Source organism: Microbulbifer okhotskensis (assembly GCF_023895975.1).
In the GTDB taxonomy this organism is placed as follows: domain Bacteria; phylum Pseudomonadota; class Gammaproteobacteria; order Pseudomonadales; family Cellvibrionaceae; genus Microbulbifer; species Microbulbifer okhotskensis.
In genome coordinates this window covers 1-48,047 of the sequence record NZ_JALBWM010000027.1, presented here as the reverse complement: position 1 = coordinate 48,047, position 48,047 = coordinate 1, and the positions used below count along the sequence as shown (strand labels likewise).

The 48,047-nt window shown below is 50.1% G+C and carries 25 protein-coding genes and 1 pseudogene; 8 read left to right on the top strand and 18 right to left on the bottom strand.

Annotation, left to right across the window (positions count from 1 at the left end; genetic code table 11):
- Nucleotides 1–1,143: 1,143 nt before the first annotated feature.
- The 12 genes from MO867_RS08735 to MO867_RS08680 all read right to left on the bottom strand — a co-directional run bounded on the left by MO867_RS08735 (nucleotide 1,144) and on the right by MO867_RS08680 (nucleotide 31,436).
- Nucleotides 1,144–6,339, bottom strand: coding sequence for an OmpA family protein (locus MO867_RS08735; protein WP_252465966.1), 5,196 nt, complete (start codon nucleotides 6,337–6,339; stop codon nucleotides 1,144–1,146).
- Nucleotides 6,339–19,385, bottom strand: coding sequence for an isopeptide-forming domain-containing fimbrial protein (locus MO867_RS08730; RefSeq protein WP_252465965.1), 13,047 nt, complete (start codon nucleotides 19,383–19,385; stop codon nucleotides 6,339–6,341). Before MO867_RS08730 ends, MO867_RS08735 begins: the two co-directional genes overlap by 1 nt.
- 302 nt (nucleotides 19,386–19,687) lie before the next feature.
- Complete coding sequence (locus MO867_RS23795; RefSeq protein ID WP_252465964.1) at nucleotides 19,688–21,067, bottom strand: AgmX/PglI C-terminal domain-containing protein; 1,380 nt, start codon at nucleotides 21,065–21,067, stop codon at nucleotides 19,688–19,690.
- A gap of 9 nt (nucleotides 21,068–21,076) precedes the next feature.
- Complete coding sequence (locus MO867_RS08720) at nucleotides 21,077–21,616, bottom strand: ExbD/TolR family protein (RefSeq protein ID WP_252465963.1); 540 nt, start codon at nucleotides 21,614–21,616, stop codon at nucleotides 21,077–21,079.
- The gene (locus MO867_RS08715) at nucleotides 21,613–22,206 is read right to left on the bottom strand and encodes an ExbD/TolR family protein (protein WP_252465962.1); all 594 of its coding nucleotides are present in this window, start codon (nucleotides 22,204–22,206) and stop codon (nucleotides 21,613–21,615) included. Before MO867_RS08715 ends, MO867_RS08720 begins: the two co-directional genes overlap by 4 nt.
- Complete coding sequence (locus MO867_RS08710) at nucleotides 22,206–22,934, bottom strand: MotA/TolQ/ExbB proton channel family protein (RefSeq protein ID WP_252465961.1); 729 nt, start codon at nucleotides 22,932–22,934, stop codon at nucleotides 22,206–22,208. The genes MO867_RS08715 and MO867_RS08710 overlap by 1 nt, the downstream gene beginning before the upstream one ends.
- 140 nt (nucleotides 22,935–23,074) lie before the next feature.
- Nucleotides 23,075–23,389: a hypothetical protein gene (locus MO867_RS08705; RefSeq protein ID WP_252465960.1), complete on the bottom strand. Its 315-nt coding sequence runs from the start codon at nucleotides 23,387–23,389 to the stop codon at nucleotides 23,075–23,077.
- Nucleotides 23,389–23,973: a tetratricopeptide repeat protein gene (locus MO867_RS08700; RefSeq protein WP_252465959.1), complete on the bottom strand. Its 585-nt coding sequence runs from the start codon at nucleotides 23,971–23,973 to the stop codon at nucleotides 23,389–23,391. Before MO867_RS08700 ends, MO867_RS08705 begins: the two co-directional genes overlap by 1 nt.
- A 33-nt stretch (nucleotides 23,974–24,006) precedes the next feature.
- Nucleotides 24,007–27,147: a tetratricopeptide repeat protein gene (locus MO867_RS08695; RefSeq protein ID WP_252465958.1), complete on the bottom strand. Its 3,141-nt coding sequence runs from the start codon at nucleotides 27,145–27,147 to the stop codon at nucleotides 24,007–24,009.
- Nucleotides 27,144–29,174, bottom strand: coding sequence for a tetratricopeptide repeat protein (locus tag MO867_RS08690; protein WP_252465957.1), 2,031 nt, complete (start codon nucleotides 29,172–29,174; stop codon nucleotides 27,144–27,146). Before MO867_RS08690 ends, MO867_RS08695 begins: the two co-directional genes overlap by 4 nt.
- Nucleotides 29,175–29,176: 2 nt before the next feature.
- A complete protein-coding gene (locus MO867_RS08685; RefSeq protein WP_252465956.1) occupies nucleotides 29,177–29,686 on the bottom strand; it encodes a hypothetical protein in 510 nt (169 codons plus the stop codon).
- A gap of 355 nt (nucleotides 29,687–30,041) precedes the next feature.
- On the bottom strand, nucleotides 30,042–31,436 hold the full coding sequence (locus tag MO867_RS08680; protein WP_252465955.1) for an MFS transporter: 1,395 nt from the start codon (nucleotides 31,434–31,436) through the stop codon (nucleotides 30,042–30,044).
- Nucleotides 31,437–31,698: 262 nt separating this feature from the next.
- Between MO867_RS08680 and MO867_RS08675 the strand changes: the two genes are divergently transcribed.
- The 3 genes from MO867_RS08675 (at nucleotide 31,699) to MO867_RS08665 (ending at nucleotide 33,828) form a co-directional block, all read left to right on the top strand.
- Nucleotides 31,699–32,127 (top strand): DUF4174 domain-containing protein, encoded by a 429-nt coding sequence (locus MO867_RS08675; protein ID WP_252465954.1) that lies wholly within the window; start codon nucleotides 31,699–31,701, stop codon nucleotides 32,125–32,127.
- A 193-nt stretch (nucleotides 32,128–32,320) separates the two neighbouring features.
- Complete coding sequence (locus MO867_RS08670) at nucleotides 32,321–32,968, top strand: NAD-dependent epimerase/dehydratase family protein (protein WP_252465953.1); 648 nt, start codon at nucleotides 32,321–32,323, stop codon at nucleotides 32,966–32,968.
- 278 nt (nucleotides 32,969–33,246) lie between these two features.
- Entirely contained in the window at nucleotides 33,247–33,828 is a 582-nt protein-coding gene (locus MO867_RS08665; RefSeq protein WP_252465952.1) for an exopolysaccharide biosynthesis protein, read from the top strand.
- A 21-nt stretch (nucleotides 33,829–33,849) separates the two neighbouring features.
- On the opposite strand, the gene MO867_RS23790 is transcribed toward MO867_RS08665, so the two are convergent.
- Genes MO867_RS23790 through MO867_RS08650 form a run of 3 tightly spaced genes read right to left on the bottom strand, consistent with a single transcriptional unit; the run spans nucleotide 33,850 to nucleotide 36,312 of the window.
- Entirely contained in the window at nucleotides 33,850–34,449 is a 600-nt protein-coding gene (locus MO867_RS23790) for a CPBP family intramembrane glutamic endopeptidase (RefSeq protein ID WP_252465951.1), read from the bottom strand.
- 19 nt (nucleotides 34,450–34,468) lie between these two features.
- The gene (locus tag MO867_RS08655) at nucleotides 34,469–34,999 is read right to left on the bottom strand and encodes a GDYXXLXY domain-containing protein (protein WP_252465950.1); all 531 of its coding nucleotides are present in this window, start codon (nucleotides 34,997–34,999) and stop codon (nucleotides 34,469–34,471) included.
- A complete protein-coding gene (locus tag MO867_RS08650) occupies nucleotides 34,996–36,312 on the bottom strand; it encodes a DUF2157 domain-containing protein (RefSeq protein ID WP_252465949.1) in 1,317 nt (438 codons plus the stop codon). The genes MO867_RS08655 and MO867_RS08650 overlap by 4 nt, the downstream gene beginning before the upstream one ends.
- 249 nt (nucleotides 36,313–36,561) lie before the next feature.
- On the opposite strand from MO867_RS08650, the gene ahpC (MO867_RS08645) reads away from it, so the two are divergent.
- On the top strand, nucleotides 36,562–37,128 hold the full coding sequence (gene ahpC, locus MO867_RS08645; RefSeq protein WP_252465948.1) for an alkyl hydroperoxide reductase subunit C: 567 nt from the start codon (nucleotides 36,562–36,564) through the stop codon (nucleotides 37,126–37,128).
- 112 nt (nucleotides 37,129–37,240) lie between these two features.
- Here the strand turns inward: ahpC (MO867_RS08645) and MO867_RS08640 are convergent, their stop codons facing one another.
- Entirely contained in the window at nucleotides 37,241–38,437 is a 1,197-nt protein-coding gene (locus MO867_RS08640) for an MFS transporter (RefSeq protein ID WP_252465947.1), read from the bottom strand.
- The gene (locus tag MO867_RS08635; RefSeq protein ID WP_252465946.1) at nucleotides 38,434–41,805 is read right to left on the bottom strand and encodes a Gfo/Idh/MocA family oxidoreductase; all 3,372 of its coding nucleotides are present in this window, start codon (nucleotides 41,803–41,805) and stop codon (nucleotides 38,434–38,436) included. Before MO867_RS08635 ends, MO867_RS08640 begins: the two co-directional genes overlap by 4 nt.
- A 483-nt stretch (nucleotides 41,806–42,288) precedes the next feature.
- Between MO867_RS08635 and ahpC (MO867_RS08630) the strand changes: the two genes are divergently transcribed.
- From ahpC (MO867_RS08630) to MO867_RS08620, 3 genes and pseudogenes are all read left to right on the top strand, one after another.
- On the top strand, nucleotides 42,289–42,855 hold the full coding sequence (gene ahpC / locus MO867_RS08630; protein WP_252465945.1) for an alkyl hydroperoxide reductase subunit C: 567 nt from the start codon (nucleotides 42,289–42,291) through the stop codon (nucleotides 42,853–42,855).
- Between the two features lie 76 nt (nucleotides 42,856–42,931).
- A complete protein-coding gene (gene ahpF / locus MO867_RS08625) occupies nucleotides 42,932–44,482 on the top strand; it encodes an alkyl hydroperoxide reductase subunit F (protein WP_252465944.1) in 1,551 nt (516 codons plus the stop codon).
- Nucleotides 44,483–45,233: 751 nt separating this feature from the next.
- A pseudogene (locus tag MO867_RS08620) lies at nucleotides 45,234–45,682 on the top strand (redoxin domain-containing protein); the annotation flags it as partial.
- Nucleotides 45,683–45,869: 187 nt separating this feature from the next.
- Here MO867_RS08620 and MO867_RS08615 read toward each other — a convergent pair.
- A complete protein-coding gene (locus tag MO867_RS08615; protein WP_252465943.1) occupies nucleotides 45,870–46,964 on the bottom strand; it encodes a Gfo/Idh/MocA family protein in 1,095 nt (364 codons plus the stop codon).
- Nucleotides 46,965–47,299: 335 nt separating this feature from the next.
- Between MO867_RS08615 and MO867_RS08610 the strand changes: the two genes are divergently transcribed.
- Nucleotides 47,300–47,977, top strand: coding sequence for a glutathione S-transferase (locus tag MO867_RS08610; RefSeq protein WP_252465942.1), 678 nt, complete (start codon nucleotides 47,300–47,302; stop codon nucleotides 47,975–47,977).
- Nucleotides 47,978–48,047: the final 70 nt, after the last annotated feature.

The window sequence follows — 48,047 nt, the reverse complement described above, 5'->3', positions numbered from 1 at the left end:
CGAGCAGTACAGTGACTATGGGGCTATAGCTGTATGAAACTGTCCGAAGTGTTGTGGTATAAAAGATTTTAAGAAATCATTCTACACTGAAGAGGACGCGCTTAAACACGCAAAACGAATCGCCCAAAACGAACTGTTTGTATACTGGATACAGATATTCGATAAAACAACTGACAGTGGAAAAATTTATCGCGTTATTGATAAATGCCTAGTCGAAGACAAGCCTTGCAAGCAGGAAAGCCAGCCACCAAGAACAATGGCAGCCCTCGAATCACAATGCGTCTAATTCATTTGTGGGAACAGTTTTCAGAGCCCGCTCCTGCGGGCTTAATGGGTGAAGAGTAGCATGCCTAAATTTGCAGATAAAAAATACTTGCTAGTTATGGGGGATATTAGCAATACAAAAAATCCTGCTAATCTATTAAAACATCTTCCGCAGAAAATCTGGAGCCTGTGATATTTCTGGGTATTTATACCTGACAACACTTCGGACAGATTTAAGGGGGAAACAGACAGGAACCAAGGACAAATTCTGAAAAAATAAGGTTCTCATATAAAATTAACACAATACCTGCCCATGGCAAATGTGGTGAAAACTGCTTTCGTTCAAATATCCAACATTAAAAGGCCACAAATAAAATTCATACTCATCTTATTTTCAATCTTGATAGCTTCTCAAGGGAAAGCAACCTATCTGAACAGGGAGCGATACAGCTCTGCTAGCGAGAAACGCTTTCGTCGTTGGTCTCGTAGAAATATGGATAGACTTTTTGACGAGTTAGATCTTGACCTGAGCTGCGGAAAAGTTGCCCGTATTTACGAGCAGTACAGTGACTATGGGGCTATAGCTGCATGAAACTGTCCGAAGTGTTGATGGTTAGGCGCTGTAAGTTACTCTGCTTACCTCTTTCGTCCTATTGTAATGAAATATGTGCATGGGGTAACTGATCATGGTCTTCCATCACCGTATTTATCTGTCAATATATTTCCAGTTACTGCGATCACAACCTAGATTACCAACATAATAGGCTACAAGCTCCCGTTAGAATTTTACAAAAGTAATACCAGGCAGAACTAGACAGTCGACCATTTACCAATAAGACCAACACCAGGAAAAGGCCCTGCTCTCGCCGGACCTAACCATTACAACTTCCCAATAATATTAATAAACACCCCATGACTGTCATAGTCCAGCTGGGTGAGATCATCGGAGAAGTCGGTAAAGTTGTAGCCCACCCCCAGCTTCATGTGATCGCCGACGTGGCGATAGAGGCCAATCAGTGCGCCGCTTTTGCTGTCCTGGGCGTCGGGAAGGTCGAGCATGCGGGCTTCGAACAGTAAATCCCAACGTTTTATAAAATGCCAGTCGGCGCGCAGTACGTAAAGACTGGCGCGGCTATCGAAAAACTCCGGATCTTCCGTATCCAGGCTCAGCTGACCCAGGCGGTAGGCGTATTTTCCGCCCAGGGTCCACTGCTGATTGATATCGTAACTGGCATCCACAGAAAAAATATGGCTCTTCTGGATAAACTCGGTGGAAGTATTCTCAACCGTGACCTGATTCTGGGTGGGCACGTTATAGAAATAGGTGTATTTCATCAGCGCATTCAGGCGATCGTGCTTTATCGGGCGATAGGCATAACCCATCACCGCTTCAGTAAACTTGCCATCGTAAAACTCGCCCTGGGAGCTCTTGCTGTCGGAGTAATTAAATTTACCCACCAAACGCCAGTTGGGATTGAACTGATAACTGAGTGTATTTTTTAATAACCAGGTATCCCGTTCGGATTCCGTTACGGTATTTTCTTCAGATACCGTTTCCATAATGTCTGTTCGGTATTCCAGCGCTGAAGCCAGACGAATCGCATCCTCGCCATACCCCATACTGAAGCCCATGGCGTTGCGTTCGGTCTTGGCACCAGTATCTGGGTCTTCGAGTGTGCCCGCTTCAAGGGTGGTGCCGTAGGTCCAGCGGTCATTCGGGGCCAGATCCATACCCAGGGCGTGGGTCAGGCCAGTGGAAACATCGCCGTGACTGTAGCGCTCCTCACCGTAAATGTTCAGGGTATCAGAGTAACGGCTGCGGAAACCGGTGCTCATATTACCTTTGCGCGCGCGGACACCGGTATCACTGCGCTCGTTATCCAGGGTGTAATTCGTGTACAGGCTGGTTCTATCGGTGACCAGATAATCGGTGCCGAGGCGTGCGGCTGTGCCAGTGTCACCACCGGAGACCTCACTGTCCATCATCAGCCGTTCACTCACTCGGTAGGTACCACCGAGACCGATACGATTATTTTCTTCGCGCGTACCAGTCACTTCCAGGGTGTTTTGTACAAAGCCAAACACACTCCAACTCTCGCCCGAGTCATAGCTGGCTTCAACTGCCATATCGGTGCGATCCCCTTCCGTTTGGGTCGCTGCAACAACTTCGGATTCATCCTCGCGGCTGTCGTTGCGTACCGCTGAGGTAATACGCCATTGCTCGTTGATGCGATACCCTAGCATCACATCCAGTGAACGGGTTTGTAAGCTGGCTTCCCGCTCTTTGCTATCCGATTTAATTCCTGCATCAAAACGCTCGCCGATAGGCAGGTTGATGCCGATCCCATATTGGGTGGTATCCTCTTGGACAAACTGGCCGGGACCGGAGAAGCCGGCTTCGCGCTCCTGATGATAGAAGTTACCCGAACCGCGCAGGCTATCGAAGAAGTCCCCCAGCTGCAGACTGCCCTCCACTTTCGTCGCACCCGCTGCCACCACGGAATCCAGGATTTCTCCCTCATCGAAGGTATAGCCACCGTCCAGCGAGCTGACGCTGTCGAGGTTAGTTCCCTCACTATCCGCCACTTCAATTTTTACCCAGCTGCCGGCACTTTTACGCAGAGTTAGATCAATACCTTGCAGGGAACTTTCATGGTCATCTTCATCCTGCTGGGTGCTGCTGACCCCCAATTTTACGTGGTCACCAAACCAGTAGTGCGCGCGACCGCCGAATGCCAGGGTATCCATTTCCTCAAAACCCGGGGTGTACTCGTAGCGCGTCACCAAATACTGCGGGTTGCCATTGTAGGCGCCATCCTGAATTAACAGGTTATCGTTGGCCAGGGCTGATAGCGGACTGTTGAGTAGGATACGTCCTTGGATATAGTCGATATCGTAATCGACAACCGCTGTGAGAGTTTTAACCGCAAGCACCAGCCCGGAATCTTTATCCCGAACTTCTACACGTAAACTTTCAGAACCGCTGGAAATATCCTGGTGACGGAGGTAATACAAGGACCCCCCGGTGCCACGATATTCGTCGCGCCCGGCGATGGTTCCGGACTCCGCACCAAAAGCATCCAGCTGGAAACGCTTTTCGCCAAAGCTGGTCATGGCATCTGCCTCAAAGTGGCCAGTGGCGCCGTACAGCGCCCGATCAATTTGCGCCAGCTCATTATCGGTATAGTTCGCCTTAAAATTGCCCCACAGTCCATAGTCATCATACTTGGACAATTTCACATAAAATTTTCCGGACGTTGGAGCATCCTCAACGACGGTGGAGTCATCGCCAAAGGTCGGGTAGTACAAATCGCTATCGAGACGGCGGAACAGCGCATCGGGGGATTTTTCCATAAAGTTGGAAAACAGATCTTCCACTGGCCCCTCTTCGGTATCCGCACTGGCAGACAAGCGCCAGCCCTCGCCAAAGCCGCCATTGGTATAAAACGCAAGGCGGCCATCATAACTCACAGAATTGTCATAGTGGGTTTCATCACCAGTAACCCGCGCTGCAGGGCCATTCGTTTTATCGTAGCCGATAGTGAGATCAGCGATACCGACGGTAAACCAGTCACTTTTGGCAAATTCCAAATCCCGCAGGAAAAGTTCACCATCGCCCTGGTCATCCAGAATGGCCACTTCTACCGTATGCATACCCGGCGCAAAAATCTGTTCGGCAATAAACTGGCCTTTGCTATCGACCGGGACCGGATTACCCGCCAGCCACACAGTGTGCCCCGCTGGCACTTGAGCACCGTTGACCAAGACACTGTTACCATCGAGAGGAATGTTTCTCTGCGCTAAGCGGTTCTCGCCGTAACCCACCAACAGCTCCCTTGCCACATCGACATCCTCGACTGGCGATTCAATATTGTCTACCAGCCACAAGGTCTGCTCGTCAGTCTCGTCATAGCGGCCTTTTTTATCGTAAACCCGCAGGACGTAGTGCAACTTTTTCAAAGGCGCTTGGAATTGGGTGAATTCAGCCAGCCACTCGCCTTTACCAGAGAGATCCAGTGGCACAATTGCCAGGGGCTTGTCGCGCAGGGATTGACCCTCTTCAAACAAGCGCACTTCAGCACTGTGGATAAAGGACGGATAATTGGTATAACGGCTAAACAACACAAGGTTATCCGCAATGTCCGTATCCGGGTTGTCGGCGTAGCGAATGGTATTGGGCCAGGCCGTCACATTCAGGCGCGGCTGCATTTTCTTATTGTCGAAGCGAAACTGGATATTGGCATTTTGCAAAGCCACATCGGTACAACGCTGCAAGTCGGCAGAGTTTTTATAGGGGTCGTATTCCGGGCTGCCATCGACCGTAATACGCATCAGGTTGAGTGCATAGGGATTATTGGCGATGGCTTCGCGGTTAATACGCTCTATTTTCAGTCGATCGCTCTCGGTCAAAATTGCCAGCTCGTCGTACAGCACCTGCACTTCAACCCGAGCGCTATCCAGTTGAACGAAACCGTTGCTCACCACATCATTGGATTGGACATAACCACGCCCCTCAAACTCCACCTGCCTGTCTTCGAGTTTGAGAAGTTCCTGCACCTGCTCCATGACGCGGCGAGCACGGGCGCCGGATAAGCCCACATCATCGCCATAGACCATGGCTTCACGACGCTCCATACGCTGGTTATCGCTATAGCCGACAAAGCTCAGTCGGACATTGGCTTTGCTGGTAATTTCCACCATGGCTGCGCGAATCTGAACCAGTTGCGCCTGACTGATAATCGGATCGCCATTATCGAAGCGAATGGGCGAAATAACCCCACCGGCGGATTCATAGGCAATGGTAATCGTTTCTGCGGCGGCGGCTTCGGGGCAGGCCTGAACCCCCTCCGCAGCCATTTCCAGCGGGTCGTCATACCAGAACTCCACCTCTACACGGCGGTTGAGGGCGCGCCCCTTGGGAGTATCATTAGCGGCAATGGGCTGGCTCGCACCTTTACCGCTGCTGGTGACCATTGCATCCGCTAAACCGAACGCATTGCGCACAGCCAGCGCAACGCGGAGGGCTTCACCGTGGGATTGCTCCAGGTAGGCCTGTTGCTGCGCTTCCGGGCTTTCATCGACATCCAGCGGACCGGCGTCGGTGTGGCCAACAAAGTGCATAACCAGGTTGTTTTTATCTGCCAGGTTATTGCGTACTTCGCGAATACGTCGAATAAATGCTTCTGGCAAATCGGTTTGACCCACCCCCATACGCAGCGGTGTCACCAGATTTTTCAGGCGCGCACGCTGCTCACTACCTGCAGTATAAGTCAGCCGGCAGACCGCCTCCTGTCGACAGACTTTAACCCGATTTAGTAACAGAGCCTCTGCGCGAGCACGATCCGCCATGGCTTCCTTATCCAGAGCATCGTAAGTCACTTTTACCTGAACCCGGCGGTTCTCCTCGCGCCCGGCAGTGGTAATATTGTCTGCATTGGGTTCCACATCGCCACGCCCCTCAACAGCAATCATCTGCTCCGGTATTTCCAAGGCCTGCTGCAGGAAGTCGGCGACAAATTGAGCGCGGGCCAGGGTAAATTCTTCCTTGCTGGCAAAGTCAGCCACCAATTCCTTGCTCATAGGATCGGAATCGGTGTGGCCGATAAAGTGCAATTTAAAGTTCGGCGTTTTACCCAGCTCATTCAAGGCCTGCCGAAGTATTTCTACAGTGTCTTGAGAAATTTCATCTTCGACCGCGTAGAACGTCAGTGGGTCGATAAAATCCTCTTGCACAATCGGGTCCAGCGGCGCCACAAAATGGCTAGCATCCTGTAACCACTGATGTGAAGGCGCACGCAATAGCATGCCCTCGGTGTTGTTACCGATCGATTGCTCTTCAAACTCTGTATGCGGTTCATTAATACCCGGCGCCAGTCCGGGAATATTTTGCCACACCTGCCACCAGCTGGTTTCCTCGGGCTGGGCGCCCACTTCCTGCGCCTGCACGGGCAGAGTCAATGCCAGAGCGATTGCCGTGGCGAGACAGTGTTCGCGACGAGGAAAAGTGCGTGCAATCTTCCCCATAGATTTTTTCGCGCTGGACCGCGCCTTTTTATTCCGCGTTGCAAAGGACATTAATCCAGGCCTCCTTTGCTGGGCGGCGCGCCACGCCGCCAGAAAATTTCGGTTTCAATATTCAATTCGTAGTCGCCATAACTGCGCCCCCAATCATCGGCGACTTGCGCTTTGATGGTTTGCAAACGCTCGTCCACCAGATAGGGATCTTCATTTTCAGCAAGATAGGCAAGGCGCAGTACTGAAGGTGCCTCGCTCAATTTTTCTAACAACAGCTCCACACGGGAATGCCATTGCGGGCGAAGTTCAGTCGTGCCCGGTTCAAATACTGCCTCAGCCATATCCAAGCGCACCACCCGATGCAGGCTGGCACCAAAGTTAAATTTCAGCATCTTGCCTCGGGTCGCACGCAGCACTCGCGGGTTTTCAGTGGTGAGACGGTAACCACTGGGCAAGCTGCGGTCATCAAGCTTGAGCACAAAGTTGGAACCGCGATCGCCATCGGGCACTACGGCACAGGTAATATGGAAACGTCCGTGCACATCAGCCGTTGCATTCAATCCTGTGGCCGTAACCACCCGCGCCCCAGGCAGACCACCCTCACCGGCATCCTGGTAGCCATTCATATTTTCATCATCAAATATCTTTCCGATGACATCAGTACAATCGAACGTAGGATCGGGCACGACTCGCACCGTTGCCGAAGCTTCACCGGAAGCCGCCTGCCCAGAGAGTTGATTAAACATCTGCGCACGGTTCACATATTTGCCCTCACCGACACCGGAGCCCACCACCAGTAATAATTTCAACTCGTGGGTCTGCTCGGCTTGCACACGCAAGTCAGGCCAAATCAGTTGCAAGCCTTCGGTTCGCGGTTCGACGGCCTCACCATCGAGACGCGCCGAGCCGGCCACATACTTAAAGCCCGCCGGGAAAAAATCCACCAGCTGTATATCGGTCATCGGGATCGGGAGCGTATTGGTAAAGGTGATGGTGTACGGCACCAGCTGGCTGCGGGTGACATTTAACATGGCCGCTGTTTTGGTAATGGACAAGGCCCCTTCCAAATGTGGGTCCATAGCCACATGGTTATTGAATAACTGGCTCTCGCCGGGAATTTGGTTATCATCCAGGGTCAGGCGCAGGTAGTAATCCGTAGCCGCATCCCGCGCTTCCACATCCAGCGAAGGTTGCTGAGCTGACAACTGCACTTCACAGTGTTCGGTGGTACCTGGCAGTAAATCCGCATTACTGCCCAGGCAGACGCCCACATCAAAACCCGCTGTTTCGCTATGGGTTTGAGCGGGAATCACCAGGGACTCACCACCGACATAATCGTCATTGGCAATTTCCACCTGGATCAGGTAATCCGAATTCGCCGGGCAGGCGGGATCGCTGAAATTGATATCGAATTTGTAGTAACCGCCGGATCGGGTAACCTGGCCCTGCTGTTTTTCATCATCGAAACAACGATCCGGTAATTCCTGTCCGGAGCTCACTCGCAGCATGGTGAGAGTGGCGCCTTCAATCGCTGAACGCGATATAGAATCGTAAATGACACCATTGGGGGCCAGCGGCAGGTTCAGATCCTGCGGGTTAGCTCCAGACTCCACAAAAATCTCGCTAATACGCTGTGGACCATTGGTAAACTCAGAAACCGGGCTGCCCAGAGATGCTGTGTTTTCCCCGGAATCCGGAGCGCTATAGCGCATCTCGTAGCTAATACCGCCGTAGCTGTTGGGCACCAGCCCCTGGAACTGGAAATAACCAGTTTCATCGGTCTGCGCTGTCTCCATCAACGCATCGTTAAAATACAGATCTACCGCCCAATTCAACAGCAGGCGCTCATCCGCATCCACACTGTTATTGAAATTCACATCGTGCCAGAGATAGCCGGCCAAATTGGCAATACCCGGAGTGCCGCCCACATCGATAGCAACACTGGCCTGGTTGGTTGAGGGGGGATCATTCCACTGCACTTCGGCCGTATTTAGCACGGTGAAACCGATTTCTAGGTTGTCAGACATTTGGGCCTGGAACCGCAAGGTGGCGCTCTCACCCGGCAGTAAATCACCGTAAGTAGAAAAATAATCAGCCGTAATCAACGTATCGACAACCGTGACACCGTTAACTTGGCCGTTGAGCATGGCCGAGTCGGCAACGTAAGTGAGCACACCCTCACCGGCGATGGCCAGATCATCGGTAATGCCAACGTAGGTTGCGGCAACACCACTGATATTCTCGATGGTGATCAGATATTCCAGAACCTCGCCGGCTTCGGCGGCACTGCCACCAACGACGGCGACTTCTTTTACAATGGACAACAGCTGCGCATCGCCAACTATAACCAGGGTGGGTTGCGCACCATTGGCCGGGTTGCCATCGGCATCGGTGAGGGTCAGCGGTAACTCAGCCGCAGCAACGCTACCCTGGTTGCTGATCACGGTGCCTCTGGCGGTATCGGCATTGACCATCACATCGAAAGTCACCGTGGCTGTCTGGGCAGAGGTTATCACCCCCTCGCTGGCACCCGGTAGTGGCGGCGTCAGATCACCGGAAGAAACCGGCAAGCTGGAATCCAGCAGGGAATTACCACCGCCGTTATCGGCCACCGCAACACCGTTTAAGGTGGTGGTACCGGCAACATATGTGGTGTTGGCTGGAACCTGGTCTGTGAGCGCCACTTCCAACGCATCGACACCCCCCATATTGGTAATGGCGATGGTATAGCGCAGTACATCACCGGGATCGACAATGCCGGTGGAAATATTGTCCACGGCAATTTGCACGGTTTTGTGCGCTATCAGCAGTGGCACATCACCGACAATATCGATAGTGGGATCGTTGGGGGCATCAGTGGCAGGATCATCGGAAAGCACTTCATCAAAGGCACCACTGCCCGCCCCTTCACCATTGACATACCCCTGGTTCGAAATAATCGTGCCGTCGTTCACATCATTAATGCTGACATCGAAAGTGATCACCACCGCGGCGGCGCCATTCGCGCTTGCACCGACAAAACCGTCCGCTTCACCACTGGTGTTAACCGCAATTCCAGATGCCAGAGGCGAGGCCCCGCTCACATCCGATAAGACGGTGCCATTGAGGCGGGTGGAATTGGCAATATAAGTGGTGTTAGCCGGCACCTGATCACGAAGTAGCGTATTTATCGCCACCTCATTGCCGATATTTTCCACCGTGAGGGTATAGCGAAGTGTATCGGCCACCATCAACAAGTCCGGGTCGCCGGTCATATCGGCAGATGTTTTCTGCACGATCAGCACCGGCTCCGACTCGATCAGCACTTGCGTAGGATCTTCATCACCGACAGTATCAGGGTCATCGGTACCGTTGATATTGGGATCGTCACTGTCCTGTAACGGCTGGCCGGGGAGCTGTACCTGGGCTTGGTTCAATACCGGTGTTGCGCTGTCGATCACCGCTGCCAGTGTGACTTCGTAAATTATCTGAATCGAATCGCCAGTATTTCCGCTCGCTGCCAGATCCAGATTGTTCACCTGCAATAAACCGCTTCCCAGGGTGCCCGCGGTGGCATCCGTCGCAGAACTGTCGCTGCCCGCCGGTGCACTGACCAATTGCAGACTGCCCGACTGAAACAGTGGCAAGCTATTCAAACGGTCCAGGTCATCGGTAATTTCAATACCGCTGACCTCCACACCGCTCAAGTTGGTCAGAGTCACCGAATAACGCAAGACTTCCGCAGGGCTGGCGACAGTAGCCGGGTTTTCACCTCGGCTGATATTTTCCACGGTCTTATAAAAAGTCACCTTGGGAACAGAAGCCGTTACGGTATAGGTATCTTCGTGATCGAGCACCGCGGGGGTGCCATCGGTGGGTGCCGCGCGAGTGTACTGGCGAGCTTCCGGCAGGGTACTATCCCAACTGTGCCACAGTGTTACGCCGGCAATATTGGTCAGCGTATCGCCATCGATGGTATCTATATCCAAATAGGCATCGTAAGCCAACCGCAAATGATGATCTGCGTCGAGCATCGCCGCTGCTCCAACAGAAGCGAGAGCAAGCGTGCAGCTGGCGGCATCAAAGCTCGCACTGAAATTCACACCCTCAGCCAAGGTGGCAATTATATTTCCTGCCGCATCACTTATCTGTGCGGCAAAATTGGCCGGTGCCGTCTCACACATACCGCCGGGGTTATTGTCCGGCAGTAGGTCGGTTACGCTGATATCCCAGGCTGGTCCGTTACCGGTATTGTGCAGATCCAGGGTAAAAGTCCCGGCGAGGCCAGACTGTAAGGCGACAGGCCCGGTTTTTGTCAGGGTGATCTCCGTAGGCTCAACCACGGTCATATCCAGTGTGGTGTTACCGGTGCCCGCGCCCTGCCCTGCGGCCGGATTGTCATTGTCATAGTTGTAGCTATAACTAGCGCTGTTGGAATAATTCAATCCATCCACATTGGGCGGATTGCTGTCACGCAGCCGCAGGGTTACATCGATAATCACTTGCTCGCCTGCGGGCACGTCGATCCCGTTGCTGCTATCGCCAATATTGAGGTTAGTTAGCGAGCCGGTATTTTCTGGAGTAAAGGTTGCGCTGCCAGACACTTTAGTGGCACTGACAAATTCCAACTCAGCAGCCGAGGTAGTGAGGTCCATCAGTACAGTGACATCGTGCAGCGCTGCAAGCTGCGCTGTTTCCGGGATAGTTATGCGGTAATTGAACGGTTCGCCAATAGACGCTGTCGGCTGGGTAATTGCGATCGACAAGGGGGCTGCGTTGGGGGTATTAAACTGTACTCCAACAGGCGCCGTGGGGCCGTAGTCCTCACGCATATCCACAGTCACCGAGGTTGCCCCCAGTGACGCCAAGTTGTCATCATCGAGGGAATAATACGCTTCGATATAGGCGGCATTCTGCAAGCTGAGCCCGGCCCCCAGGCTGGAGTCCGCTGCAACACGATACACCATTTCCAGGGACTGGCCCGCTTCAATGGCATAGCCACTACCTGAGGAGAAATCCCATATGGCTTCGCCACTGGCGCCATCAAAAGTGGGGGCAATCGCCGTTGCAGCCACACCATTTACCGCGATTGACTGCACGTTGACACCGGCTTGGCGCAAGCCCAGCGGAATCACATCCCGGAACACCGGATCGTAAGCTGGGGCAGAACCGGAATTAGTCACGGTTACGCTGTAGTCGATAATGTCCCCTGCCGACAGGGTGCTGCCATCTGCCGGGGTTGAGCTGATCGCTACCGAAAGGTCCGGCTGCAGCAGGTCCAGCGTTTCACTGTCGCTGCGAGTCTCAGCGCCTGTGGCGGTATCAAAGCTGAATTCAACACTGTTGACCAACACCGTATTGCTAGCCGGCCAGGGGTGTACATCCTGATTTAAAACCCGCGCGTGATAACGCACTACAAATTCATCGTTGGCCGCATTGTTATCTGCGCTATTTATCAGGTCCGCAATATTCCAGCTGACGGTAGTCGGACCACTGGCGGGGTCGCCCAGCTGCACAGGTTCGGCAATATCGCTATGGACAAAGGGAGTGACCGCAGTGAAAGGTGCCGCAGTAATACCATTAATTGAAAGGGTGCTATCAAATACCATGCCCTGCGGCAGAGTATCGACAATAAGTGTATTAGGAGCCGTACCCTCCGGCAGGGACAGGTTCAGCTCATATTCTACCAAGTCACCCACACGCAACTGCACATCGCCACTACCGTAGCTGTCATCGGTACGGGTTTTACTAATTACACTATCGTTGGCGGCAGTCAATTGAGCCGCAATATTTTCCAAGCGATAATCATTCAGGCCACCACGACCATCCGTACCGTTGCGCTCATAAATACTGCTGTTATCTTCGTCGAGACTGGTCCACTCGATACTGGCATTCGCGGAAAGCACAGCGGCTGCCAGGACTTCATCGAGCACAACCACATCAAAAACCAGCTCACTATTTGCGCCAGCAGTAATATCCAGGTCACTGTTTGCGCGGTCCCATTGCAGTGTTTGCGCGGTGGTTATGCCATCGCCATTCACCGTCGGGTCAGCTTGGGCTACAGCGGCAAAAATGACCGTGCCCGGTACAAATTTCAGCCCCAGGGATAACTGCTCACTGATCATCAGATCATAGGCAGAAGAGTTTTCCGCATTGCCGGTCGCACTTACATTCAGGGTGAAGCGCAATAGATCCCCCGCATCCGGGGCATCGCCGGGACTGGTTTGGTTCACCACTGAGTTGATCGCAGACAGTTCCGGCTCGACGACGGTAAGTGTCGGCGCAGTGCCAGTGCCGCCCGCCTGCAATACACCGCCATCAGTTGCGGCATAGGAATAACTGGCTTGGTTATCAAAACTGTGGCCCGCTTGTGCGGTGGTGTTATTAGCAACCCGTGCGCGCACCTCAAAAATAGCAACCATGCCCGCAGGGATAATATCCAGTGTTAATTCAATATTGTTTCCGCTGGAATTGTCGGTAAATGCGCGGCTATTAATTTCCTGTAATTGCACCAACTCCAGGCTCGGGTCCAATACATCAGCCATTGCAATATCGTAAATGGCCGAGGTAGTGGCGCTGCCCGGTACCTGGATGCGATACACCACTTCTTCACCGACAGCCGCCATGCTGGCAGTCTGCAGGGTTTTCTGCGGTGCAGTAACACTGGTCGCAACCGTGCCCATCGGATAGGGCGTACCCAGGGGGACGGCAGCAAACTGTTCGCCCTCGCTAGCGGGTAGTGACCAGAAATCATTAACGGTGAATGTATTGACCCAACTCTCACCGCCGCTGATATCAGTGTGGAAACTCACCTCATAAAAAATATCCAGGCAGGTAGCGGCATCAACCGGCACCAGCAAAGTAAAATGCATATCGTCGCCACGGCTAACTGGTGGCGTATAGGTGTAATCGGTGCCCTCGCTTAACAGATTGCCCGCTAAAGTCACCTGCAGGTTGGCTATTGAAGCCTCATCCATTTGAGTCGCCAGATCATCCGTCAGCGACAGGTCATAAGCGGCGGCGAGCCCTGAGTTACAGGCATGCAAGGTAAATTGCATAACGTCATTGGCCGGGTTCACATTCATATGGGAACTGGGCCAGGTAGCTTCTGTTTTGCTCAAGCTATCAATAACCGGTTGCAACACCGTGATAGTGGCGCTGTCCTGCAGGGTACTGGCAGCACCGGAATAATTGAGCTGGGCTGTATTGGTCAAGGTTGCCGTGGGCGAGGCAATACCCGAGCCCACTACCACTTTAGCGGTGTATTCAATTACAAAATTATTGGTATTTCCAAAGTTACTGGTAATGTCCCCCAGATTCCAAGTAACCGTACCAGTATCACCGCTAGCGGGAACAGTTATTGCCGAATAAGTAAAATCATTCAGACTGTCGTCATAGGGGGCAGCGGTATCGCCATTAACACTGACAATAGAGTCAAATACCAAACCACTGGGAAGTACATCGTCAACGGTTACTCCTGGTGTGGTGCCCGCCTGCAAGTTCAGGGAAAGCTGATAAGTTACTGTATCGCCAACACGCAATGTGCCAATCGCCGTTGCCGTATCGGAATCCCCCACCACGATTTTTGCAATGCTGGTGTTATCTACCGTATCAATACTGGCCTGGGCCGGCCCCACACAGTAATCATCGGGGGCGGCAATCGTTGGGCAACCGGCACCATCGCGCTCGTAGGCCAGATCATTGATACTGCTATTATCGAGAGAGGTCCAATCCAGCATTACGCTGTTACTGATCGGCGAACCAAAGACTCCGGTGACTTGGGTACGATAGGTAAGCAGCAAAGTCTCACCCAACTGTAAATCCAGGCTGTTATCACCATTGTCCCGCCCCCAAATCAGGGGGCCTGTAGGTACCGCTGCCGGTGTGGCTATAAACCCTGTAACAGCACTGCCATTAATCATCGCTAAAGGGGTAAAGCTGCTGTCAAAAGTTAACTCCGACGGCAGAGTATCCACCAGATTGAGTTCATAGGCTGCAGCATTCGAGGCGGAATCGTGCTGTACGGTGACAAGGTATTCCAATACATCGCCACCCACGGGCAGGTTGCCCGGACTTGTGGCATTACTGACGGTTTTACTGATAGTAAGCAGTGGCTCGACTACCGCTACTGCTGAGGTGCTGTCATTCAGGTTTTCCGTCGACCCGCTCTCCCCATTGCGGTAAGTAAGTGCCGCGTCATTTTGACGACTGTCACCCCGGTTAGTCGCGAGATCATTTTCAATACGGGCAAAATAAGTAATCCGAATCAGCGGATCTAAACTGCCAGCAACTGTGTCATTTTCGCTATTCGTATCGACTGTGCCGAGATCCCAACTCGCATTACCGGCAGTGTTATCTCCCGGAAAACTATTAAAGGCTGCTTCAGAGGGCGCACTGCCATTAATAGTTTCAATACCGACAAATTCATAGACGATATCGTAATCCGTATTGTGTGAAAGAACATAGCCTTCTGGGCTGCCCAACTGATCAGTTATTACCACGTTCTGGCTAATGCCTTCAGGCAGGCGAATTTCCAGTTGGAATTTTTTATGGGCGCCAATAGTGGCAACAACGGAGGGCTCTAAATCCGTTTTACTCAACTGTAGCGGTAGCACCTCAGTCTGGGCACTGGCCGTAGTTTCGTAGTCATTAATCGGATCACCAAGATTGGGTAAAACACCGATGCGCATACCATCCGCAGCGCCATCCGTACCGATACTGTTACTGCTGTTGAGAGCGACGTCTGTACCCGGTAGTGACTGCCAGCGGGCCTCAATGGTGTTATCAAGGATTTCGTGAGGGGAGACGCCTTGCTCTACCTGCACTTCGAAAGTGAAAGTTTTTATATCGCCAACACTAATAGCGTAATCCGTATTGCTGCGGTTCCAACTAAAGATGGGCGCGTTGGCACCGACACGAGTGATATCCACATTATTGGGTGGATCACTGCCACCGATATTACCCAGGTAAACCAGCTTGGTACCAGTAAGATCATCCAGCACTTGTAGGTTGTAAGCCTCAGTTGTACCGGTATTTTCCGCAGTAACGGTTACCGTGAGAATATCGTCAGCATCGCTGTTAGTGACAGAAAAGGATTTTGCCAGCTGTATTTGTGCTTCTTGTACCAGGATTTCATGGGAGTCAAATGGCACCGCTATCGCAGCACCGGACTGATCCACATAGGTGACCTGGGCCGTTGTGTAACTGCCGCCATTACCCAAGATATCACCGTCGTTGGTATTGCTGCTATTGTCGATGCGCGCAATAAATTCAACCGGAAAATCAAACAGGCTACCGGCAACGGTTGTCAGTTCCTGATCTCCAAAGTCCCACTGCACATAGTCGGCAGTGCCGATACTGGTACAGGTTGCAGCGAAAGGCCCGCCCGGCACAAACCCGGCGGCATCATAGGGGGATGCACTCAAATCAACCGTTTGCCCTTCGATACAGCGCATACCGGCTGGTAATTCATCGCGAATAATAAAATTCCGCAATTTTGCTGCAGGGATCTGTGCGGTTAATTCATAGCGGATTTCTTCACCCACTACCGCAGTATCGCTATTGGTTCCGCTAGCCGTGCCATTAGATAATTCCAGAGCCTGTTTCGGCTCGGCTTTGACCTCAATAATTTGCATCTGTGCATGAGCATCTGCCGATTGATAATGGCGAGCGCGACCGGACGGGGGTGCCCCATCACCGACGCCATCATTATCAATATCACTGTCAATTTGTGGCGAGGTCTGGCTGCCAAAATCCCCTTCAAGGCTATCGTAGCGAGCAAAAAAAGTATTGCTGAATATCTGTAGTGGTGCCACCGATTGGTGCGGCTTGACCCGATAATACAAAGTGACAGAATCACCGGGGTTCATACGTTCCAGAGCTGTGGAATGCTCATGAGAAAATGTAATAATGGCCGGTGTGCCTGCATCACTACAGTGGGCGGCTACGGAATAATCATCCGCACCAGCGGAGATTCCCAGCAGACCATCAGCGCCAGGGGTCGTCTCTGAAGAACCGTCAGCATCGTTATCAAGATTATCTGAATCGAACGGTTGAACACACATTTGCCCAGTGGGGTCTAATGTATCGGTCACCACTAAATCGTAGGCTGGCGCGCGGTTTACACCACTATCGGCCGCACGGTTGGTCAAGGTCAGACGGAAAATATAAGTCTGGTCCCTGTGTCCCTCATCAGTAAGGTCGACGAAATTACTACAACTGGTTCCCGCACCGTAGAGACTTTCGTTACAAACTTTTTTATCAACTTCGATATTTGGTTCCGTCACTGTGACAGATTCTGACCATTCAGAAATATCCGGAAATCCCGGTACCGTGGTGGGCACACCGTCGATATTGGTTAAAATACCACTGCTATTGTAGTTATCCACCTCAATTGTTTCGGTATCAAATACCGCAGTAAATTGTGAGCGTGCATAATCGATACTGTCATTGGCATGTTGATTCGGGTCCGCACTCTCGATATCCACTGGATCATTTAGCAATCGCGTAGTCATATCCGATAAAAACCAACGGTCCTTACCGGTGATACTGGAAGTTATGCCCCACTGCAAATCAATTTCGCTGAGAGGACTGTTCAGTCCACCACTCTCAACAATATCACTGTTGGAAATTTCTACACAGTTCGCCTGTGAAGTGGGATGCGGAAGGGTAACATCAGCACAATTAAGTTGGACGTCAGCGATATAACCCTGGCCATCGGGGAGGTCATCGAGAACATCTATATCCCGCACTTCAATTAAAGTAAACCCTGGAGTATCAAAACCAAACCAACCACCGGCCTGTATTTCAAAGCGACACTCTTCACCAATTAATACACTACTGTTCGGGAAAGTGCTTTCACTGGTGAGTTCATTACATTCATCAGAACGCTCTTTCACCAGGTTAAAGCCCATAACCCGTGCACGCATACCATCAAGGGTATAATTGTTGGCCAGCTGTTTGTTCGGTGTAGTATCAGTTAAAGTTGCAGGATCGGGGTAATACAGCGCGGCGCCATCGTACAGGGTGATCTCACCTACAACGTCTGCACGGAAAGTGAGATCGTCATCCGTAGCCGCATGATTTTTCTCCACCAAAAAAACAACCCGTTCAGTGTTTCCTGGTGAAATAACGCCACCTAAATTTGTGCTGTCACAAAGATAAACCGTCGCGGAATCTGGCAGGTAATCGGGCTGGTTCCAAAGCGGATGTTCCGGCACAGTTCCGACATTGGGTTGTCCCATACGCGTACAAGATCGATCGCTGGACAGCACCGTCATCGCCTCACCGAAGGTGACATAGACCGAATAATTATCCGCATCATGACCACCATTATTGGTAATATCCACGGTCAATTCCGATGTACCACTGTCTCGCACAATATAGAGCGGGTGTACCGTGCTCACATCCAGATCTTCCGGATCGGGAGTGATCGATTCGGTCTCCACCTGGGTCGCGGGGCTGGTGGAGGGGCAAAAGTCCTCATAATCAATAGTAAGGACATTGTCCATCAGCGAAATATTACTGTTGGGATCAGTACTTGTGCTTGCTGCCTCTTCATCAATATCGAGGTCTGCAACGGTATCGAAAAAATCTGTTTCAATGGTAACAATACGGAAACGAATCTGGATTTCATCGCCCTGCCGCATCATATGCTCTTGATCTGCATAGACAGAGTGTACGGTACTACTCAACAGGCGAAACTCTGGGCGGTTGTTGTTCATGGGATCGGTATCCCACTGGTTCCAGGTTGAACCAACCCGCCACTCAAGGATGTCCACTTTCCCAGGGTAAGTTGAATTGTAATTAGCACCATGGCTATCGATACCACGGCGCTCCTGAGTAATTACTGGGGTAAAGGTAGTATCCACCACGTATTCATCGGGTAGATCACTGACAAACTGAATATCTTTTACCGAACCCCCAGTTTGATTATTGATAGTGAGCGTGACATAACCGGCTGCCCCCAAGGGCTGATTTAAATTGGTACCGGTAATAACCTGAGAAATATTGAGATCAGTGGTAGTTTCCGTGCGCATTTCCGAGGTATCAGAACCTGGGAAGGAGGCTTCAGCAGGATCAGAAATACCCCCGACACCGGTATCACTATCAATCTCACAGCCCCACTGTAAATCCGATACGGTATTCGTACCATCGGTACAGGAGGTATTCACCTTGCCCACCAGATAGATATCCAGAGTCCCACCCGAAGGCACATCGGTGCGCCCGGAACCGCTGGAAAAATCGCCACTCAGTTCAAAATTATTGATGCTATTACTGGCTGCCACACAACCCGCACCGCCGGGATCTGCCCCGTTATTATTGGCCACAGCCAGCGCTGCGCTTTCACTGGGACAGGCGTAATTGATATCCATATTCGGGTTGGACATCAAATCGTCAAAGCGCGCGTCCTGCATATTTGCTGCGCCGCTATTGGTGATACGCACACGCCAGAGCACATCATCTTCAATATTGCCGTAAACATTGTTGGTGTAGTTTGTCTGGGCGGCATCGATATTGCGGCCGCGCTTATCCATAGAGGGCTCAGGCTCACGGATATTCAGCTCCATACTGCTGGTATCGGTTGCGCTGGCGCTGCAGTAGTCAAACGTCGCAGAGGCATTCAGAGTGCGATTATTAACCACCAACTCCTCTTCTTCATTTACCTGGCTCCGTACATTGAACGTGATGGTTAAAGTCGTATTTTCATCACGCTCGGCGAGCGCTGACAAATCATTTTGATCCCAGGTAAGGGTAGTACCACTAATGGTTGGCTCTCCCAGTACCATACCCGAACTCACTGAGGTAGAGCCGGTAACGTACTCCAGGCCAGATGTACCCAGGTTCTCAGTAACCGTAATATTCTCAATGTGCTGAGTTCCCATAAACCAACTGCGGATACTGGGCACATCGACTTGGATAGTTACTTGCCCATCACCACACAGAACACACCAACTATCACTGGAACGGTGGCTGAGAATATTAAATCCGCGGGGGTCGTCAGGGGATGACGGGCAGTTATGGTGAGCCCACGCCTGAGGAACGGACAAAAAAGCCAGACCAAAGACTAATAAAAATCCGATAATTGTGTGCTTGCAGGATTTTTGCTCAACTACTTCCGACTTCATTATCACTTAACAGCCGCCACTTTCGAATACAGTTGTATGGAGTGAAACCAGTCGCTTGCACCAGACACTCCACGGTGGGCGAACTTTAATTACAACGCCGCCGAGTAGCCGTGAAGCAAGTCATAAATAGTCAGCTGCCAAATGGAACTTTTGTGGGGTTTGCCAAGTGGTTCTCAGGCAGGCACAGCCGCAAAGGAAATCGACATCGCTTAGCAACCGATTTCGGGCAACACATAGAGAGAGTTTTACAGATAAATAGTGACCGGAGCTCACAACTTGTAAACTCCGGTCAACCAGATTATTTAACCTGGAGGAAGGAAGTCGATGGGGTAGAGAATAGTAATCGTCGGCACGCCATCCTTTGCACCAAAATTAATTCGTTTAACCCTCGCCAAAATTTTGGCATTCAGAGACGACGAGTCTACATCACTGGAGTGGGTGCTAACTTTCGATACCGATCCATCGGGCTCAATAGTAATTTTCAATACCATCTTGCCCTGTAACGCCGGATTGTTACGCAGCTCGCGATTGTAGATACGATACAATGTCGCTTTATAGCGGTCGAAAACAATCTGGATTTCCTCGTCCGTGCGCGAGGGGCCGACACCATCGCTAAGCGGTCGATCTTCTCCGGCAAAATCACCCTCTGTGCCAATAGAACTCTCAACACGGGTAAAAGCCACACCGCCGAGATTCGATCCAGATCCGCCCACATTGCGACTCAGATCAGCCGTATTGATTCCGCCGCTTCCAGCGGTAGAGGCGGCATTAATGAGTGAGCGCTGACTACGATTCTCCTTCTTGCCTTCGGTACTCAACTGGGTCTGCTGGCCCAAGCGGTTATCCAGATCGTCCTGTATAAGATCTTGGAAATTATCTTTAAAGGCCAGAACACCGGCGCGCTCGGCTTTTTTACGCGCTTGCTTCTTCTCTTTCTTGGACGGCTTTGGCTCCTGCTTGGCCACTTTCTGTTCAGGCCTCTGCTCGGGTTTCTTTTCCTCTTTCTTGGGCTTTGCCTTTTCCGGTTCAGGTGGTGGCTTGGGCTTGCTTTTCTTCTCTATTACCAGCTTGGCTAGGCGCTCGGGAATCTCCACCACTTGTGATTCGGGTTCGGGCAGCGTGTAGAGCGGCACTAAATAACCCAGTAGGGCCGCCATAAACAGCGACACAAACACACACAGACGAAACCGGTTCTCGTCCTCACCCTGATTATGCCAAGGCATAACCATAGGACGGAAACCAGGCTGCTCAAATTCCCGGGTAATCTCGAATTCGAACTTTGACTCTTCCTCCTCGCGACGTAGTTCATCGGCGCGATCATCCAACGCAAAGATTTCCTCATTGCACAGGACCATTCTATTGAGAATATCGTCACGCTGCTGCTGCAACCGATCCAAGCTTTCGTTATAGCCACGGGTCGACTCGGCAATGCGCTGGATAACTTGTGCCGATGCGTTTTCGTGGAAGTTATCAGCCCAGAACATTCCTCCTGCACCGGCCGCCTCCAGTCTGCCCAGGCGTTCAGAAATTTCATCAAGCAACTGATACTTGGAGCCCTGAACCTGTAATTCAGACAGCTTCTCTTCGATCTGTTGCCGCTCACCCTCGAGCAGTTGCATGCGCACACGAACCGCTTCAAGCGTCTCGTTGACAGCCTGCTGTTGTTGAAGAAAATTACTCACAAACTTCCATTAACCCTGAGATGCTTTCTGAATAACCGCCAGTGAAACTTTGGTGTAGCCGGCCGCAGTACAGCTGGACATCACCTTTTTCAGCAAACTGAACGGAATGCCCCGATCCGCAAGAATATTGACCTCCGGTGGTTCCGGCTCCTGCTCGCCCTGTGTCTCGCTCTCCCCTTCTGCAGTGGAGGCCAGGGCAACACCAATCGCCTTATCCAGTTCCGCGATCATCGCCTGCTTGATCGACTCGATAACAATTTCTTCACTCTCAATCACTTCGCTGGTGATCACCACAGAGCTGGATTCAACCAAAATCTCCTCGGCCGTCACCATTAGAGTGACCGTTTCCCTCGGCTTGGTTTCAACCACAGAATCCGGCAGTGTAATCACCTTGGGAGGTTCCAGCGCCTCGTTACTGGAGGTGTTGGTCAAGAGAAAGAACACCAGAATGGTAAAAACATCCATTAAGGAAGTAAGATTCATCCCAGAGGTTTTTTTGCGCTTGTGGCTTCGAGCCATGCGCTTCATGCGTCGGCTTTCATGTCTCACGGCGCATCTCCTATGGATATATCGGGGAACAAAATTACTTTCTCTACGGCATCCGGATCACTGGGGTCACTCCCCTCAACACGCACCTCGGCTCCGCGCACGGTATCCATAACCCCGACCAAATGTTCGTAGGCAATTTCTGCCTCCATCAGCAAAATGGTGTCAGTTTTATCCGGGTAACTGGCCTTTACTTCCAACAAAAATTCCGTGAGCTTTTTAAGGTCGTACACTTCTGCCGTCGGCAAAGCTGACAGTATCTGATCCTGCTGCTGGACGCCTTCTTGCAGCGCGGCGTCCCCTTGATCCTCCTCGCCGACCTCGGCAAGATACAGGTTCGGAAAGCGCGCAATCACTTTTTCACCGTCACTGATTTCCAGTGCATCACTGCGCACGACGACTTCCACCGTTACCACAGGATCATCCGGGGCACCGCCACCTGCGCCACTGGGCATATTCAGCTCCAGAATAGTCACCCGTGAAAACACCGCCGATACCAGCAGGAAAGGCACCAACACCACCATCAAGTTCAGGAAGGCGGTGATATCCAGTTCTGGGGCCTCTTTATCTCGCCCGTGGCGCCGCCTTCTCATTACGCAGTTTCCGCTTGCTGGGCTTCTGGCTGTTCTTTTGCTGCTGCCGCTTTTGGGGAAGTCTTCGCGGTCGGTACCTCTACCTCGATACGGCGGCGGGTTGCACTATCAATCAAGTTTGAAGCTTTCACAGAGACCATTTCCAGACTGTCGATAATTTCACCTGTGAGAGAATTCAGCAGGGCATGCACAATCAACAGAGGAATACCAGTCATAAGGCCGAAGGCTGTGGTGTTCATCGCTACCGAAATACTGGCAGACAGCAAGTCGGCTTTTTCTGCCGGGTTGGCATTAGCCACAGCCGTAAAGGCTTCAATCAGGCCCATAATGGTACCCAGTAGCCCTAGCAGCGTTGCAATATTAGAAAATAACGCCACATAAGGCGTGCGTTTTTCTAACTGCGGAGTAATTTCCATCATGCTCTCTTCCATCGCGATTTCTATGTCTTCGCGACGGCGAACAGTTCCCTGGCGAGCGAGCCCCATGGCCAGTAATTTACCCACACTGGAGTCATCATTCTTTACCAGATTGCGAGCACGATCAAAGTCCCCGGAAGCCAGTACTGGCTGTAATTTATCCCACATATTGCGATTGCTGCGGCGCTCCAGGTGCAGGCGAATAAACCGTTCAATTGCCACCGCACTGCCCAGTGCAGCAACCACAAGGATGGGGTACATAAAGGTACCGCCAGTCTGGAAAAACTCGATGACGCTGTTAAAAATATCCATTACTAACCCTCTAGAGAAATACTGCAGTAATTTTTGGTGAAGGGCTTGCTGATAGGCGTCGCAAACCCAGGCTGAACCCCCCCGAGGGTTTTCAACAATTTGTTAGTGCTGCCCTGGCCACGACCAGAGAAAAGATGGCGCTAATCGCCAGACAGGCTTAGCTGGTAGAACTCCAACTCTCGCATGAAAACATCCTTATCAAGCGGTTTGAGTTTATCGTCCATCAGACTGGAGACAAGGTCACTCTCGACACCTACCTCGGAACTTTTCCAGGGGACAATGTAGAGAGACTTGGGTGCTTCCTTATTGCCAATAATGGAAATTCCCGATAATTCTTTAATTTTGGAGTCTACTTTGCTTTCAGTGGACTCCTCCTCACCCTCAGACTGAGCAAAGGTGGGAGAAAACATCAAAAGAGCAGCAACCAATGAAAAAATCTGTTTAGACTCAAACATCACTTACCCGCCCTTCGTTGAAGATCCGCCAACCAGATAGTGACATTCTGGTCTGCTGGTTCTAGTTTCATATAGTGTTGGAATTGTGCCAGAGCGCACTGGAGATCTTGCAGATAGAGATCACACAATATGCCAAGATTTTTTATCAAAGGCAGGTATTCGGGGTTTTCTGCCAAGGCATTCACATAAATTTTTCGTGCATCAGCAAAGCGGCCCTGCTTTCGATAGAGAACCGCCAGCTCATTGGTTGCCACGGGATGCTTATCATCCAGGGCCAGTGCCTGCAAAAAAGCGTCCTCTGCTTTTTTTTTATCCTCAATTTTGTAATAGGCAATACCCAGATTGATATAAGGCGCCGGCAGGCGCTGCTCGCGTTCTACCACAGACTGCAGGAGTTCAATAGCCCGCACATAATCCTGCTCTTCCAAATACTCAAGGGAACGTTCGAAATCCCGATTAATACTGCCCGAAATCCGAACAGAGGAGTAATCGGATATTTTTCCTGAGCGGGTCTGAGTAGTGGCGCAAGCACCCAATAACAGAGTTAACACTACGATAAAAAACAGTCGTATTTTTTGTTGCATAACCTTCCACTCCAAGCTGGCAAACACTTTGTATCACTGGCCGGAAACCGCCTCTCCGACTGCCGGCAATTCCGGCACAGGTGGTAGCGGTATAATATTTTGCAGATAATCACCAGCTTCTTCTGTGCGCGCATAACGCGCCGGCATCAACCCAGCAAGCTTGCCGATACTTTTATCGATCCAGGGGTTGTAGATCCCTACCCCCAACAGACCAACATTTTTTTGATAAACCGAGATCGCTTTTTCCTCGAAGGGGTATATCTGCTCTTCCAAGGCCAGTTCGTACTCTTCCAGTTCGAGTGCACTCAAATTATCGGGGCGCTCAGAGTTCTTCAGAGCCACACTAAAGTGGAGATAAATCTCAGCCAGGTAATAAGTGGCTGCAGCGGTGACATCTGCTACCTGGTAGTCAATCAGGTTGGTGAAAGCCGCGATGGCTGTTTTCATCCGCTTGCGCTTCAGGTTAAGGCTCTGCTCAATAGGCTTAACCAATTCCACCCGAGCAAAAGCTTCGAAACTGGGCTCGGCCAATAGCAGTGCTGCACTACCCGCAAGGAAGCGGGTTCGATCACTGCGCTGCGCACCACCGCGAGATTCAATTCGCACCAGCTCACGCAACGCTTGCATATAACGCTTTTGATCACCGGAATCTTTGTAGATATTGGCAATTTTTTGCCTAGTTTCCAGAGCCGGTTCCAACGGGTCCGGGAACAAGTCAACATATCGGCGTAATACTGTCAGGGCCTTATCGCTATCTTTTGCAGCGGCATACAGATCAGCGGCCTGGGTCAGTGCTTCGCGACGAATCTCATCATCCTCTGATTCACGCTCTATACGTTCGAATTCCGCAGCGGCCAGCAATAACTCGCCACTCTCCTGGTAAACCACCGCCAGTTTCTTAGTAACATCCTTGGCCAGCTGGTGCTCAGGAAAGTAATTGCGGAAGTTGTTCAGCACCATTGCCGCCTGGGTCCAATCTTTAAGGATTATCAGCGAGGCCGCCGCATCGTATTCAGCGGTCGCCAGTAGTGTCGCACCGGGAGCAACGTTGCGGATACGCAGAAAATGACCCGCTGCTGCAACATGATCGTCCTGTTGGCGTGCCCTATCTCCCTGCTGATAAATGGAAGCCGCAAGATTATCTACCAGAGCAACCCGATCCTCCGCATCTTCAGCAGTCAAGTTTAAAGTCTCACCGTAGGCGATTTCTGCATCGACATACACTTTTGTGTCAAAGGAAGCGTGAGCAACGAGCATCCAGGTAGAGCGGCGAATGTCCTGCTCTGCCGTAGGGAATTGTTCCAGCAGTGAACGACCATTAACAATGGCCGGCGCATAGTCTTTCAAACCATAGAGATCTTCCACTGCACCGAGCATGATTTGTGGTGCTTTTCCGTGCTCCGGAAAGGTAGCCGCAAAAGTCAGAGACGAACGAATAATTTCCCGCAGTAGGGGGGCGCGCTGCTCCGCAGACACTCCTTTTAAATTATTCGAAAGGTGTTCCCGATAAGCGTAAACCGCAGCGTAACCGGCCTCACTGGAATCTTTGTGGACAGGGTAATTATAAGCTGTACGCTCATATTCCAAGGCCGCCCCATGGAAATCACGATTTTCCAGCATCAAGCCCGCAAGCTGGTAGTTGATCTCTGGTGCCCGTTCGGTTTCAGCAAATGACTGCAAATAACTGCGATACCAGTGGATAGCCTCACGGTAGTTTTCTACTTTTTTATCTTTCAGCTTCTTATTCTGATAAGCCGAGTGGTAGTGGCCAGCAAGATCGATAAGGTTGGTTTGCAGGAAGGCAACAACCTCACCATACTCATTAATATCAAATGCGGTCCAGTACTCGGCGTTCAACGCATAGGTATTGGCAAAGGCCTTTTTCGCCTCCAGCACCAGTTTGGGGAAACCCCCTTTGTCGTAAATTTCAATAACACGAATTGAAAAATCTGCAGAAACCTTGTGCAGCGGGTTGCGATCCACAAAAGCTATATAGGAGGTGGCCGCATCCTGGTAGCGACGTTTTTCCAGATAGTATTCACCCAGTTGACGATAAACCCGGAACTCGTAATCCCGACTGCCTTTACGCGTAAAGTAGTCAACTACGGAATCTGGACCTTCCAGGTAGGAGAAACTCAGGCTGACCACACGAAAAGTATCGTCGATATGCTTGCGCTCCCCCCTATTGCTCTGCTGATCAAAGTCATAGCCCTGGGATACCTTGTAATCGAGCATCTCTATGTAATCATCCAGGGCCATTTCATACATATCCTGCTTAAACAGCGTCCAGCCGCGTTTGTACAGCGCCAATTCGTAAAAACTGGATATCACACCAATATCGATCACTTTGCCGTAGGCGTCCTCGGCATCGAGAAACTTCTTGCGCGTAAATGAGTATTCCCCAAGCCGGAACCAAGACTCGTCGATATGGCGTGAATCGGGATACTTGGCGACTAACTGGCGCAATACATCAACCGCCGTATCTATTTGGCCAGCTTCTTCGTAGGCACGGGATAATTGATACATCACCTGGTCGTTGCGATGGTATAGGGGGTATTTCTTCAATAGATTTAAATAGAGATCTATTGCTTCCCGGGCATTGGCCGACATCATCGCGTCGGAATCGACACCGGGGGTTTGCAACGGGGTTTCATCAGTGGCAACTGCGATGCTGCCACTGGCACGGACCTCAAATTCAGCATCGCTCTCCACTTCAGCCTCAGTAGCCGCAAACCGCTTTTGTGGTACCGCTTTCGGTTTTACTATTGACGCACTGGCAGCAGGTGTATCCAGTGTGCTCTCAGTCGACACTTCCGGTGCATCCACAGCTATCACTGCGCCACTTTCGGCTACAGCTCCGGCAAGGTTATCAAATACCGCATCTTCTGCACGGTGGGCCTGTTTAATTTTCAGGTCCGCAATCCGCCGCATGGCTTCTGGAGTCAACTTTGATTCCGGAGTTTCCTGTAGGTAGCGCTGATAACTGACCAGGGCTTTCTCCAAACTGCCATCAATATGCTCTTCTTGAATGTCCACATCGACACTTTGCAGACTGCCAATGGTCTTACCGCTGTTTATTGCACAGCCACTCACTAACAGTGCGACAAATGCAGCACCGACAAATCGATCGATAAATACCTTGGCTTTCAATGCTAAACGGGGCTTCAAACTCATGAATCACCCCCCTCTTCCGGATTTGAACCCTTTTCCATCTCTGGTGGATTTCCCAAGGGAATTTCTTCCGCTTTCTGCTCCCGGTGTTGCTCAACCTTTATTTCATCTGCGCGCTGTTCTTGCAATTCATTGGCTCGATCATAACTATCTGCCAGAGCAAAGCGTGCTTTGATCTGGTAGCTTTCCAATTGCGTCCGCCGGCGCTCCAACTCCTGAATAGCCAGAGTTTCAAGCATCATGCCCTGACGAGCCATCAGAGTTTTCAAACGCTGCTGGGTCTGCCGTATACGAGCGCGCTGACGGGCGATATTTCGGTCGTAACCGCTATAGCTGTGTGTAGCCGCCTGCCGGCTGCGTACATAGGAATCGTAAATGGACTGCAGAGCTTCGATCTCTTGATTTAGCTCAGCCAGGTGCTTATAGGCCTCGGTAAGCCGAAAGTCGTACTCAGATGAAAGGCGCAAATCCAGCACGCCTTTAAGTCGCTCTACACGACTTAAAGTATCTGCAGTAAAGCCTTGTGGATGCTCGCCTATTTCACGATTGACTCGCAGTAACTTCAGGCGCACTTCCTGCTCTTCAGCGGTAGCCAGATATTCGGGACGGCGGGAAACCAGCATCTGCTCGATGCGGCCGGAAAATTGATCGCGCTGCTCAATCCGCAACTGAATACGGGCATCCAGCCCCCGAAATTGGCGATCCAGTTCTGGGAGCAATGGTTCGTAGTAGGCCCGACGAATACCAATGATATTCTCGTAGGCGGTCAAGCTTTTCAGCCACTCTTCATTGCGCTCGAACAAATCATTGAGATCGCGGTAGTTACGCAAAAATTCCTGATAATCATTGGACGCCATCAGGTCCAGCAGGTAGTGAGTCTCCGGTGCTTCGGGCAAATTTCGCAGCGCCACTACCCAGTTCTGTACCTGGGTAGCTTCCTTGCGACGCAATGCTTCGAGAAATTTCCCCCTGCGAATACTGTGAATTGACTGGGTGAGCGTGTCGATTTCCCGACCAAAGGCATCCAACGCGCGGCCATAATTAATTGCGGCGGTACTGTGCACATCCAACTTGCCATAGGCATAGGGGACGGCAAGCATGACCTCCTGCACAGATTCATTGGTGTTCTTGCGGTCCTGTAACATTTTCCAGGGCACCAATGCCCGATCAAAGCGACCTGCGCGGGCTTCTGCCCAACCCACCCCGAGCAGTGCGCGGTTTGAAAATGGACCATCCAGGTTTACCCGGTCGAAATAGGGGCGCGCCATATCCAACTTCCCCAGCTCCATCAGGTACGAACCGAGCAGCAGGTTAGTTTTATCGTACAAGGCCTGTGGCGCCGCATTAGCGCTGCGCTTTCTTCCCAGCGCGGTGAGTTCCAGAACACCGCGCTCCTCCTTACCTGCCTTTAATTGCGCAATGCCGAGGTTGAAGGACACAAACCCACCGAGGGATTCATCACCCTTAAGCTCCTCCAACAACTCAACAGCGTCTTCAAAACGACCGAGCTCCATATAAACTCGAGCGCGTAAAAACTGCTCTTCTGCTCGAACTTTTAAAGGCACCTGGCCTTCTATCATTTCCAGCGCATGCAAGGCATTGCGCGGCTGCTGCTTGTGGTAGTGGATTTTGGCCAGTCGATAAGCGGCCTCATTGCGCACCGGCTGAGGGACATTGCCCTTTAGCACCGCTTCAATAGCCCGCCCGGCTTCCCGGTGCATGCGGTATGACAGTTCCAGGTCCCCCACGGAAAATTCGGCCTGACCCAGGTGCGCACTAAAAGGATCGAGTTCGGGTTGATCTAAACGATGATACTGGTCTAGCTCGGTATCGAGCGCCACAATCGCATCAAAATAATTTTCCTGGTGGGCATAGAACATTGCCGTGCCGAAGAACAGATCTTCAAGCTTCTCACCGTCTTCCATAGCGGCATCTGCGCTTGCTCCCGTCAACAGACAAAGCGATAAAGGGATAACACCAAGGGTCGCCCTAGCCTGGCCGGACAACCTGTTTACCAAGGACCTGAGCATGATTACCAGTCCTTAAAACTAATCGCTGACTCAGTTCCAAGAACCCTGATCTCAACAAATTTTGGACCTACCGCTTTTTCTACGGTATATGAGGCACTGCCCCGGTATTCTTTTCCTGAAGGAGATTTACCAATGAAGTTAACCTGCAGAGGGTGACCTCCCACCAACACATTACCTGTGTAGATCTTTTGAACTCCACCTTTCTGCAGGGACTCAATCTCCCGATAGGTATAAAGGTGGTGGGCAACAATCTGTCCGTTTAGGGTTACCTCAACAGACTCCAGCTCAAAGGGCTTGTCATCTGCTACAGAGATAAACAATGCCACCTGTGTATTAGAGGGAAATAATAGTTTTTCCTCGAGCTGGGCCAGCTCGGCAGTGAGATCTATCACATCTTTTTTTACACTCTGAATCTGTTCATCCAGACCCCGAATATCGTCCCTGTTAACACCCTGAGCATGCCCAGCGTTTGCCAACAGAAAGAGAATAACTATCTGAAGAATTCTGAACATGCGGCCTACCTCCGACCAAACTCATAACAATCAATTCCTGCCAGACAAGCTAAAGCAGGACCACAATAAAACCCAAACACAACCGGGCTTTGAGCTGCGACATTGTATTGAATAGAACGATTGTCAGATGTGAGGAAATTCAAATCTCACAGAAACGAAGAGAATAGATATTTTTTGAAGAATGGTATCCACACCACAGAATGCGGATCGTATCTCAGCAGGAGTGAGACGCACCTCAAGTTTTAGCCTTCACCGCTCCAAATATTCAATCGGCAGGGTCGAGATTAAACAGAAAAATTACCCGGCAAAACGATACCATTAGTTTTACAATTACCGCTCTTCACGCGGATATCGATCACAGCAGCTCTCCGCTCTGATCTCTCGGCCGTCCGGTCACAAAAAATAGACACACAATCAAGCCTGCCAACGCCAGGTAGGCGTTCACTGTAAAGGCTCGATCAATACCTGAGGGAACATCTGGGGCAAAAGCAATGATAGTTGCATTCATACCCAACCCCACGGCTCCCCCGCCGATCTTAAACATATAGAGGATAGCCCCGGCCAAACTGGCCCGATGGGATTCGACCACTGTGATACCCGCGGTGGTGCTGGACGGGTTGAACAGGCCAATCCCAATGCCCAGCACGACCAGTCCGGGGCACATCTGCAAAAAACCGGTGTCCTCAGTAAGGTGAGAGAGCATAAACATGCCAGTACTCATTCCGAGAATCCCAACTGATACAAGTATTTTAGGTCCCAGTGTTTCGTAGAATCGTCCAGAGATAAAGGAAACCACACCAGATATGACCATCAGTGGCACCAGTGACAAACCTGCTTGCACTGCCGAGTAACCACGATAGTTTGCCAGGAATTGGGGCACATATAGGATTGCAGACAGAAAGACCACTGAGATCAGCAGCGTTGTAACGGATATCGCCAAGAACTTTCTATTGTTGGCGATATCCGGTGGAATCAGTGCATCTTTGCCTACCCGATATTCCACCACGCTGAACAGACACAAAAACACCAGAAAAATAACCACCAGACTAATGACGACCGGATGTTTAAAACCAGTTTCTGCGGAAATATCCAGCGCAAATAACAAACAGAACAGGGAAATACAGAGCAATAGCACCCCCGCGTAGTCAATTTTTTCCTTAATCCGCTGGAGCCTATCTGGAGGTACAACCCACCAACAGGCCAGCATGGTGAGTATTGCAATAAAAATGTTGATGAAAAAAATCCAGCGCCAACTAAAAGCATCAGCTAAAATACCGCCCAAAACCGGCCCTGTGGCGTTGGCTAGGCCACAGGTTGCCATAATAATACCCCCTGCCTGCCCCGACTGCTCAAAGGGCACTAAATTGTAGGTCATCCCTAGAATAGACGGCCACATCAAGGCCGCCCCCACCCCCATCAGCGCCCGGGATACCAGCAACATCCAGATATCCATCGCCAAGCCGCCGAGCAGAGAAAAGAACACAAAAATCACTGCACCCAGCATAAATATGTTGCGACGACCATAGATATCCGCGAGACGACCACCCGATATGATGAGAACACCAAATACCAAGGCATAGCCATTGATAATCCATTGGGAAGTAGTGACATCCACATTGAATTCTCTCTCAATCGAGGGCAATGCAGGAGCAAAAGCGGTATAGTCGTTGGCAATCAGGAAAATGGCTAGAACTAATGCTGCCAGACCAAAATACTGATCCCGCGCAAACCCCCGTTTTTCCTTTGCCATACTGCTAAACTCACTAAGTATTAGAACCACTCAAGTTGCTCGCTTGTGCTTGCGAGACCGTCAAAGCCAGTTTTGGCTTCCTTGGCCTACACTCAAAGCCTAGACGACAGCATTAAATTTAACGCCACTTGATTTGTAATGCTCAGCCCGTATTAGCCATACTGACCCTGAGCTATATCGGTCACTCCGGTAGACTCATCACTGGAATGGCCACTACTGTGCAAACCGCAATACTTCCACTAAGTAATCGTTGAGACAGTCAATGCGTAAATTAATGGTATTTATTCTGATTTTTTATACCTCAACAATCCTTGCCCAGAGCCCCCCCGTGAATAGCCTGAAAGATTTTCAATGGAAGAATCGTATTCTTCTTTTAAATATACCCGGCGATCCACGTAAGACCGTGGAGGAATTAATGAAGCTAGGACCACAATTCGCCGAGAGAAATTTAGTCTGGTTTGTTTTTTCCAACGGCAATATAGAGACCAACTTCCCCGGCACTATCTCCGACAGCTTTGCCAGTGGAATACCCAAGCAGTATTTTAAAGGAAAAAAGGCTGAGGTTGCTCTGGTAGGCAAAGATGGGGAAGTAAAATACCGGGCACCGAGCTTCTCTGCCAACGATATTTTTTCCCGCATAGACAGCATGCCCATGCGCCGTGAAGAAATTAAAAATACTAAACCACGTTAAACATGCATATTCACTCATGATATTTTTACATTATATCAGCAGCGATAGCATTTCCAATTGAGTTCAGAGCCCAATGAAAATCGACTCTCGATTAGGTTATCATTGTGGGGTTAAATGGAAGGGCAGCAATGATAATGAAAAACTAAAATATCCGCACTGCCCGACAACAATATATGACCGATACGAGAATCAAATGGCCAGAAAAGCAATTATTATTGGCGCCACCGGCTTGATAGGCCGCCACCTGACTGAACAACTCGCCAGTGAAAACACCTTTGCAGAAATCCACACTTTGACGCGCCGCCCCCTGCTGCCAACCAACCCCAAAGTCCACAACCATGTGGTCAACTTTGAGCAGCTTGGAAATTTCTCCTCACTTTTTGAAGCTGACACACTGTTTTCCTGCCTGGGCACCACCCTCAAACAGGCGGGAAGCCTAGCGGCCCAGTACCAGGTGGATGTCGAGTACCAGTACCAGGCCGCCACGTTAGCTGCACAGGCGGGTGTCAGGCACTACCTGTTGGTTTCGTCCAGCGGTGCAAACCCCAAAAGTTTCGGCAGTTATTTGCGCATAAAAGGCGAGCTCGAAGAAAAAATTAAAACCCTGCCCTTTGAGCAGATCTGTATTCTACAACCTTCACTATTGCTGGGTAATCGCAATCACTTCCGCCCCGGAGAGCAGCTCAGTGGACTCCTGTTACCGCTACTCTGTCGATTACCTGGACTACAACGCTTTCGCCCTATCGCCGGCGCAGCGGTTGCCGCCAAGATGGTGCGCCTGAGCCAACAGGAGGGTAAAGGCATTGAAACCTTCAGCCTTGACCAGCTATTCACCCCCTAAACTGCCGACAAAACCACTGGTAATACCCGCGGTAGCTCCCCCTAACGGGAGATCGTAATAGTAGTGCTATGCTCGACAGTAAAGGCCATTTTACCGGTAGAACCGGTCATTTCGCCGTGATACACCAAGGAGTTTGAACAGGATTTGATCGCGGATAGCTCTAGCCAGTTTTCTGCTTCAGCTACGATTGATTGGGGAATCTACGCCCGGTTTATCCAAGCTTTTCAAGCTCCTTTTAGATCGTAAGCAGGCGACAACGTACAGTAATGAAACCTATCATGGCAGAAGATATCATTGGTCTGGGCCAGCTGCTGAAAGATGTTGAAACCAAAAGCCAGGGACGGGATAGGGTTTCCATCCAGCATGTAATTGAGGCCGTCGGAATCCGGTCCTTCGCCCCATTTCTTGTCGTTATTGGTCTGATCTTATTTTCACCCCTCAGTGGCATTCCCGGAATGTCTATCTCCATGGGGCTTTTACTGCTACTGGTCGCCATACAACTGTTACTGCAACGCACCCACATCTGGCTTCCCCAATGGCTACTCAATCGCTCTATTTCAAAAAAGAAATTGATGGCTACCCTGCATTGGATGGAGAGACCGGCGCGCGTCGCCGACCGATGGATTCAACCGCGAATGGGCTTTGTCGTACGCAGTTACGGCACCTGCGCGATTGCCGTCACTTGTACTCTGATTGCCCTAGCTCTTCCTCTGATGGAAGTAATCCCCTTCTCAGCGTCTACCGCCGGCCTCGCCCTCACTATTTTTGGCCTGGCGCTGGTGGCTCACGACGGACTTCTCGCCCTGATTGCGTTTGCCGTGACTTCCTCACTGCTGATACTGATCATTGCAGCAATGTGATCAACCACAACAAACCACACGCTATGCTCGCCTTTGTATGCCGAGTAAGTGAGGGAAGTGAATCAGTGCAATTAGCGCCAACAAGTCATAGCCGGCATGCCACACAATTACCCCTACCAGGCCGCCTGAAATTTGGTAGAAAATGCCTAATACCAGCCCGATCATTAAAGTAAGGAAAAAATAGACCCAGGATGCAAAGTGCAGAATCGCAAATATAACTGAAGCGCCCAATAACCCAAGAAAAGGTGTACTGACCTGCGATAACCAAGACTGTAAAAAACCGCGAAATAGAAGCTCTTCACACACCCCCGCTGCAATGGAAACCCACACCATTTGCGCAACTGACAGCTTGGAAAACACCGGGGTCAATTGGACGCAATGCCTGCGCAATATCTGGCCAAATAGGGTTTCTGAGCGGATAAGTGACAGCGCTACGACGTAGGTGACTACAGCCCCTAAAAGCCCCAGCAGTAGCTGTACCCAAACAGCACTGCCGAGAAATGAAACTTCCATCGATACCAGATAAATTCCTAAAAGAGCCACCAGCAGGCAGCCCAGTTGAATACCGATCAATGAGAAAAAAACCGGTAGGCTCCCTCTCCCCTGCCCGGCAGCATCCACTGATGACCGTTCCCTTTGTTTATTGATTACCCTTTGCCCCTCTAACCACTCTGAGACTTACCTGGCCGTTTTTAGTAACCATCAATTCAGCCACCGCACCAATACGCAACTGCTCTTCAAGTGCCAACGCTTTTTCTTTAGGAGCGAAATAAGCCTCAATACCATAATCCACCCGGTACTTGTCGGTAGCGCCCCAAACGCCAAGGCTGGCAATGCGTCCTTTCAGGAATACGCCGCTGTGTGGTTTTTCCAGACTAACGGAGGCGAAATCATACAGGCCAGAGTCCTTTTTCTGCAGGCCAACATAGACCACCTCACCCTGGCGCAACGCATGCCGATTATTAAACAGGGATTTATCCAGCAGGGAAAATGGGTAGCTCAGCTGGGCATAGTTCCCACGAAACAACGATCTCGGGTCTACCGGAACAGTTTTTACCAGAATCGGCTGGCCAGTCCAAAGCGGTATCTGGGCCTTCACATACATACCGAGCAAAATAAAAAACTGTGCGGCAATTGCCGCAACCAACCCCATCGTGATCTTGCGATTCATCGAGCCCTCTCCTTTGCCTGCTGGTGCTTCCAGTACTTGGCCGCGCCCAGTAACAGTGCAGCGAACAAAATAAACAACATTGCTGCGCCTATGTAGTCACCAATCAAATCGATGTAACGCAAAAGTGCGGTCAGTAGAATTGCCAGTACCCCCAAAAAGAAATAATGGGAGATACCATCGTGTATCCCCTTTAAGATCAGCCCGGTTCCACAGGCAATCAACGTCAAGTTAGTGAATATTTGCAACCAAACGGCGTGATCAGCAGAACCACTGTTGGTCACAAAGGCGAGAACCAGTGCAAACAGGCCGTACAGCGTCAAACCGAAAAACAACTTTCTAGCCAATAGCGCCAACAGCAGGGACACGGCGCCCATAATCGCAATCACGACCCACATCGACAGCAGGTGTCCCCACTGAGCCTCGATCAAAGCCTTCCAAGGCGGTTCAAAGCTGAATATCAATAAACTAATCAGCGCAAAGCGCAAACACCAGATTGAGATCACTGCGGCATAATCTTTTGCCACAACCGATACTCGGGTTACCAACCACTGGCCGAATAGATACATCAGAATAAACAGGGCTACGGCGACAGCCAAATTCTCCGGATATAACTCCGCACTGAATTTGCCATCCTGCACCCGCCAAAATTCGGCCAGTGAGAACTCCAACCAAAAGCCCAAACCGAATAGAGAAACCAGCAAAAGAACCACACTGGATCGCCCGGCAGTCAATATAAACAGAGCACTGAGAAGGAAAACCGGGAATACCGCTGGGTAAAAGCCCATGCTGATTTCCAGAAAGAACCACAGCAAGGCCAGAATCAAGGCCTGTCCAGCAATCCAAGGGCTCCGGGTGATCAGCGCAAATGGCAGGCAACCCAGTGCCCACCAGAAAATCCCATCGGGCATATGCTCACCCAAATGATAGATTTGCGCGATAAGAATGATGGCCGCCCCGAAGAACAAATTTCCCAACAGCAATAAGCCCTCCCCAGCGCGCCTGTCTCCCGTCACGTAAATTTTCAGGGCCATCGCCTGAGTCGCCATAGTGAGCACAATCAACCCACCCATTCGCAGCGCTCTGGGGATCTCATCCCAATTGGCGCCGATCAGGGTAATCACCGCTAAACCAATAAACAGATAGGCCAACCCCATCAACACGCTATATCCTAATGTGCGCTGCTGCACACGGTGGTAATCCACCTGGTAACGGGTACAGATCTGTTCCGCCTGGGTTTCGCTGATGACCCCATCCTCAACCCAATCCCCCGCCTCCCGGGCTAGGTCATGCTTCAACAACCGAATTAACCGCATACGAGTGCCCTGTAGAAACTACCCATCCTGGTAGTAATTAGTATGGCGCCAGCCCGGAGTATCCCCGATGTATACAGTGACCTCAAATTGGTACCCATAGCAGGCCCATGTATCGCTCCGATGCGTAAATAGAAGAAAACTATCTCAGGCATTTAAATTGTTTATTTTTATAGGCGCAAGAGTTGCAATAGATTAGGACCATCAAATCTAGACACCAGAAACTACTGAACAGCTAACCAGGAGCTAACTATGTCCCGCTACATCGAATCCGAAATGAAACCTTTCAACGCCAAGGCCTACCAGAACGGTGAGTTTCACGACGTGAGTGACGCCGACGTGAAGGGGAAGTGGGGGGTGTTCTTCTTCTACCCCGCCGACTTCACCTTTGTGTGCCCCACGGAACTGGGCGACCTAGCGGACAACTACGAAGAGTTCAAGAAGCTGGGCGTTGAGATCTACTCCGTATCCACCGACACCCACTTCACCCACAAAGCGTGGCACGATTCCTCCGACACCATCGGAAAGATCCAGTATCCGATGATCGGCGATCCCACCGGGACCATCACCCGCAACTTCGGTGTGATGATCGAAGAAGAAGGCATTGCCGATCGCGGCACCTTCGTGATCGACCCGCAAGGTCGTATCCAGGTCGTCGAAATCACTGCCGGTGGTATCGGTCGCGACGCCAGCGAGCTGCTGCGCAAGATCAAAGCGGCCCAGTACATCGCCGCACACCCCGGCGAAGTTTGTCCGGCCAAATGGAAGGAAGGCGAAGAGACCCTGGCGCCCTCTCTCGACCTGATTGGCAAGATTTAAGGTTTCCCAAACCCTCACAGGATGGGAATTGGCTTTGCTCACCACCGGGTGGGCATTGTCATTCGTCAAATCCCCTCTAACTGATCATACCTGTTAGCAACTAAGCCAATAATCAGCTGGCCTGCCTTTGCTTTTCCACAAACGCTATCAGCAAGCAGAATACAATTCCACAAATAAGAAACACCGGCACAACGTAAATCGCCGTTTGTATCCCGTAGTTTTCATCCAACCAACCCACAAGGGCATGTGCCAAGATTAAAAAGACTCCGCCCATGCCCAGCGAGAATGAAACAGTGAACGGTGGATTCTTGGAGCAGTCCGTCAACCACTCCATCGCGTAAGGGAATAAATAAGATAACGTCAATCCGCATACCGGCAACCATAAGGGGTTAATCCAGTAGCCCAGTAAAAATACTATAGTTGTAGTTGCAAAGGAGACAATCAACCAAAAAAATGTACTTCCCCGAAGTAGCACGAAGGTAAAAACGATTCTCCCAACACACAGAAAGGCAAAAAATATTGAAAGCAGAATATCGGCATCAACTGCCCAAGGTCCACCTCTGGCCTCCAAAAACAGTACAAATCGGCTGGCAAGGATATGCTCCGCACCGTTATAAGCAGAAACAATCAGCCCTCCTCCAATGGCAATCCACCACTCTTTTGGTTCTTTTTCGTGTTTACTTGCCTCGTGGTAGGCACCAGGATTAATTTCTCGCCCATCTACTCGCTTAGTTCCTCTTTTCTTAAACAGCCCCCCTAGAATAAAAAGTACAATAGCGACAGCTAGCCCACCAAAAAAGTAAAACCCCCCCTCCCAACCAAAATGAAACTTATACATTAGCCCAGGAAATAAGGGAGATAGAATAGATGCTACTCCGTAGGTACTGTGTAATCCACAATACCCTTGGCGGGTAAGGTCCTGTGGTACAAAAAGAGGGATTGCCACATTGATAAGTACCATGCTCCCCCCGGTGCCCACGCCAAAAAGGAAACTCCCCAACATAAGCAATGCAAACGAGTGGAGATATCCGGAAGTACCAGACAATATTGAGCCAACCCCCATAAATGTTACAAACAAGCCCAAGCCGGAGATCACCTTTATTCTTTTGACCCATAGTGGCCCTGAAAGGGTCATAATCAGAGCAGAAAGAGTCGACAAGAAGAAAAAAGTAGAGCCTTTTGATGGGGACACCGCAAAAAAATCTAAAATTCTGGGGTATATCGGCGCTTTATAAACCTCTATAAACCCCAATAAAAATAGAGCCCCATAACACGAGAACAATCCAAACCAATAGATATTGCGCTTCACGCAACTCTTCTTTTGATGTATCGATCACACTCTAGGATCATCCTGATCGCCTGAATTGAATCCGCCAAAGGAAGTTCTGGACATTCAGTTAACTTTCTATCGATACACCGCTGTACCGCTCTGGCCTCGTAGTAAAGCCCCTCCGAGTTTGGATAGTTGAATTCCCCCCGAATCCGTGGCAACGGAAATTCATATAACTGACTATCGTTTTCCATTCTCCGATCCCCAGCAATTCTGGTCACCGTAATTTGTGTTGGGCAATGTGCCGGGGAATGTACTTTGATCCTCCCATCGGTACCATATATTTCCAGTTCCTCAGCACCCTCAACCAAATGACTCCAAGATACAACGGCTGTGGGCCCAGACCCAAAGTGCGCATAAATTAGTCCAGAAGCATCTTCCCTAAAGCCGTAGTCATCAAGCACTCCCGAGAATTCCAGATCGGATGTCCCTCTACCCAACACCATGATCGCAGCATGCACAGGGTACACGCCGGCATCCATACCAGCCCCCACTTTCCACTTGGGAGAATCCATCCCCTCATCTTTCCTTAAATCAAAACTTAGATCCGCGCGCAGCTGGCAAATCCGGCCAATCACACCTTGACCAATGAGGCTCTTGCAATATTCCATCACCGGGAAGAATCTCATCCACAGGCCTTCCATGCAAAAAAGCTGTTTTTCCTGGGCAAGGTTCTTTATTTTGATGGCATCTTCCACTGTGAGCGCAAGCGGCTTTTCCACAAGAACATGCTTGTTCGCATTAAGGGCCAACTGTGTGTGCTGCCAATGAAGCTCAGGAATGGTCGCGACATATACAACGTCAACATCAGGGTCATTGACTAACTCTGCGTAATTTCCATACGCCTTTTCCACTCCGTATTTGTCGGCAAAGGCCCTCGCCTTATCCAAATTCCTGGAAGCCACCGCATGAATTTCGGCAGAATCCAGGTAGTTGACAACCTTGGCGAAATCATTGGCAATCCTGCCACAACCTATAAACCCCCAGCGCAACTTGTGGCTGGAATATTGCTCCTGTGTCTGAGGTTTTGATTGCTCAGTCAATGTGGTTAAACGCTGTTCATCTTCAATAGTATCTGGGTCCAATATCAATTCATGATGATGGGTAAGCCTATTTTGAAGATTATTCCAGGCTTGCTCCAAATGCCGGCTCTCAAATTTTTCAACCCAAATACAATTGCCTAAAGGGGATGGCAGTGGAGCACGCAAGGAGCCAGAACGGTGAATAGAGATCTGCTCCAGCGCAGTCTTATACACATCTAGATTGAGGCCTTTCACATTTGCAGCAAGGCCCAATTTTGTATAAATGCCAAAAAGTAGATCCACATCCTTAGTGGAAATTAATCCCATTTGTTCCGCGACTAGGGAGGTGAACAAGCAATCTATACCCACTGCCTCACCATGCATCAAGCGGAAGGCCTCATCGCGCTCCAGCCACCGGGAAAGCGTATGGCCAAAATCCATCGGACGAGACAAATTTTCCTCCTGCAGGTCTCCTCCGATACTATCTATCATCGCATCGATACAATTTAATATAAGGTTGTATGATGTTTTTCCCGGCACCCCTCCCTCTCCAAGAAAGTGGTTATGGAGCAGTGAGTCACCCTGATCAGATAGACAATCAAGCACATCCTTATTGAAGACCAAACCCACCTTAACCATCTCTCCGACTGCACTTTTCAGCACCCGTTGCGGATTGGTTTTGAGAAAAGTGGGATCAATGATGGTGTGCAGGGGGCAGTGAAAAGCACCGATACCATTTTTGATATTATGGTTCACACTAACTTTAATTCCTATGGAAGAGTCAATCATCCCCATCAGGGTTGTTGGAATACGTATCCAGGGAGTATTGCGTCGCCAGACAGCACTGACAAAACCGATCGTATCTGTTACCGCACCGCCCCCCAAAGCCACGATGGGCTCTCTATAGCGAATTGGATTGACTTTCCATATTTCGTCAATCATTTCATGGAAGCTATTGATATTTTTTGATTGTTCGCCCCCTGTCATCACAATGGGAATAAACTCTACTCCCACAGACCTTTCCCATTCAAGGATAAGGCCGGAATATAGCTGCCAAACTTTGTCGTCCACGCAGCAAATAATCCTGTTCCGGGGCGGTCTTAGAATATCGACAAGGAATCTATTGCCAGGAGAAAATAAATTACAGTGGTACCAAATCCTCTGACTTGTCGGTGTCTGACAAACAGTATCCAGAATTTGAACAATAGGGTGATGGGCTTCATCTTCACTACATTGTGCCAGAATGCTCGTTTCAATCGATGTCGCAAGTAGCAAGACGCTTACTGCCTGTTTCAGACCTGGTAGATTCAGGTACCTTGCCTCATCATCGTTAAGAATAGATTCAACAAACTCATTTTTCAGCGTGTGGTAATCCTCTTCAAACAATTGGCAATACCACATCGCCCCTTTTTCCTCCTTGGCCAGGTCAAGGGCCCGGTCAAAAACCCCAGGAGGAGCCAGCTCTATCAAAACAGGATTTCCTGTGAGCCCTTCTTTCACGGTAATACTGTTTTCCACCCCTTCACAACGAGTGACAAGAAATGAAAAGCTGATTCCCAAGTTTGTTTTCAAAGTAAACGAAAGCTTCTTAAAGTCCTCAATGTCGCCGAAGCGTTTCCGTTCGGTTTCTTCCCTATTAACAACTATATCAACAATATTGTGAGGCTGTAGATTCCATTTCGCTACGCATAGTTCCAACTCGTGGCAGCACTGGTTAAGCAGCATTCCCTCTGTATTCTGCCTGAATATATTTTCCAGGTTGTCTTCCGAGTGGGGGTTGTGATGAACAAAGCTGACACTCCTGGTTTTGAGCTTCCACCCAGCTGTGATTTTTTCAGCCTTTTTTACATAGCTAGAAATATGTTTTTGGTAGCCAACCACAACCCTGAGGTTTTTTTCGTCGGCAATTTGCACCATTGCCTGCAGCTTGTCTAATGAATCTTCACCGGGTTTTTCCAAATATATGTTTTTGTATTCTTTCTCTGCCACCGCCTCAAAAATTTTCATGTTTAATGGCGTCCGCACAGAGATCAACACCAAATTTTTAACGGATGGATCCGCTATTGGTATATCCTCAACAGAGGAATACAAATCAAAACCCCCGCCGTGGGCCATAAGCCTTGCCATTTCCTCTCGAAAAACTCGCTGTTTTGCTGGTGGTGCCGTGGTATTTCCAAGCCAGTATTCTTCAACCACGGCATCCACAATGACATTTGGCATTTTTATCAATTGTGATAAATGCAACCAACCAATTGACTCTCCCGGCAGTCCGACACCGACAACGATGGCATGCACCTTATTTTGAGTCATATCGGTATATTCCATCCTCGGAGACCTCCAATTTGGGCCAGTGCAGTGGGCAAAATGAATCCATACACGAAAGGCTTAACTCAATAAGGCATTGTTAATGTCCCCCCGTAGGGTGCCCCAGTCTTTCTCGTCACTTTATTCACTGACCTCGCTTGGGGCTATGTACCTTTAGGTGAACACGGACCGGTAATTCCGTGACCTGCCCGCAATTTAAGCCACCGGGGAGGCTCGGCCTTAGCCCTGAAACAGAGCATCTCTGGGGCTTTTAAGTTTGGCGATCTGCCAACTTCGCTCCTTTGATTTGCTCCTATCTATGGCCTCCTGCTATGCCGCCTCTATTCACTAACCCCAGGAAAGACTATCAACTTATGATCAGTTATCGCTAAAAACTATCGCCTGTATTTATATTGCTAATTTATATCAAGCATAAGAAATAGATAGTATTTGCTTTGTTCCCAAACAGCGACCCATAAGACAGAGATGATTAAGGAGCTATCCATGTCACGCTACATCGAATCCCAACTGAAGCCATTCAATGCCAAGGCCTACCAGAATGGCGAATTTCACGACGTGAGTGATGCCGACGTGAAGGGCAAATGGGCGGTGTTCTTCTTCTACCCTGCCGACTTCACCTTTGTCTGCCCCACAGAACTGGGCGACTTGGCGGACAACTACGAAGTATTCAAGAAGCTGGGGGTTGCGATCTACTCCGTATCCACCGATACCCACTTCACCCACAAGGCGTGGCACGACTCTTCCGACACCATCGGTAAAATCCAATACCCGATGATCGGAGATCCCACCGGCACCATCACTCGCAACTTCGGCGTGATGATCGAGGAAGAAGGCATCGCCGACCGTGGCACCTTCGTGATCGACCCTGAAGGACGTATCCAGATTGTCGAGATCACCGCCGGCGGTATCGGTCGCGACGCCAGCGAGCTGCTGCGCAAGATCAAAGCTGCCCAGTACATAGCCGCTCACCCAGGTGAGGTCTGCCCAGCCAAATGGAAGGAAGGTGAAGAAACCCTAGCCCCGTCTCTGGACCTGGTAGGAAAAATTTAAACCTCATACCTCTGGCCCCGCCCAGCAAAAGGTGGGCCACAACAAAATCTGAAATTGTTAGAGAAAGGACACACCGATGTTGGACGCAAACCTGAAAAAACAACTGGACACCTACCTGCAGAATATCGTCAAGCCGATCGAGATTCGTGTGTCCACTAATAGCAGTGAAAAATCCAAAGAACTGGAAACCCTGGTTGACGAAATCTCTGGGCTCTCCAACAAAATTTCCGCCCAACAGAGCCAAGGCAAGCGCACCCCGAGCATGGCGCTTGCCCCCGCAGGAGAAGAGCCCCGCGTAAGCTTCGCCGGTATTCCCCTGGGACATGAATTCACTTCTCTGGTGCTGGCACTGTTACAGGCAGGTGGGCACCCCTCAAAAGCAGCCCCCGAACTGCTGGAGCAGATACGCAACCTGAAAGGTGAGTTCCACTTTGAAACTTACATTTCGCTGTCCTGCCAGAACTGCCCGGATGTGGTACAGGCACTGAACCTGATGGCCACCCTCAATCCAAATATCACTCACGAGATGATTGATGGCGGCCTGTTCCAGGAAGAAGTGGAGAAACGCAACGTTATGGCCGTGCCCGCCATTTACCTGAACGGTGAACATTTCAGCCAGGGCAGAATGACCCTGGAGGAAATCGTCGGCAAACTAGACACCGGTGCCGCCGAACGCAAGGCCGAAGCCCTGAATGAAAAAGCCCCCTACGATCTATTGGTAGTGGGTGGTGGCCCAGCCGGCGCTGCAGCGGCCATTTACGCCGCGCGTAAAGGTATTCGCACCGGCTTGGTTGCAGAGCGCTTTGGGGGTCAGGTTATGGACACCGTAGGTATCGAGAATTTTATCTCCATGCCCTTTACCGAAGGCCCAAAACTCGCAGCCAGCCTGGAACAACATGTTAAAGAGTACGGTGTCGATATTATTACCGACCAACGTGCAGCCAACTTGCAGCGCAATGAAATGGTCGACATCGAACTACAAAGTGGTGCCACACTTTCCAGCCGAACTGTAGTTCTCGCCACCGGTGCCCGCTGGAGAGAACTCGGGGTACCCGGTGAAGCGGAATACCGTACCAGGGGCGTAGCTTACTGCCCGCACTGCGACGGTCCTTTCTTTAAAGGTAAGCGTGTTGCTGTGATCGGCGGTGGTAACTCCGGTATCGAAGCGGCTATCGACTTGGCCGGAATTGTCGAGCACGTCACCGTGCTGGAATTTGCCGACACATTGCGCGCCGATGAAGTACTGCTGCGCAAAGCCAAGCTAATGCATAACATCGACATTATCGCCAATGCACAAACCACAGAGGTGCTCGGCGATGGCGACAAGGTAAACGGCCTAGGTTACACCGACCGCGCCACTGGCGAGAGTATAAAACTCGAACTGGCAGGAGTTTTCGTACAAATCGGTTTGGTACCAAATACTGATTTTCTAAAAGAAACCAATGTAGAGATGAACCGTATGGGTGAGATCATTATCGACGAGCGCGGCGCAACCTCTATCCCCGGCGTCTACGCCGCTGGAGATGCCACCACCGTGCCCTTCAAGCAGATTGTCATCTCTATGGGTGCTGGAGCAACTGCCGCGCTGGGCGCGTTTGACTATTTAATTCGCTCTTCAGTGGAGTGATAGGTGCGGTCAATAAAGGTCGGTCTTTGGGCGGCCTTTATTATCATCAATACTTCGGGAAGTTATATGCAGCTATAGCCCCGTAGTCACTGTATCGCTCGCAAATATTGGCAATTTTTCACATCTCAGGTCCAATTCTAACTCGTTAAAAAATCTGTCCATGAGATGCCGGTTAAACTTGCGGCGCTTCCAGCTGGCAATTGAAATAACCGTCGCCTCATCCGTTTGCTTCGCTTTTTTATCTTCAATTTTTAGTCAATTTAGGGCCGTTAATGATGCATTGTCATGCATATTGATCGCCTCTTCTCGAGTTGACTGGCTGTGGGTTAGATCTGTGTACTGCCTATCACCCCTGAATAAAAATTCTATTTGAAACCTTGACTTGTAGCCGGCAATCAGTGTCATTGCATATGGCTCTGTGTCCGTCGAATACAGCAGTGCATGACTCTCTTTGTCGCCGTTAGTAGACTTCAAGATCACAACGCGAATAACTCTTTTCAAAAAACTTGCATGGAGAGCCTTCGTATAAACTTCAGTCGTATCATTCAGGGCGCCAACATGCTAAAAGCGATTCAAGTCGGCAACCAAGTCAACTTTCCCATCGTATTTTCTGGGGCGTCCAGTACCGCCGAAACTGCCTTCATATAGTCACAGAAAGTTTGCGTCAGCTCGCAACTTGCCAACGATGTGTAACCTTGTTGGAATAATCGCTAAAACGAATTTCAACTTGCTATAGTAGGCATCTGCAGCGTGGGCGGTATTCTTCTTCTACCCAGCCGACTTCACTTTTGTGTGCCCAACCGAGCTGGGCGACCTGGCGGACAACGATGAAGAGTTCAAGAAGTTGGGGGTTGAGATCTACTCAGTATCCACCGACACCCATAAGGCCTGGCACGATTCCTCCGACACTATCGGCAAGATCCAGTATCCGATGATTGGCGACCCCACCGGTACTATCACTCGCAACTTCGGCGTGATGATCGAAGAAGAAGGTATCGCAGACCGAGGCACCTTTGTCATCGACCCGGAAGGCCGTATCCAGATCGTTGAGATCACGGCAGGTAGCATTGGCCGAGATGCCCGCGAACTGCTGCGCAAGATCAAAGCCGCCCAGTACATTGCCGCGCAATCTGCCCGGCCAAGTGGAAGGAAGGTGAAGAGACCTTGGCACCGTCCCTTGATCTGGTAGGTAAGATTTAAGATTCCCCAAGCCCTCACAGGACTGGAACTGGCTTTGCCCACCTCTTGGTGGGCATTGTCTGACGTTAAATTTAAATGATGCAGTCAATACTAACCATCAAAATAGAAACCAGTATCAGCTTCACACATAGGACTATTACAAATAGCCAGGGATCGAGATTGCATTGACTCACGAGCACAACTAAAATTAGCCTGCCCTTTTTTTGATGATACGATCGCAACTATTTAGCAACTCTATTGCCTGTAATGATTCATCTAGAGGAACTTGCGGACATTCTGTTAAACCCGCGGCAATACACCGTTGTACAGCTGCAGCCTCATAGTACAACCCCTCTGAACTCGGAAAATTAAACTCCCCGTCAATGGGTGGTAAGGGGAACTCATGAGTTGTAACTGTATTTTCTGGTTTCCGACGGCTCCCACCATACTTGATTACTGTAACGCAAGTTGGACTATGAGCAGGAGAGTGCACTCGAATCCGCCCTTTTGAACCATAAATGTCCATTTCTTCGGCTCCCTCATACAGAATACTCCAGGTAGCCATTGCAGTTAATGTCTCCTCAAAGCGAGCATGTAATAATCCTGCTCCAACTTGACCAAAGCCATAGCCATCAATAACCCCTGAACACTCGCTATCCTTAATCTTTCCCCCACATATCATCAGAGCTTGATGGACTGGATAAACACCAGCATCAAAGATTCCACCAGTTTTCCAGGTTGGTGAGTCTAAACCTTCATCACGCTTCAAGTCGAAGCTTAAATCTGCCCGGACTTGTCCCACCTCACCAAGCTCACCACTTTTAATCACATTTTTACAATATTCCATTGCAGGAAAAAAACGCATCCACATAGCCTCCATGCAAAAGAGGCCCTTACTCCTTGCAAGGCTCCTGATCATAGAAACCTCATCTACAGAGAGAGCGATCGGTTTTTCTATTAATAAATGCTTTCCAGCATTCAATACTAACTTCGCATGATCAGCATGAAATTCAGTTACCGTTGCTATATAAACGACATCTACCAGAGGATCATTTACCAGCTCTGCATAACTGCCATAGAATTTCTCAGCCCCATGGCGTGATGCAAACGCACGAGCACGATCGGTGTCTCGTGCAGACACAGCATATACTTCAGCTTGCTCCAGATGATTAAGTACCAAGGCAAAATCGTTGGCAATCTTACCACACCCTATAAAACCCCAGCGAAACTCACGATCAACGCTTAAGGGAAGATTATCCAAAGGTGTAACAATAAAACCAGAATCAGACTTATAGGGATTCATAGAATAATTCTCCCTGGGTTCAAGAGCCAACAATCAATTGAAAGAGATAAAAGCCATTTCATTTCATTAAGGATATTATAAATGAGCCAAAAAGCGCTAACTTGATCACAATTAACCTGCAATGAATGTGCGCAAAGACAAATATCTTATATGAAAAATAGACAACATAACCAAAAATTAAGCTCAAATTTTTATGACCACAAATTCACCCACCACAGATAGAGAAATATGATTGTAACTTCCATAAACAGCCCTTAATGACCCTATAAAGCTGGTTAGGAATCGAGATAGTATTTAACCCCCAAAGGCCACTGAAAACCATGTTGAGCAATCCTATGTATCAACTATTAATCGCCAACAAAAACTATTCCTCCTGGTCTTTAATGGTGTGGCTTCTTATGCGACAAATACAAATACCATTTGAGGAGAAACTATTTACCTTTGAGCAACATGACAGCTGGGAGAAATTTAGCAAGAGCTCACCTACCGGGCTGCTACCATGCCTTATAGACGGGGATACTCTGGTTTGGGACTCGCTGGCTATAGTGGAATATTTAGCGGAGGCTTTCCCCACCATATGGCCGAAAAATAAAAATGCAAGAGCCTGGGCCCGCAGTGCAACTTCCGAGATGCATTCAGGTTTTCAATTTTTTAACAGTAAGTCCTTAAGCTGCGCAACACAAGTCAAATTAAAAACCCTATCTGAGAAGTCCAGAAAAGACATTAATCGTATTAATGAACTATGGCAGGAAGGGCTGAACAAATTTGGAGGCCCATTTCTGGCGGGCAGACACTTTACAGCCATGGATGCTTTTTACTCGCCAGTGGCAATTAAAATCAACAACTACGGATTATCTATTGACAAAAAACCCAGACAGTATGTAAATAGAATTCTGGCTTTACCAAATCTAAGACAATGGATTGAGCAAGCATTGCGCGAGCCCTGGCGGGTTCAGGAGTATGAAGAAATTGAAAGACAAGCTGGAATCAGCACTATGGATTTGAGCACCTAGATTATAGAAATATCACCTGCATTCAACTCTGAAGTGCATCACCCTTTAGGCTGCTGCAGCAGCCGTATAT

Coding starts and splice junctions, on each gene's coding strand:
- MO867_RS08665 (WP_252465952.1), top strand. CDS start 33,247: ATGGCAGAAGATATCATTGGTCTGGGCCAGCTGCTGAAAGATGTTGAA.
- ahpC (WP_252465945.1), top strand. CDS start 42,289: ATGTCACGCTACATCGAATCCCAACTGAAGCCATTCAATGCCAAGGCC.
- MO867_RS08650 (WP_252465949.1), bottom strand. CDS start 36,312: ATGCGGTTAATTCGGTTGTTGAAGCATGACCTAGCCCGGGAGGCGGGG.
- MO867_RS08675 (WP_252465954.1), top strand. CDS start 31,699: ATGCGTAAATTAATGGTATTTATTCTGATTTTTTATACCTCAACAATC.
- MO867_RS08700 (WP_252465959.1), bottom strand. CDS start 23,973: ATGCAACAAAAAATACGACTGTTTTTTATCGTAGTGTTAACTCTGTTA.
- MO867_RS08615 (WP_252465943.1), bottom strand. CDS start 46,964: ATGAATCCCTATAAGTCTGATTCTGGTTTTATTGTTACACCTTTGGAT.
- MO867_RS08685 (WP_252465956.1), bottom strand. CDS start 29,686: ATGTTCAGAATTCTTCAGATAGTTATTCTCTTTCTGTTGGCAAACGCT.
- MO867_RS08680 (WP_252465955.1), bottom strand. CDS start 31,436: ATGGCAAAGGAAAAACGGGGGTTTGCGCGGGATCAGTATTTTGGTCTG.
- MO867_RS08730 (WP_252465965.1), bottom strand. CDS start 19,385: ATGAAGTCGGAAGTAGTTGAGCAAAAATCCTGCAAGCACACAATTATC.
- MO867_RS08695 (WP_252465958.1), bottom strand. CDS start 27,147: ATGAGTTTGAAGCCCCGTTTAGCATTGAAAGCCAAGGTATTTATCGAT.
- MO867_RS08705 (WP_252465960.1), bottom strand. CDS start 23,389: ATGTTTGAGTCTAAACAGATTTTTTCATTGGTTGCTGCTCTTTTGATG.
- MO867_RS08715 (WP_252465962.1), bottom strand. CDS start 22,206: ATGAGAAGGCGGCGCCACGGGCGAGATAAAGAGGCCCCAGAACTGGAT.
- ahpF (WP_252465944.1), top strand. CDS start 42,932: ATGTTGGACGCAAACCTGAAAAAACAACTGGACACCTACCTGCAGAAT.
- ahpC (WP_252465948.1), top strand. CDS start 36,562: ATGTCCCGCTACATCGAATCCGAAATGAAACCTTTCAACGCCAAGGCC.
- MO867_RS08635 (WP_252465946.1), bottom strand. CDS start 41,805: ATGGAATATACCGATATGACTCAAAATAAGGTGCATGCCATCGTTGTC.
- MO867_RS08610 (WP_252465942.1), top strand. CDS start 47,300: ATGTATCAACTATTAATCGCCAACAAAAACTATTCCTCCTGGTCTTTA.
- MO867_RS08670 (WP_252465953.1), top strand. CDS start 32,321: ATGGCCAGAAAAGCAATTATTATTGGCGCCACCGGCTTGATAGGCCGC.
- MO867_RS08655 (WP_252465950.1), bottom strand. CDS start 34,999: ATGAATCGCAAGATCACGATGGGGTTGGTTGCGGCAATTGCCGCACAG.
- MO867_RS08690 (WP_252465957.1), bottom strand. CDS start 29,174: ATGCTCAGGTCCTTGGTAAACAGGTTGTCCGGCCAGGCTAGGGCGACC.
- MO867_RS08735 (WP_252465966.1), bottom strand. CDS start 6,339: ATGTCCTTTGCAACGCGGAATAAAAAGGCGCGGTCCAGCGCGAAAAAA.
- MO867_RS08710 (WP_252465961.1), bottom strand. CDS start 22,934: ATGGATATTTTTAACAGCGTCATCGAGTTTTTCCAGACTGGCGGTACC.